Raw genomic sequence first — 57180 nt, forward strand, 5'->3', positions numbered from 1 at the left:
CGAGTGGCGGCTGTTCGGAGTCGACCCGGCGGACGTGCGGCGGCAGACGCAGCAGGCGTTCGAGATGGTGCCGAGGATGTGGACGCAGGAGCGGTTCTCCTACTCCGGCGAGGGCTTCGAGATCGACGACGTGCCGATCGTCCCGAAGCCGCTGCAACGGCCCCACCCGCCGCTGTGGCAGGCCGCCGCGACGCCGTCGTCCTTCGAGGAGGCCGGGAAGCGGGGCGTCGGCGTCCTCGGGACGACGATCTGGGAATCGGCGGAACGCGTGCGGCGGATGGTGCGCCTCTACCGCGAGGCCGCGGCGGCGTGCACCGAGCCGGTCGGGGCTTTCGTGAACAACCAGATCGCGTTCTTCACGTTCGTGCACTGCGCGGCGACCGACGAACAAGCGGTGAAGAACGGCGCGGTCGCCGCGGCGGCCTGGTACACCGTCCGGGCGCTGACGTTCTTCGAGGCGGCGGATTCTTTCGTGGAAACCGTGCGCCACCAGCAGGACATCATGGCGGACCCGTCGGGCGGCGGCCTGACCGGCGATTTCCTCCGGGCGGAAGCCGAGGCGTTCACCGGCCCGAACCGCGCGCAGGTCGTGATCGGGCGCGTGCTGCAAGGCGAAGAGGTGCCCGACGAGGAGATCTTCGAGGCCCTGAACGAACAGGACTCACTGATCGTCGGCAGCCCGGAAACATGCCGGAAGAAACTGCGCACCTACGCCGACCTGGGCATCGACCGCCTGATGGCGTTCCACCAGGTAGGCAGCCTGTCACACGAGTCGGTGATGACCAGCCTGCGCCTGATCGGCGACCTGATCCCGGAGTTCGCCTGATCCCCTCCGCTCCCCCACGAATACCCCTTTGACCTTTCCGGCATCGCCCACGCGGACCCGCCCGTTACTGCAATACACTCGAACGAGTGGTGCTCGATTTCCGGCTAACGGGCGGGTCGACCTCCGCGATTCCTCAGTACGTCGAATCGAGGGGTAATCGTCATGACCTATCCGCAGAGTGCTCAGGCGTACCCACCAGCCGCACCGCAGCCCAAGCCGACCAAGTTCGGCGCGCTCGCGTGGACGGCGCTGATCCTGGGAATCGTGGGCGTCGTCGGCTCGCCCATCATCATCTTGAACAACCTGACCATCGTGGTGGCGTTCGTCGGGGCCGTGCTGGGCGTTATCGCGCTGTTCGGCACCAAGAAGGTGCTCGCGGGCATCGGCACGGCGCTGTGCGTCCTCGCGATCGTCTTCACGGTGATCGCCCAGAAGGCCGCCGTGGAGAAGATCGACGAGATCATCAACGGCACGACCAACCAGGGCCAGGTCAGCAACGGCGACGCGGGCAAGGGCCAAGTGGGCAACGGCGACGAGGGCAAGGGTCAGGCGACCCAGGCCGACGCGGCGAAGACCCCGCCAACCTGGGGCCAGCGCTACACGTGGAAGAGCGGTCTGGCCGTGGAGGTCTCCGTGCCCGCCGCCTGCACCCCCGGCCAGTACGCGTCACCGCAGGGCGTCGAGCGGGCCGTCAAGATCACCGTCACGGTCACCAACGGCACGGACAAGGCGTTCGAGACAGCGCTGCTGACGATGGGCAGCGACGCCCAGTTCAACAGCAAAAAGGCGGAGCAGATCTTCGACTCCAACGGCCAGTGCGGCGGCGGGGGTCTGGACAGCGCCACGGTCCTGCCGGGCAAGACCTACACCTACGAGACGTCGTACTCGGTCGGCACGCAACCAGGCGAACTGCAGGTCACGTTCCAGCCCGATTTCGGCTCGGACAAGGCAATCTTCGTCGGCCAGGCATAACCGCAGCACCCACGTGGCCGTCCATCACGAGACGGCCACGTGCGGGAAGGTCACCAGCGCCCAGCGTTCAGCGCGCACACGGGGCCGGAGACGACGGCGGGACCACTACGTCGATTCACTTGACGAGCCGCGAACGCGATCGAGGGACGCCACCGCCGTCTCGGCGGTGGCGTCCTCTTGCCGGCAGGCCGGACGAACGCGTGCCACCATGTCGCGCATGACCCCGAAGCTCTGCCTCGCACAGGACACCGACGCCGACGAACTGCTGTCGAGCAGCCCCCTGGCCCTGCTCTTCGGGATGTTGCTGGACCAGCACACTGTCTGATGTATGACTAGCTCATGGAGCAGTCAGACTGGGTCCGCCGAGCCCACTGGGGCGACTTCGAGGGCATGAACCTGGCGGGCCTGGTCCGCCTGTCGTTCGAGCTGAGCCACGACGACCCCGACGCCAACCCGCGCCGGGTTCCGTTGTCCGGCAAGGACATCAGGGGCCGCGAGGAGCAAGAGAAGGACTGCCGCACCTACGTGGAGTCGCGCAACGGCGTCTACATCCACACGTACGTGGAGCCCGACACGTCAGCCTGGAAGCGCAAGCGAGTCCAGATGCCCGACGGCTCCTGGGCCTACCGCGTAGTCCGCCCGATCTTCGAGGGCGCTCTGGACGACCTCAAACGCGGCAAGACCCCGGACGGCCGCCCCTTGGATGGCTTGGTGGTCTACGACATCGACCGCCTGACCCGCGACAACAGGCACCTGGAGGACGCCATCGAGGTGGTAGAGCACTTCGGCCGCCCCATCCTCGACATCACCGGCACCCTCGACCTTCTGACCGACAACGGCCGCACGGTAGCCCGCATCGTCGTAGCCACGACCAACAAGCAGTCAGCCGACACCTCCCGCCGAGTCCGCCGCAAGCACCGCGCCCTTGAACAGGCAGGCATCCCCACGGGAGGCCGCCGCCCGTTCGGCTGGAACCAGGACAAGCGCACCCTCAACGAGACCGAGGCCACCGAAATCCGGAATGCAGCAGACCGGATCGTCAAAGGCGCACCCCTGGGCGCAATCGTCACCGACTGGAACGACCGCGGAGTCCTGACCCCACTGGGCAACAAGTGGAGCGGCCAAACCGTCAAGACCGTCTTCCGCAACCCTCGAATCTGCGGCTACCGGTCCCGCAACGTCCGCGAGATCAACCAGGAGACCGGCACCGAGTCGTTCCGCGTGGAGATAGTCCGCGACGACGCAGGCGAGCCAGTCATCGGCCAGTTCGACCCGATCTTGACCGTCACCCAGTGGGAGTCCGTCACGGCAGTGATCGGTGCGCACGCTATTGCAGGCAGAGGCAAGAACACCCGCACCTATCTCCTCACCGGCACACTCCGCTGCGGCAAGGAGAACTGCGGCGCAAAGCTGCGCGCCACCAAAGCCCATCACACCCGCGTGAAGGACCCAACGCGCTTCTACTACTCGTGCGAGGCCAAGAGCAACGGAGGCTGCGGCGGAGGCGTCAGCATCCAGGGTCGCGAGGTAGACGACTGGGTGACTGCGGCCGTCATCCGCAAGTACGAGAAGGAAGCCGAACGCCGCGAAGCCCAGACCACCCCGGAACCATGGCCTAACGAAGCAGAGCTGGCAGAGGTCCGCGCCGACCTCACCGAGCTGGCCAAGGCCCGCAAGTCCCGACAGATCTCCGCAGCCCGCTACTTCGCCATGCTCTCCGACCTAGAACAGCAGGAGCGCACACTACTAATAGACCGCGAACGCTGGCTAGCCAAGACCGCTAGCACCAGCCCCACCAACGCCACCATCCGCGCTGACTGGGACACCTACCCCCTGGCCCAGCGTCGTGCCTACATCGAAGAGGCCCTAGCAGCCGTCATCATCCACCCATCCAACGGCCGCCGAGGCTTCCACTCCGACCGCATCGAACTAGTCTGGCGACAGAATTAAGGATTGTTAATCCGCCATACTACGATTGCGATGACACAGAGAAGGCAGGAGAGGAAGACTCCGACGCCGACACCCTTCCAAAATATATCCGACGTCTTGGGCGCGTGGTATACCACCCGTGGAGCCACATCGCGACTATTCTCGATTTCCGTCACGACATTCCGCAGGACCGAATCAGCGCTGTCCACAGCCCTGCTAAAACCACCCGAAAGGAGGCGAAGGTTCTCAACAACGGAGCTAAGGTCATAGTGGGAAGGCATGGTTTCTACAGCGCTCTGCATTTCACGCGCAGCAAATCTGAGAGAACTGGAATTGTCCTCCAAGCCACGCAATCTATCTGCGGCACTCGAAAGAGTGGAGGCTGAGTCTTCCAGATTCACCAAGCGATGGGAGGCCGCCAAGAGCGTGGAAGCAGAGTCCTCGAGGCCACCAAGCCTACGAGCGGCGCCATTCAACATGGAGGCCGAATCTTCCAGATGGCGCAGCATAAGTGCCGACTCGTTGAGCAGCGCTATGGCATCTACGTCTAGATAAGGGCGATCGAACACCTCAGCAACAAGCACCCTCAATGTTTGAGCCGCCTCGCCACTAATACCTTCAAGACGTTCGATCGCCGCAAGCGTCTCCCCCTTTACTTCCTGTACGGTGTCGGTCAGGATGCTTTCGAGCTTGTCTTGTGTCAGATTATCCAGACCTTCCAATTCAGATGCATAGTCGCCCTCGCGATCAACCTTCCACTTTCTCAGAAGCTCTACAGTATAGATATTCTCATTACCCTTTCGGTCGACCATCTTATGATGCGGTGGACACAGAAGGATCAAGTTGGTGAAGCTGCGACGCTCTTCATCGCCAACGTTTTCGTCGTAACGAGGACCGTTTTCCTTATGTGCCACTATGTGCGCAATCTCAACGTTCACCTCCGGTCCCGTCTCGACGTTTCTAATAACCTTAGCGGGACACTCCGGCGCATAGCACCGCCCACGACTCAACATAAAAAGGGCTTTTTCAGTTCCCGTGGTGTAACTGCGCTGGTCCACCGCTACCTCGCAAGCAGGGATGTACACGACCCGCACATCATGCCAACAGGCACCGACAATTCCATATAAGGTGGATTTCCCCTGGCAGGATGCTTCGACCTACACTCATGTAGCGTTTGCTACGTGGCTGTTGAGGAACCTACCGGCGCGCTGACACGCTGGACCATCCACGGCGAGCGTCTGGTGGACGACACCCGCAAGCTCAACGTCAGCATCGCCCACGTCGAACTACCGGACGGCGTGCACTTCGAGCAGTGGGTTCTACGGATGCCCAAGGCCGTCATGACCCTGGTCCTGGACGACGCCCACGAGCACGTCCTCATGATCTACCGCCACCGCTGGATCATGGACCGCTGGACCTGGGAACTCCCCGGCGGCTACCTCGACCCCAACGAGGACCCGGCAGCCTGCGCCGAGCGCGAAGCCATCGAGGAGACCGGCTGGAAGCCCAGAAGCATCAAGCTCCTGACCACCTTCCAGCCCCTCACCGGCACCGCCGACTTCGAGAACCTGATCTACCTGGGTGAAGGAGCCGAGAACACCGGCCAACAGCCCGACGTCAACGAGGCCGAACGAGTCGCTTGGATTCCCCTGGCCAACATCAAGGACATGCTCGCCAACGGCGAGATCATCGGAGCCGCCGCACAGGTGGGCCTGCTACACGTTCTTGCCTTCAGCTAGCCCGATGATCCCCATCTCCCGCATCTCCCTGTACAAAGCCTCAACCGCCGGCGCACCCCGGAACGGCCGAAGCCGCGTAGCCACGTCGACCAGATAGGTCACCGTCCGCACGGAGTTGAGGTTGCTCGCCATCCGCAGCGCATCCAGCCCAACCGAACACGCCTCCTCCACCCGCCGCTGATCAGCAAGGATCGACGCAAGCAACGCCGTGTTGAACAGCCGCCCGCGCTCATACCCCTCACTCATCTCCAACGACCGCCGAGCGAACCCTTCAGCCTCATCAAGCTGCCGCAGCTCCCGGAAGCAGTGCGCGAACTTGGCCGCCAGGTAAGCCGCATCGAAGTACCCCAACCACTCAGGCACCTCAGAGCCCTCAGCAGCCGAGAACAACGCCTCAGCCTCCCGAAGCGCCACACCAGCCGCTTTCGGGTCACGCTGCAACGCCAACCCGTGCGCCTCCATCACCGCGGCTTCGGCCTTCAACACCCCGAGCCCAGTCCGCGAAGCCGTGTCCCGAGCCCCGCGCGCCAGGTCGACCGCCACCAGCGACGACCGGAAGAACGCCGCGTGATGGCTCATCCCGGCCAGCATTTCGGCAGCAAGCGCGTCATCCCCAACGTCCTTGCAGAGCTGGAGCGCCAACCGGAGATGCTTCCGCCCAGCCTCAACGGCCCCGACGTCGTAGGCCATCCACCCGGCAAGCTGGTTCATCTCCGCGACGGCCCCGAACAGCTCCCGCCGCACCCCATCCCGGAACCGTCCACCCCGCAGCAACGGCACAGCCTCGCTGACGAGGTACTGACTGACCGTGGCTCGCGCGTGCCCACCACCGAACCGGTTGTCGAGCTGCCGGAACGTCCGAGTCATCGCCCGCAACGTCTCGACATCAGCCGGCCCAACCTCACGATCGGCCACCACCTCCGAGGCACTCATCGTGAACCAGCCGAACGGCCGCCCGTCACGCACCGCCTCGACCTTCCGATCGGAAGGCTCCTCGCTCAACCTGAACCACAAGAGGTACGCGGGGATGCGCAGGACCCGAGCCCAGTAGTCGAGCTTCGACAGGTCTTGCGGCGGCACCGGGTACCTCTCCATGTGCGACACCTGAGCCTGTGACACCCCGAGCCACCGCGCGACCCGTGCCTGAGTCATCGCGGGTGAGTGCCCGTACCGGTAGGCGTGAATGACCTTCCCGAAGTGCCGGGCAGCGAACGCCTCCCGAAACCTCTCGGTACACCAGAACTCCGGCAGTTGCATCGGCGCACGCGTAGACATCACCTCACGACGTCCGCAGACAGAACAAAGCTGCCCACCGTTGTCAGCCGCGAGCTTCGTCTTGCACCTGCGGCACCGCCGAACCGGACTCATGACCACCCCTGACCTGTGCCTCAAGCCGAGTGTAACCACGCCGCTACGCAGTGACCTGCGGATACTCAGAACGTAAATATCTCACTCACGAACTTTGTCCCCCGAGCCGCAATCGCCCCCGATCGTCGTAACCGACGCAACGACGGAGGGAGTCGGGATGGCCTTCTACGTACTGGCGTACCCGGAGGAGCAGGCGAGCGCGAGCTTGGTGGAACCGACCGCCGGACAGCCGAGCTTGATCGCCGAAATCGGCGATTCGCAGATCGCAGTCCAGTTGTCCAACCATCCGGGCGCGGCCCGCCTGGCAGCGAAGTTCGCGTGGGACTTGGCAAAGGCCGCAACGGAGTTCGCGACCCGGTGCCAGCAGCTCGCGTCACCGTACGCACCGGCACAGGGCAAGCACGCCGAACTGATCAACTAGCCCATGTCCAGGGAGGTCGTAGAGGGCGCGTTGACCCTGGCCATGTACGTAGCCGCGTGCGTCGTCTGGGGATGCGTTGCCCTCTACGCCTTGATCTGTGGTGTCCACGCGCTGTGGCGACGCCGCACGGCCCGCGCCCAAGCACGTCGAGTAGCCGCAGAGATAGCCGCCACGGTTGCCGCGATCAACGCCACCACACCATTTGACCAGCACTGACGCAGCACACGAGGCCGCGACAGACGAACGCAATACAAGCCCCACAAACGACACCAGAGGCTACGGCCAGCAGTGCGGCACATGATCCCAAAACGGAACGAGGGCATGCCCTCACGGGGTGCCGTACAGAGACGCGAGAACACTTCCCTTCACACCATCACGGGGTAGATCCCCACAGCGCTTGTGTTGCCCTGTCACGGCTTCCCGACCGTGAAGGGAAGTGTTCTTGTGGGCCCGACGCCCGACGAGATGTGGGAGTGGGCAGAGCAGCAAGCCGCCTCCACACCCGCGTGGACCGATGAACGCTGGCAGCGCGTCAACGCCATCTTCGGCATCCGCCTGGCCGACGAACAGCGCCCGCCGCAGCAGTACCCGGAGGCCGCCTGATGAGCGGCCACGAGTTCGACGCGCGCGACATCCCGCCGTACCTGCGACTGCTGGCCCAGGGTGCGACGAACAAGCAGGACTTCGTTCGCTGGAAGGAAATGGTAGCCAGCACGCGCGGCTGTACGTCTCCCATCCGCCTAGTTGGCGAATCATCCACAGTGGACCCAACAAGCGGCGAGGTACTGGCCACCTACTCAACGTGGGACGAGCCCAACGAGTACCTGCTGACCGCGTGCGGCAACCGCAGGGCGAGTCGGTGCGAGGCGTGTGCACGGGTCTACGCCGACGACACGTTCCACCTGATCAAGTCCGGCCTCGCCGGCGGCCGGGACGTGCCGGGTTCAGTCGCCACCCACCCACGCGTGTTCGCGACGTTCACCGCGCCGTCCTTCGGCCCAGTCCACAGCCGTCCCACGGACCCAGGCGGACACGTCCGCCCATGCCACCCTCGCCGCGAGGGACCGTCGTGCCGGGCGCGACACGTCGAGGATGACCCGCTACTCGGACAAGCCATCGACCCAGACACCTACGACTACGCCGGGGCCGTGCTCTGGAACAACCGCGCGGGCGAGTTGTGGCACACGTTCGCCGTGTACCTCCGTCGCCACCTGGCGGAAGCCCTCCAGGTCCCGCGCTCCCGCCTGACCAAGTTCCTGCGGGTCGAGTACGCCAAGGTGGCCGAGTACCAGGCCCGTGGGCTTGTGCACTTCCACGCCGTCATCCGCCTGGATGGCCCCGCAGGCCCCGAGGAGCCACCACCGCCGGGAGCGGACATGAGCCTGCTGTGCGACGCGATCACCGCCGCAGCCCAAGCGTCACGTGTCCACGTCCCTGGCCACGGCCAGACGATCCGATGGGGCAAGCAGCTCGACCTCCGCCCAATCGAAGGCACAGACGAAGCGGGCTGGACCGACGCGAAGGTCGCGCGGTACATCGCGAAGTACGCCACGAAGGGAGCCGAGGCGGCAGGCACCGTCGACAGGCCGCTACGCACCATCGCCCACCTGGACCACGTTCGCGGCCTGACCGACCACGCACGCCAGATGATCCGGACCTGCTGGGAGCTGGGCGACGACCAGGCCCACCTGAACCTCCGGGAGTGGGCGCACATGCTCGGGTACGGCGGCCACTTCTCCACCAAGAGCCGCCGCTACTCGACCACCCTGGGCACCATGCGCGCCGACCGAGCCCGCTTCCGAGCCGACCGCGCGAGAGAGCTGGCCGGACTTGAACCCCTTCCTGTGGAGCAGCCCACGATCCGCGTAGGCCAGTGGTCGGTTGCAGGCATCGGCTACACCAACGCCGGAGAGGAGGCATGGGCCGAGACGATCCGCGAACAGCACCGCTTCAAGCCGATCCCCCGCCCGACCGACTCAGACCCCGCAGCCTGATAGGGCCGGTTCAAACTTTCTTCTCCTTGGTCAAGGCGCTGGCTGCGCCAGCGCGGGCACCCTCCCCTCTGTCCAAATCCACGCCGCTTGCGCGCGGCCTCCGGCCGTGCTCGCGGCGCGGCGCGGACAGGGAGGGTGCCCCACGCACGCCAGCAGGACGAAGAACCCGACCCACCGCATGGTCAAGGCCGTGACGATCGCGAGGCCACTCTGCTTGATCGAGCTGGGCACGGCGATCGACGCCACGCCACCGCTCCGCGCTGTCGCGCCAACGAACGCAGCACCGCCCGAGCCTTCATGAGATCCTTTCCGCCATGAGCCCAAAGCTGTGCCTCGCCCAGGACCCGGAAGCTGACGAACTGCTCTCCAACAGTCCTCTCGCGTTGCTATTCGGAATGCTGCTAGATCAACAAATTCCAATGGAAAAGGCGTTCAAGGGACCGAAGGTGATCGCGGACCGCATGGGCGAACTGAGCGTGCATCGGATCGCCGAGGCGAGCGAAGAGGAGTTCGCCGCCGTCATGTCCGAGGTGCCTGCCGTGCACCGCTTTCCTGGATCGATGGGCAAGCGACTCCAAACCCTGGCGCAATACCTTATCGAGCACTACGACGGCGACCCCAAAGTCATCTGGACCCGCGACGAGCCTGACGGCAAGACCGTGTTGAAACGCTTGAAAGCGCTGCCTGGATATGGCGACCAGAAGGCCCGCATCTTCCTTGCACTTCTGGGCAAGCAGTTGGGGATCCAGCCTGACGGGTGGCGTGAGGCGGCCGGAGACTACGGAGACGAAGGTGCTCGGCGCAGTGTCGCCGACGTGAGGGACAGAGCGACATTGAGCGAGGTGCGAGAATTCAAGAAGGCCGCGAAAGCCGCGGCGAAGTGACTCAACAAAGTTTCCACTGAGCCTTCACGATCGTCCATCGGTAGCCCCAGGCGATTGCTCTAGTTGCAACTCCCTCTTACGCTGCTCTTCCTTGAGCTTTTCGACGTTCTCGGCATACTTCCTTAGACGTCCCATCTCAGCCTCCTCGCCATCCTGATCATCAATGCCGTCAACAATCTGGTACTCGCCAATTCGAAACTGAACAGCATTATAGTTCCGCTCGATGTCATCAGCTGTAGACTGCTCATTGTATCCACGCTCCCGAAACTTAAAATACCCGGTAAGCCCTGCAGAGATGCTCACCAGAGCAGTAATCACGGTCGCGTACCAGCGAATATCAGGAAGTTCACCCACAAGCGCCGTCATGGTGGAGCCGACGATGGAGCCAGCAATAACGAAGCCCTGAAAAGAATTATGGACGCCACGATTGCGAGTCGCATTTTTACGGAACTGCTCGACGAGGTCCAGGGAAGACTCACGATAGATACGCAGGGCTTCAACAGACTCGACCGGCACCCTGGAAGCCAAAGAGTGTTTGACGTGCAGGAGCTGACGGGCCTCAAAGTTCAGATCCACCAGCTCCGGCCGCTTCTTTATCAAGACAGTGGATGCGGCCACAGTAGAAACAACTACAGCGACAAGCCCGAAGACTCGAAGGGTATTCGGATCGGATTGCCAGAAAGCCAGGATGCCGCTGTAACCCAGCAACAAAACAGCGACAACACTAGACAATAACCAAACATAGTGCAGACGCCGTGCACCTCTGGCCGCCCGCAACGAGTCGACCTTCAACTCCAGGTCACGTGCAGCAGCACGGTGCCGCTCATCCACCGGGACGGATTCGTCGGCATAGGCCGACCTGTCAGCCGACTCCATACTAGTCACTCGACCCCCTTGTCCGGCCAGAATGCTAGCGAAAGGCCCACCGAGCCGTGGGCGAAACTACTGCGCCATCCGAGCGAACTAAAACATACATCCAGCAGTGTGTTGCGACCAGCAGATTCCGATGGAAAAGGCGTTCAAGGGGCCCAAGGTGATTGCCGACCGCATGGGTGGCGAGTTGGACGTGCGCCGGGTCGCGGAGGCTGGTGACGAGGAGTTCGCCGCCGTCATGGCCGAGGTGCCCGCGGTGCATCGGTTTCCAGGTTCCATGGGGAAGCGGTTGCAGGTGTTGGCGCGGTACCTCATCGAGCACTACGACGGGGATGCCTCGGCTGTCTGGACTCGGGACGCTCCCGACGGGAAGACGGTGTTGAAGCGGCTCAAGGCGTTGCCTGGTTACGGGGACCAGAAGGCCCGGATCTTCCTGGCGCTGTTGGGCAAGCAGCTCGGGGTGCGGCCGGACGGGTGGCGGGAGGCTGCTGGGGCCTACGGCGAGGACGGGGCTCGGCGGAGTGTGGCCGATGTTCGGGACAAGGTGTCGTTGGGGGAGGTCCGGGAGTTCAAGAAGGCTGCCAAGGCCGCGGCCAAGGCGGATGGGGCTGAATGAGGACGGGTGAATGTATCGGGTTTGCAGGTAATGCGTTTCTGCGGGTTTGAGGATCTGTAACGGCACTGTCGTGCGCACCGATGCACGGACCAAGCGAACGGATGTTCGCCGGAGGAATTCCGTGCACGCCCCGAACCGGCTGGGTGGGTGGGTGCGATTGATGTTCGACCCGATGAACCAGCTCAAGAAAGTCATGGAACGCTTGCGCAAGGACAACCCCCACGTGAGCGAAGACCAGTGGGCGGGCACCGAGCGGGCCTTGCAGAAGAAGATGGACTAGGCGCCGCCGCCCACCATCGCCCTGATCGGACTGGCCGGGGTCGGCAAATTCGAGCACACCGGACGACGGGGCAGCATCATCGTCTACGACATGCCCGGCCTCGGCGAGAACTTCGTCGCCGACGAACGGCACTACGCCACCTACTTCGACACCCTCCCCAAGGTCGACGTGGCCATCTGGGTCATCGAGGCACCCAGCCGGACCATCTCGCCCATCGAGGTGGCGTTGCGCAGGCTCCGCCAACTGGGCGGTTCCGCCCTCATCGACAAGATCGTGTTCGCGGCGAACAAGATCGACCGCAGCCACCCCGGCGAAACGGCCTGGGTCAAGCAGGCGAACATCCCCAGCCCCGAGCAGGAGGCGACCATCGGCCTCTACTCGACGTTCCTGGAGAAGGCCCTGGGCTCGGAGATCCCGCACGCGGGCAAGAGCATCGTCTGCTATTCCGCGACCCGGCGGTACAACCTGGAGACGCTGATGGAGAAGGTCGGCGCCCACGCGCCGGACGACCGCGCGTGGCTCCTCGGCCGGGTCGCCGACTTCAAGGAACTGGTCGACCCGCGGCTGCTCAAGTGGGTCGAGTCGACACGCCGGCCGTCGACCAGCGGGGGGGTGAACCATTACCTACGAGATGTCGCCGGGCGAACCGGAGTGGAACGAGGTCGCCGACCGCCTCTCCGAATTCATGTCCAAGATGAGCGCCGGCGACGCCCGCCGGCCGGCCGCCGACGAACTGTCGTTCAAGAAGTTCTGCTTCGTCGCGGTCCAGTCCATCGCCGAGGTGCTCGGTTACACCGTCAAGAACATCGAGGAATTCGTCCGGGACATGGGCTACGCCGTGCAGCAGGGGTGGCACCGCGGCATCGACCGCGCTCGGGCGAGCTGGTTGCGGCCGTGATCGGGTCCGAGACCTTCCTGCCGCTGCCATTCCCCGAATGCCCCTCCTGCCGCTCGTCGTGGGAAACGTCGCGGCGCAGCCCGTGCGGTGGCGACCTGGAGGTGCAGCCGATTTCCCGGTCGGGGAGGTGCGGGCGTTGCGGGCAACGGTGGGACATCATGTCGTCCGCGTTCCACTGCTCCTGCGGCCACGAGTTCTCCGCCGCCGACGTCCACGGCGCGATCGACCGGTTGCTGGATATGTGCCGTCGGCTGGTCAACATCCTGGAGAACAGGGCGCGAGCCAACGACTACTTCACCACGCGGTCCCAGGCGAGCCTGCGCGGGTTCGTGGCGAGTTGTCTGGGCAGCCTGGGTGAAGCCGCCGGGTTCGTCATCGGGAAACTGCTCGGCAAGCTCCTCATCTGAACACGGGGACGTGGGCGTGCGGGCCGGCGAGGGTGGCCGGGAGTGTCGGTCGGCCGGGTTAGAGTCGCCGCGTGCAGTTGCCGGGATTGGCCGATCTCACGCCGTTGGGCCAGGGCGGGTTCGCCACCGTCTACCGGGCCCGCCAGGTCCAGTTGGGGCGGGACGTCGCCGTCAAGGTCGACAACCGGGTCCTGCAGACCGAGCGGGACCGGCGGCGGTTCCTGCGGGAAGCCCAGGCCGCAGCCCGGTTGTCGGGGCACCCGCACGTGGTGTCCGTACACGACGCCAACTTCACCCCGCAGGGCACGCCGTACCTCGTCATGGAGCTGTGCACGGGCGGGTCGCTGGCCGACCTGATCCGGCGGGACGGGCCGTTGCCCGCCGAGCGGGTCCGGCAGATCGGGGTCCAGCTCGCCGACGCGCTGGCCGCCGCGCACGCGGAAGGCGTGCTGCACCGCGACATCAAGCCCGGCAACATCCTGCTCGACCGGTACGGGACGGCGAAGCTCGCCGATTTCGGCCTCGCCGCGCTCCTGGACGCCGAGGGCAGCTCCACGGTCACCCGCGACGCGTTGAGCCCCAGCTACGCCTCGCCCGAAGCGTTCGCGATGGCCAAGCCGACACCGGCCGCGGACGTCTACTCGCTCGCCGCCACGCTGTACGACCTGCTGGCGGGCAAGCCGCCCCGGCCGGTGCCGTGGCCCATCGAGTCGTTCGACCACCTCGGCGAGGTGCTGCGGTCACCGGTTCCGCTGGTGGCGGGCGTCCCCCAAGACCTGCATGACACGATCGTCCGCGCGCTCGTCCCGGACATCTCGTACCGGACGGGGAGCGCCGCCCAGCTGCGCGACGAGTTGAAGGGCGTGGCGCACGGGTACGCGCCGAGCACGCCACCGCAGCACGCGCCCCCGCCGCAGGTCCTGGCCCCTCAGCACGGGTCCCAGCAGCCGGTTTCCGGGCCGTTGCCGGCGGTGCGGTCGGGGCCGCCGCACGGGGGCGGGTACCAGCAGTCCGGACCGCCGCAGCACCAGCAGTCCGGACCGGCGCAGCACCAGCAGCAGTACCAGCAGCACTCCGGGCCGCCGGTCCAGTACGCGAACTCCGGGCCGCTCACGCCGCGGCGCAAGCCGTGGGCGCTGGTCGCGGTCGTCGCGGTGTCGGCGGTCGTCGTGGCCGGCGGGACCTGGTGGGTGATCAAGGAGAACACCGGCCAGAACGCCGCGCAGAACAACGCCGGCAAGAGCAACGCGGCGTCCGCCGGGGAGGCGCTGGAGACCGTGCCGCCCCGGCTCAAGGTCTGCGGCTCGGGCTACTGCATGGCCGAGCCCACCTGCTACCACGGCATCACGTCGATCGGCGGGCAGGCGGCGTCGGCCCGGCGCGCGGGCGACTGCTCGACCCCGCACCGCTGGGAGGCGTTCTCCGGCGGCTGGCTGTCCGGCGCGATCCCCCAGGTCGACAACGACGAGCTGGTCAAGGCACCCGAGGTGAAGAACGTGTGCACGGCCGAGGCGATGAAGGCCAACACCCGCCCGGCCGTGGACACGTCGACGTGGGAGATCTCCGCCGTGGCGTTCAGCGACGGGGACCGCAGCTACTTCCACTGCTTCGCCAAGGAACCCGGCGCGGGTGAGGTCACCACCAGCGCCTTCGGGTCCTGAGCCGGTCGGAGCGCGAACACCAGCAGCACCAGGGCGACCACGGCCAGGGACGCGGCGATGGGGGCCAGCGGCAGCAGGCCGACCCAGCTGATCACCAGGCCGCCGAGCACCCCGGACAGGCCCACGCCCAGGTAGATCGCGGACGCGTTGAGCGAGAGCAGCAGGCCGCTGTTGGCGGGCGCCAGCTCGATCAGCCACGACTGGATCGGCGGGTTCGCCGACCACGTCAACGCGCCCCACACGAACAGCGCCACCGCCGCGCCGACGACCGTGGTCATGGTCAGCGGCAGGGTGGCCAGCACGACGGTGAAGGAGCCGAAGATCGCCACCAGCAGCTTCCTGGTGTCGAACCGGTCCGAGAGCCGGCCGCCGGCCCAGTTGCCGAACGCGCCGCCGACGCCGTACGCGACCAGGAGCAGGCTGACCGCCAGACCTTCCACGTGCGCGGTCGCGGTGAGCAGGGGGGCGATGTAGTTGAACACCGCGAACACCGACAGGCAGGCGAGCACGGTCAGCGCGAGCACCATGACCACCCGGCGGTCGGCGGCCGGGGCGAACCGCTCGCGCAGGCCGACCGCGGGCGGCGCGTCGACGGTCGGCAGGCCGAGCCGGACGGCGACGGCGGCCAGCGCGGTGACCGCGGCGATCAGCCCGAACACGCCCTGGTAGCCGAGCGGCTCACCGAGCAGGTTGCCCGCCGGCACCCCCAGGACCAGCGAGAACGTCAACCCGCCGAATACCAGCGCGACGGCGCGGCCCCGGTGTTCCGGCGGGCTGAGCACGGTCGCCACGAGCACCGCGCCGGGCGTGTAGACGGCCGCGCCGAGCGCGCTGACCACGCGGGCGGCCAGCAGCAGCGGGTAGTTCGGGGCGAGGGCGGCGGCCAGGTTGCCGACCGCCGACACGGCCAGCGCGGCGACCAGCAGGGTCCGCCGCTCCCACCGGCCGGTGAGGGCGGCGAGCAGCGGGGACGACACGGCGTAGGCGATGGCGAACGCGGTCAGCAGTTGGCCCGCCGTGGCGTGCGTGACGTCGAGCTCCCGGCTCACGGCGGGCAGGACGCCGGAGACGATGTACCCGCTCGTGCCGATGGCGAACGCCCCGGCGGTGAGCAGGTGGGTGCGGCCGGACATGTGATCGATTCCCCCGATCGAATGATGGTTCGATGGAAACCGTACTACGAGGATCATCAAACTTCGATAGCTCTCGTACTATGGGCGGCATGCAGACGCTCCCCCACCCCGCGCGCGACGAGATCCGGATCGAGGCCGTGCTGCACGCGCTGGCCGACCCGGTGCGGCTGCACATCGTCCGCGAGCTGGCGCAGTGCCCGGACGGCGTCTCGTGCGGGGTGATGGACCTCGGCATCAGCCCCTCCACCCTGACCCACCACGTGCGCACGCTCCGCGAAGCGGGCGTGGTGTTCGTCCGGCCGCGCGGCACCTCCCGGATCAGCAGCCTGCGCCGGGACGACCTCGACGCGCTGTACCCGGGGCTGTTGAACGGCGTGCTCGCCGCGCCCCGCTGAGGCGAAAGCCCGCCGGGAAACGCGGCGCCGAAAATGGTTTGCGCCCATTCCTAGGGTAGTAAGACGTGCGTGTTTACGGGCAGCTTGCGCTCGCCGGATTCCGCCGTTACTCCACCTATCGACAAGCGATGTTCGCCGGCCTCGTCGCGAACACCACCTTCGGCCTGCTGCGCACCGCGGTGATGGTCGCGGTGGTGGGCGCGGCGCCCAAGGCCGGCTACGACGTGCCCGCGGCCGTCGCCTACGTGTGGGTCGGCCAGGGGCTGATGGCGTTCGTGCAGCTCTGGGGCGACAACACGCTGGCCGAACGGGTCAGCACCGGTGACGTGGTCGTCGACCTCTACCGGCCGTGGCACCTGCAGGCGGCGCTGTTCGCCACCGACGTCGGCCGCGCCGGGTACTCGGTCGCGGTCCGGTTCGTGCCACCGGTCGTGATCGGCGCGCTCATCTTCCCCTTCCAGTGGCCCGAACCGGCCGCGTGGCCGGTGTTCGCGCTCAGCGCGCTGCTGGCGCTCGCGGTCAGCTTCGGCGTGCGGTTCCTGTTGAACGCCAGCACGTTCTGGTTGCTGGACAACCGGGGCGTGATGAGCCTCTGGGCCGTCACGTCCAGCGTCCTGTGCGGCTTGGCGCTGCCGCTGGGGTTCTTCCCGGACTGGGCGCGGACCCTGTTGTGGGCCACGCCGTTCCCGGCGATCATCCAGGGGCCGATCGACGTCTGGATGGGCCACGGTCCACAGTGGACCATCTTGGCCCATCAGGCTTTCTGGGCCGTCGTTCTGTTCGCCCTCGGGCACGTGGTGCTCGGCCGCGCGGTGCGCAAGGTGGTGGTGCAGGGTGGGTGAGCGCATCTACCCGAGGCTGATCGCCGCACGGCTGCGCGGTCAGATGTCCTACCGGGCCTCGTTCCTGCTGTACTGCGTGTCGCAGGCGCTCGCGCAGGGCTCCGAGCTGGTCGTGATCCTGGTGCTGTTCACCCAGGTCGACTCGCTGGGCGGGTTCGCCGCGACCGAGGTCGTGCTGATGTACGCGATCTCGTCGGTGGCGTTCGGGATCGCCGACACCGTCGCGGGGCAGCTCAACAACCTGCCGCAGTACATCCGGACCGGGCGGTTCGACGTGCTGCTGGTGCGCCCCCTGGGAACCCTGCCGCAGATCGTGGTGTCCGACGTCCGGCTGCACCGGCTCGGAAGGGTCGTCACGGGGCTCGTCGCGTTGGTGTTCGCCCTGTCGCACAACGACATCGCGTGGTCGCCCTGGACGGCGCTGCTGGTCGTCGTGGCACCGTTCGCGGGCGCGGTGATCTTCGGCGCGGTGTGGGTGGCGGCCTGCGCGGTCTGCTTCTGGTTGGTGGAGGGGCACGAGATGGTGAACAGCGTGACCTACGGCAGCAACGCGTTCACCTCCTACCCGACCACCGTCTACTCGGGCTGGCTGCGCCGGATCATGGCGTTCGTGATCCCCGGCGCGTTCGTCGCCTACTACCCCGCCCTCGCGCTGCTGGACCGCCCGGACCCGTTGGGCGGCCCCGCTCTCCTGGGCTGGGTCTCGCCTCTCGTCGCACTCGCCGCCGCCGGCGCGGCCGGGCTGGTGTGGCGCTTCGCCGTTCGCCACTACCGAGGGACCGGGTCATGATCGAAGTGCGCGACCTGCGCCGCGAGTTCAGCGTGACGAGCAAGACCGGCCGGTTCCGGCGCACCCGGCGGACCGTGGTCGCGGTCGACGCGGTGAGCTTCGACGTCGCCGCCGGCGAGGCGGTCGGCTACGTCGGGCCGAACGGGGCCGGGAAGTCCACCACCATCAAGATGCTCACCGGGATCCTGGTGCCGACCTCCGGGCACGTCCGGGTGTCCGGCGTCGACCCGTCCCGGTCGCGGCGCGAGCTGGCCCGCCGGATCGGCGTGGTGTTCGGGCAGCGCAGCCAGCTCTGGTGGGACCTGCCGCTGCGGGACAGCTTCGACCTGCTGCGCGCGATCTACCGGGTGCCGGCGGCGGAGTTCGCGCGCCGGCTGGAGGAGTGCACCGGCCTGCTGGAGCTGGCCCCGTTCCTGGACACCCCGGTCCGGCAGCTCTCGCTGGGCCAGCGGATGCGCGGCGAGGTGACCGCGGCCCTGCTGCACGGCCCGGAGCTGCTGGTGCTCGACGAGCCGACGATCGGGCTCGACCTGGAGTCCAAGGAGCGGCTGCGCGAGTTCCTCGCCGAGCTGAACACCGCGCGCGGCACCACGCTGCTGCTCACCACGCACGACCTGGACGACATCGAGCGGCTGTGCCCGAGGCTGGTGGTGATCGACCGCGGCACGGTGCTGGCCGACGGCCCGCTGGAGGAGCTGCGGTCCGAGGTCGCGCCGGAACGGGTGCTGGTGGTCGACCTGGAGACGCCCACCGCCCCGCTGGAGGGGTTGCCGGGCGTGGTCTCGGTCCGGGTGGAATTGGCCGGACTGCGACAGCACCTCACTTTCCGCCGCGCCGAAACCACCGCGGCGGCATTGATTTCCGCCGTCGCGACCCGGGCCGACGTGCACGATCTGGTGGTGGAGGAACCGGAGATAGACGATGTGGTGCGCCGCTTGTACGCGCGTCGGTAGAGTCGGACGAAACGGTCACGTTTTCCCACCCGAGGAGTAGTCATGCGCGCAGGTCGCCCCATCGCCATCACCCTGCTGGCCCTGGGTCTCGTCGGCGCGATGTCCGCCTGCGGGGCCGTGCAGGAGGCGTCCAACGCGGCCAACCAGGCCGGACAGGCGTTCGACAAGGTCAAGCTGTGCACGGACGCGATCGCGCTGGCCGGCTACACGCCGAGCGCGACCGACCCGCAGAAGGCCGTGGACGAGACCAAGGCCAAGGCCGACGAGCTGGGCAAGCTGGCCGAGAAGGCGGGCGACGCGACGCTCAAGGACGCCATCACCGGCGTCTCGGACACGATGTCCAACGTGACCCTGTCGGACCTCGACCCGACCAAGTTCGCGGACTGGACGCAGAAGAAGCTGGACCAGGTCGCGAAGCTGTCCGCCGCCTGCGGCTGACGCCCGTTCCCGGCGGGTCGGGCCCCGTCGCGCGCGATGGTCGTGCCGAGCGGAAGTGCCAGGCTGTCGGTACCTTCGGAACAGTCCTACGCTGGACGCACCGGAGGTGTTGGAAATGCACGCTATAGCCGGCGACCGGTTGCACGTCCACAGCCGCGCGGTGGGTCTCGACGAGCGGGTCGGCGAGATCCTCGAAGTGCGCGGCCGGGAAGGTGCGCCGCCGTACCTGGTCCGCTTCTCCGACGGTCACGAGGGCCTGGTCTACCCCGGCCCGGACAGCCTGGTGGAACCCCGCCGGGGCGACTAGTCGCCGCGGAGCAGTGAGTCGACCTCGGCGCGGTAGAGCAGCGCCGGGTCGAACCCCATCGGGCCGAACTGGCCCGACACCTCCAGGCTGAGCACGCCGTGCAGCCTGGTGAACGCCCGCAGGGCGGTGAGCAGCACGGCGGGGTCGACCTCGCCCTCACCCCGGGACCGGGCCCAGGCCACCAGCTGTCCGTCCAGTCCGGACGGTTCCGCGACCGGCACGGCGGACGGACCGGCAGGCGGTTCCGCGACCGGCGCGGCGGACGCGCCGGCAGCCGGCATGGCGGACGCGCCGGCAGGCGGTACTGCGGACGGGTCGGCAGGCGGTTCGGCGGGCCGCGCGGACGGGTCGGCGTGCGCCTCGGTCAGCACGCCGATGAACGCGCTCATCGTGCGGTGGGCGAGCGCGATGGTGTCGTGCGGCGCGTGGTAGCCGGGCACCGGCGAGCCGAACAGCAGCAGGTAGCGGTGCGGTTGACCGATCGCCCAGTCCCGGAACGCCTGGCCGAACCCGTGCACGCGTTCGCGCGGCGGGTGGCCCGCGGTGCGCCGCACCGACGCCTCGACCGCCTCCGCGAGGTCCCGCCAGGCGTCCCGGATCAGCTCGTTGAGCAGGTCGACCCGGTTCTTGAAGTACCGGTAGAGCGCCGGGCCGGTGACGCCCATGCGCTTGGCGATGGCGTTGACCGAGACGCCGTCCACGCCGAGTTCGGCCAGCTGCTCCAGCGCGATGCGCTTGGCCTCGTCCCTCGTCTCCTCGCGGTACCGCTCACGCCGGGTCGTGGTCACGTCCAACCTCCCTTGACAAAGACACTCTAACTTGTGTTAGAACTTCTAACGTCAGTAAGAGGCAATCAGGGGAGCTGTCATGACGGTGGTCGTGCTGGGCGCGGGTCGGGGCATCGGGCGGGAGATCGCCCGGCAGGTGGCGGCCGACGGGCGGGAGGTCCGCGGCGTCTCGCGCTCCGGGGGCGTGCCCGACGGTGTCGAGGACGTACGGGCCGACCTGCTCGACCGGGAGGCCGCCGTGAAGGCCGTGCGCGGCGCGTCCGTGGTGCACCTCGCGGCGAACGTGCCGTACCCGTCGTGGGCGGACACCCTGCCGACGCTGTTCGACAACGCCGTCGCCGCCGCCGAGTCGGCCGGGGCGAAGCTCGTGCTGGCGGACAACCTGTACGCGTACGGGCCGGTGTCCGGACCGTTGACCGAGGACACGCCGGAACGCCCGGTCGGGCCGAAGGAGAAGCTGCGCAGCGCGCTGGGCAAGCGTTTGCGGCAGGCGTCCGTGCCGGTCGTGCTGGCCCGCTCCAGCGACTACTACGGGCCCGGCGGCGTCGGGTCGCTGGCGGGCGAGCTCCTGCTCAAGCCGATGGCGCTGGGCAAGCGGGCGATGTGGTTCGGGCCGCTGGACGTGCCGCACACCTTCGCCTACCTCGGCGACACCGCCCGCGCCCAGGTCGTGCTGGGCGACGACCCCCGCGCGGACGGCCGGGTCTGGCACACGCCGGCCGCCGAGACGCTGACCGTGCGCGAGTTCGTCGCCCTGGCCGGGCGGGTGCTGGGCACCCGGGGCCAGCCGCGCCGGCTGCCCAAGGCGACCGTCACCCTCGTGTCGCTGTTCGACAAGCGGCTGCGCGGCGCGGGCGAGCTGTCCCACCAGCAGACCGAGCCGTGGGTGGTGGACCACTCGGCGTTCGAGGACACCTTCGGGCCGCTGCCCGTCACGCCGCACGAGGAGGCGATCGCCCGGACCGCCGAGTGGTACCGGGGGTAGCCCTCAGCCCAGGATCGTGGCGATCAGCTCGTCGGCCAGTTCCGGCGTCGCGGCGGCGATGCCCGACCAGCGGCGGGTCAGGTCCAGGTCGAACTCCACCGGCCGGCCGCGCAGGTCCAGCAGCACGCCGCCCGCCGCCGGGACGGTGACCAGGGCGGCGATCAGGTCCATCAGCCGGTGGGTGTCCGAGCCCGGGTCGGCGAACGCGTCCACCGAGCCCTCCGCCACCAGCATCGTCTCCAGGCACGTCGTGCACAGGATGCGGATCCGGTCGGCGGCGCTCGCCACCCGCGTCCACGCCTCCTCGGTGCCGCGCTTCGGGCGCATCATGCAGATCGACGCGCCCCGCAGCCGGGTTCGGCCGGACGTGCGGAACGGGGTCGGCCGGCCCGCCTTCGCCGACCACGCCCGACCGGTGTCGAACCAGACCGTCAGCGCCTCAATCGGCACGGTGTCGATCACCAGCGCCCCGGCGAAGCACGACAGCGGGACGCCCATGGCCGCGTTCGCCGAACCGTCCACCGGGTCGACCACCAGCGTCGCGGCCGAGCCGTGGTCCACGAAACCGGCCTCCTCGGACAGCAGGTTCACGCCCGACGCCTCGGCGGCCTCCACGATCGCGCCCTCCACCAGCGCGTCGACCCGCATGGTCGGGGTGCCGTCCGCGCCGTCGGCGACCTCCTCGCGCAGCTCGGCGCGGGTGTGCAGCTGCCGGGCCTCCTGGTAGGCGCGGGCGGCGGCCCGCGCGGCGGCGGCCAGCGCCGGGTGGACGTCTTGGGACAGCTGGGGTTCGCCGACGGGCCACGGGTTCTTCGTCACCCTTGAGAACATGCCACGGGGGAGCCCCCGGTGTGGAGGCTCCCCCGTCGTAGTGCGGACGGACTAGATGAGGCCGAGACCCCGGACCGCGTCGCGCTCCTCGACCAGCTCGGCCACCGAGGCGTCGATGCGGGCGCGGGAGAACTCGTCGATCTCCAGGCCCTGCACGATCTCGTACCTGCCGTCCTTGGCCGTGACCGGGAACGACGAGATGAGGCCCTCGGGCACGCCGTACGAGCCGTCCGACACGACCGCGGCCGACGTCCAGTCGCCCTCGTCGGTGCCGTTGACCCAGGTGTGCACGTGGTCGATGGCCGCGTTCGCCGCCGACGCCGCCGACGACGCGCCGCGCGCCTCGATGATCGCCGCGCCGCGCTTGGCCACGGTCGGGATGAAGTCGTTCTCCAGCCAGGACTGGTCGTTCACGGCCTCGGCCGCGATCCGGCCGCCGACCTCGGCGTGGAACAGGTCGGGGTACTGGGTGGCCGAGTGGTTGCCCCAGATGGTGAGCTTCCTGATGTCGGTCACCGCGACGCCGAGCTTCTTGGCAAGCTGCGACAGCGCCCGGTTGTGGTCCAGGCGGGTCATCGCGGTGAACCGCTCGGCCGGGACGTCCGGCGCGTGCTGCTGCGCGATGAGCGCGTTGGTGTTGGCCGGGTTGCCGACCACCAGCACGCGCACGTCGTCCGCCGCGCCCGCGTTGATCGCCTCGCCCTGCGGCTTGAAGATGCCGCCGTTGGCCTCCAGCAGGTCGCCGCGCTCCATGCCCTTGCTGCGCGGGCGCGCGCCGACCAGCAGGGCGACGTTCACGCCGTCGAACGCCGTCTTGGCGTCGTCGGTGATGTCGATGCCGGACAGCAGCGGGAACGCGCAGTCGTCCAACTCCATCGCGGTGCCCTCGGCGGCCTTCACGGCCTGCGGGATCTCCAGCAGGCGCAGGCGGACCGGCACGTCGGGGCCGAGCAGGTGGCCGGAGGCGATGCGGAACAGCAGTGCGTAGCCGATCTGGCCGGCCGCACCGGTGACGGTGACGTTCACGGGCGTGCGGGTCATGAGCCTTCCCGAATGACGATCGAACTGGCTTCAGTCCTCGGGCACGACCACTAGGCAGGCTGCACCTGTCAGCGGCGGTCTCTACTCCGGGACCGGCGCACCGGGCGGGTTGCCCGACGCGGTGAGGTTACCAACCGTTGAACGATGACAAGGTGTGACAGTGGACATGGACATCATCGAAGCCGACGAGGACTACAGCGACGCCGTGCTGGCCGGACAGCGGTGGGAGGGGCGGTCGTTCCTGCGGTGCGACTTCACCGAAGCCGACCTGAGGGGGCTGGTGACCTCGGGGTGCACGTTCACCGAGTGCAAGTTCGACCGGACCGACCTGGGTGACTCTTCGCACACCGCCGCCGCGTTCCGCTCGTGCCGGTTCGACCGGGCGGTGCTGGCCGCGGCGGCGTTCCGGTCGAGCACGCTGCTCGGGTCGGTGTTCGTGGAGTGCGGGCTGCGGACCGTGCTGCTGGAGGAGACCGACCTCACGCTGGTCGGCCTGTCCGGCGCGCTGCTGCGCAAGGCGGCGCTGCGGGGGTTGCGGTTGCGGGAGGCCAACCTGGAGGGTGCCGACCTGCGCGACGCGGACCTGCGCGACGCCGACCTGACCGGCGCGCGGCTGCGCGCGGCCAAGTTCGAGGGCGCCGACCTGCGCGGGGCGCGGCTGGGCGCGGACGGACTGGTCGCCGCCGACCTGCGCGGGGCGCGCATCGACGTGGACACCGCCATCGCCTTCGCCGCCGCACACGGCCTGCGGGTGGACTGAGCATTCGGGCTGACGCAATACCGGGCCGGAGGTGAAATTTTCACCTCCGGCGCGCGCGACGGCTCCGGCGACAGGCTCGCCCAGGCTCGACGCGAATCGGGAATCGGGAATCGGGAATCACCCGACTGCCCAGAAGCGTCTGCCACGCCTGAATTGACCGGCGAAACTCCCCGCTGCCATCGACCGGCACGTTCCAGAAGATCACCTGCGCGGCTTTCGTGAGACCACCCGAAAGGTGCCTAACGTGAGTCGGACATGGGGGGTTCGATCGGTCAAAGCCTGCGCAGCTGTTTCTGCACCGAGTCTGGTGGTCGCCGGCGCGATTGCGGCCGCAGAGGTCGCCTTCAGCTCCACCGCGTGGAGCGACGAGGCATGTGGACTCGGTGCCGAAAACCCGTACGGTGGAATGTGATCACATCGAATCCGGGCGGGTCAACCGCTGCTGATTCGTGAACCGCGGTGCGGCGCGCGCTGCGTGCCGCACCGCGCTTTCGATGGCGGTCGAGAGGGATATGCGAATCACTGTGGACCAGGTCCGGTTCTCCTACGGGCGCACGTCCGTGCTGCGCGGGGTGGACTGGGCCATCGAGGCGGGCGTCACCGGGTTGCTCGGGCCCAACGGGGCCGGCAAGACCACGTTGCTCAACCTGCTCCTGGGGCTGACCAAGCCCGACGCGGGCACGATCTCCGTCGACGGCGCGGGCAGCCCGTCCGTCGGGTTCATGCCCCAGCGGTTCTCGTTGGCCGGGGAGATGCGAGTGGTGGACACCGTTGCCTACGCGGCCTGGGTGAACGGCTTGCCGCGCAAGGAGTGCGTCGGTGCCGCCGAGGCCGCGCTGGCCGCGGTGCGGCTGGAGGACCGGGCCGGGGAGCGGGTGCGGGCGCTGTCGGGCGGGCAGCGGCAGCGGGTGGGGTTGGCCGCCGCGTTGGCGCACGAGCCGGACGTGGTCGTGCTCGACGAGCCGACCGTGGGGCTGGATCCCGGCCAGCGGCTGGGGTTGCGGGAGATCATCGCCGAACCGGGGCGGACCCGGACCGTGCTGCTGTCCACCCACCTCATCGAGGACATCTCCCACCTGTGCCGCAAGGTGGGCGTGCCGGCCGACGGGCGGCTGATCTTCGACGGCACGGGCGAGGAGCCGGCCGACCTGATCACCACCACCGGCGACGAGCGCGGCGGGGTGCTCGGCTCCGACTTCGAACGGGCCTACTACGCCCTGGTCGAACGGCTCGGTGGTGTCCGTGACCGAGTTCCGGCCGCGCGTGTTCTGGCCGCTGAGCGCGTGGCTCTACGTGCTGCCCGGGGTGGCGGTCGGCCTCGTCGCCTTCGCCGCCACCCTGCCGACACTGGCCTGGCCGTACCAGGACTGGGTCATCACCTCCGCCGAGTTCCACCAGCAGAACGCCTACGCCGCGCCGATCGCCGCCGGTCTCGCCGCCGTCGTCGCGGGCCGGCTGACGCCGCCGACCCGGATCTACGCGCAACCGATCTCGGCGCGGGCCGGGTGGGGTGTGGTCGGGCCGCACCTGGCGCGGTTGGTCGGGACGGTGCTCGTCGGCTACCTGCTCGGGTTGACGCCGTTGACCCTGGTGACCACGACGGACGCGGAGCACGGCGGCTTCGACCTGGCGGTCGCGCTGACCAGGCTGCTCGGGCTGACGGCCGCGACGGTCGTCGGCTACCTGGTGGGCGTGCTGGGCCGGACCTCCCTCGTCGCGCCGGTCGCCGTGGTGCTGCTGTTCGCGGCGTCGATCGCGGGGTCGACCAGCGACACGTTCTCCGCGCTCGCCCCGGTGCTGCACTTCGTACCCGGCGTCGGCTCCGACGCGCGCTGGTCGTTCGTGCTCTACCGGCTCGCCTTCCTGACGGTCCTGGTCGTCGCGGCGGCCTGGGCTGCGGCGGAACTGCTGCGCGCGCACCGCGCCGGGGCGGCCCCGGCGGCCCGCGCGCTGCTGCCGCTGCTCGCACCGGTCGCGCTCGCGGTGCCGCCGTTGCTGATCACCCCCGCCCTGTACGCACTGGACGACGCGCCGCCGAAGGTGTGCGAGGTCCGCGCCGGCGTCGAGTACCGCGTGCACGAAGGGCACCGCAGCGAACTGGCCGGGATGGTGACGGCCGTGGGAGGCGTGTTCGAGACGTTCGGCTCGTCCGGGCCCGCCCGGCGGGTCTACGACCAGGCGCTCGCCGGGGTGGGCGGCGACGACGTGCTGTGGTACTCGATCAAGCCCGACAACCCGGTCGACAGCGGACGGGTGGACGTCGCGGCGGCGCCGGCCGGGGCCACCTCGTGCCCCTCGACGGCGGCGGAGGGCCGGGAGGTCGCGAACGACCTCTACACGTGGCTGATGGCCGCGGGCGAACCGGCGGAGGGCTTCGCGTTCCACGGCGTGCCCGCCGAGCGGGTGCGGGCGTGGATCGCCGAGCACCGGGACGAGATCCGGACGTGCGCGCCGACCGGGGCGGAGGTGCCCCGGTGATGCTGCGGATCGTGCTCGCCTCCCGGTCGGCGCGGCTGGTGGCCGTCGTGCCCGTGCTGCTCGCACTGCCCGGCCTCGCGCTGGGCAACCGGGGCATCAGCATCGAGATGGCCCCGCTGCGGCCGGCGAACCTGCTGCCCTACCCGGAGCTGTGCGGCGTGCTGACCGCGATCGTGGTGACCACGCTGGTCCGGCCCCGGTTCTGGGAGTGGGACCGGGTCGGGACGCGGCGGGCGGCGCTGGTCTCCGGTGCCGCAGCGACCTCGGCGCTGGTCCTGCCGCTGCTGGTGATGGCGGTCGGCGCGACCAGGGTGTCCGAGGGCGCGCCGTGGCTGTGGTCGCTGTCCAACGTGCTGGTGTACAGCGCGGCGGTGGTGGGACTGGCCCCGTTCGTCGGGGTCGGGCTCGCGGGCGGAATCGTGCTGGTGGGGTACTTCGGCGTCGGGGTGCTGAACAACGCCGAGCCGGCGGTCGGCGCGCTGCTGCCCGTCGCGACCTACGCCGAGCCGACCGGGAACTGGGTGGTGGCGGTCGGCCTCGCCGTCCTCGCCGTGGCCGCGCACGTGCGCACCCGTGGCGTGACGGCGTGGGCCCACCGCCTCAACCCGTGACGATCGGTTCGCCCCTGGACGTCGGTCGGCCCGGGGAGGTCAGTGGGGTGCCTCCTGGTTCGCGACCTCCACCAGGGCACCGTCGGCCAGCATGTCCTCCACGGACTTCGGCATCAGGTAGGCGGTGCCGCCGCCGGGCTGCTCGAACCACGGCACGGCCACGCCGGTCAGCACCTCGACCGCGCGGCGCAGGCGGTAGACCCGGTAAGGGCGGTTGATCCACGACGGCACCAGCGAGCGCTCCGCGAACGGGGTTCCCGCCGCGTAGACCAGGTTGCCGGCGCCGTCGCCGAAGCGGTCGACCTCCATGCCCACCGGGAGTTCCACCATCTGCTTGTGGCGGAACAGGGTGAGCGGCGGCTCGCCGTTCATCGGGGTGATCGGCCAGCTGCGGGACTTGGGCGGCTGCTCCGGGCGTTCCGGTGCGGCCTGGCGGCGGTCGTCGCGGAACCCGTTGATCGCCGGCGGGCGCGGCTCCTCGCGGAAGCCCTCGGCGGCCGGGCGGGTCTGCTGCTCGTCCCGGAAGCCCTCGGCCTGCGGGCGCGGGGGTTCTTCGCGGAAGCCCTCGGCCGGCTGCGGACCCGACTGCGGACCCGGCTGCGGGCCCGATGGCGGACCCGACTGCGGGCGCGGCGGCTGGGAGCGGGGCGGGGGCGGCGGCAGCGGGCGCGGTGCCCGGCGGCCGGTGAGGACGAGCTTGCCGATCAGGTAGGCGGCGGCGTCCTCGAGCCGCTCGAAGCGGAGCGGGTCGGTGGGGCCGTGGTCGAACCAGGCCACCTCCCAGTCCGGGCCCTCGGTGCGCAGCACCCACGTGCGGTCGGCCGGGTCGCCGAAGCGGTACGCGGCGGGCGGCACGTCGAGCTCGTCCAGTGCCCGGCGGACGCCGGTCAGCTCGCGCTCCTCGTCCTGGGTGACCTGCCGGGTCTCGACCGCCACCGGCTCGTGGTCGGGCTCGTGGTCCTGCTCGTGCCCGTGGTGCTGCTCGTAATCGTGCCCGTGGTCGTGGTGCTGCTCGTGGTGCTGCTCGTGGTCGTCGTAGTGCTCGTCCACGAACTGCGGGCGGGCCTGCGGCTGCTCCTCGAACCGGTGCTCCTCGAACTGCGCCCGGTCCTCGAAGCGGGGCTGGTCCTCGAAGCGGGGCTGGTCGGCGAACTGCTGCGGGCGGTCGAATGCGGGCTGCTCGGGGAACAGCTCCTCCTGGTCCACCTCGAACCCGGCGGTGCGCTCGCCGGGGCCCGCCTCGGGCCCGGCCCGCACGACCGGCACGTCCGCCAGGTCCGGGTCGTCCTCGGTCGGCTCCTCCACGGCGGGCCCGTCGACGTCCTCGGCGGCCTCGTCCGCGAACGGGCTCCACGCCTGCGTGTCGCCCGGCCCGACCTCCGGGGCCGTCCCGTCCTCCCGGTCGTAGGTGGTGACCGGCGCGAACAGGTCCATGCCGTCCACGTAGGACTCGCGCCGGTACCGGTCGTCGATGACCGGGCCGTCCTCCTCGAACCGCACCCGGTACGGCGGGCCCTCCTGGGCGTACTCCACCACGTCGGACTTCAGCTCGGTCAGGTTCGCGGTCTCCTCCGCGGCGGAGGGCGCGCCGGCGTGGTCGGGCTCGTCGTCGCCGAGCAGCACGGGCAGCGGGGCGGCGACCGTCGCGCCCACCTCGACCGGCGCGTCCTGCTCCGCGAACGCCGGCTCCTCGTACCGCCGACCGTCGAACTCCGGGTCCTGGAAATTCCGGTCTGCGAACTCCGGGTCTGCGAACTCCGGGTCCTGGGACCGCGGGTCCTGGGACTGCGCGGAGTCGAACTCCCGGCCCTCGAACGCGGCACCGTCGAACTTCGCGGTCTCGAACTCCGCGCCCGCGTAGGCCCGGCCGAACGCCTCGGGCTCGGGCACCTCGGCCACCGGCAGCGCGGTGTCGCGGGGCGCGGCGGGCGCGCCCAGGTTCGCGGCGGCGGCGACCCGGGCGTCCTCGGACACCTCGGGCAGCTCGTAGTCGGTCGCCTTGGCCCGCTCCACCAACTCCGGCTCGGGCGGCACGCCGTACGCGCGCAGGTAGTAGCCGACCGCGGCGGGCCAGATCCAGTGGCCGTCGGTCTGGAACGCCACCGGCACCACGGCGGGCGCGTCCGGGTTGAGCACGTCGGCGTCGAAACCCCGGCCGACCACCGCGACCGGCGCGCGGTCCAGGTAGTCCAGCAGCAGGTCGCGCTCGGTCTCCGGCACCGGCGGCCGGTTCACCGAGGGCCGGCCGCCGGGGCCCGCGCCGTCGAACACCCGGGCCGTGCGGAACCCGCGCGGCGGCTGCGGGGGCGGCGGGGGCGGCGGCACCGGGGCCTGCGCCAGCCTGCGGCGCAGCCAGTCCGGCACGTTCTCGTCCGTGCGCGGGAAGAACCGCATCTCGTCCACGTACGCCTGCGGCGGCGGTGGCGCCTGCCACGCGGGCTCCGCGCGGTCGAAGTCCAGGTTGTAGCTGGACGGGTGGTCGAGCTGGTAGCGGGCGTTGGACCAGCTGCCGCGACCCTCCCGGTACATGCCCGCGCGCAGGCGTGCGAACAGCGCCGCCACGTCCTGCGGCGGGGACCAGACGCGCATGGTGCCGTCGGCCGAGCGCACCTCGGCGACCAGTTCGGCGTACCGACCGGTCGCCCGGTACTCCGCGGTCACGTGCCGCCAGTCTTCCGGTGCGGCGCGCATCAGCGTCAGGCCGATCTGCTTGACCAGCGCGTCCTGCTCGGTCGGGTTCAACGGCTTCGGCTCGGACACGTGCAACATCTTCCCCCGCGACTCCCCGTGGCCGCACGTGACCCCGCTGCGCCGAACGGACGAACCACGCGGTGCGACCGGAACTAGACCATCGGTGTCGGCGGCTCGGTGCTCGCCTCCGCCACCTCCACCAGGCTGCCATCCGCCAGCAGATCGCGCACGGAGCGGGCCAGGAAGTAGCCGGTGCCGCCGCCGACCTGGCCGAACCACGGCACCGCCACGCCCTTGAGCGCGGGCACCGGCTGCTGCACCCGATACACGTGGTAGCGACGATTCAGCCAATCGGGTGGCAGCGAGCGGTTGCCGTACATGGTCCCGGCGGCGTAGACGAGATTGCCGGTCTCCGCGCCGAACCGGTCCAGCTCGGTGCCCGGCGGCACCACCACCGCCTCCCGGTCGCGGAACAGCGACAGCGGCGGCTCGTCGGCCAGCGGCTGGATGTCGGCCACCGGCTGCACCACCGGCACCTGGCCGCCGGACCGCGTCCCGTCCAGGTCGTCGCGCCACAGCAGTTGCGCGAGCAGCGCCTTCGCCGCGTCCACCGCGTGCTCGTAGACCCGGGGCCGGCCGTGCGGACCGCGGTTGGCGTCCCAGAACTGGACCTGCCAGCCGGTCGGGCCGGGCGCGGGCTCCAGCACCAGGGCGTCCGGCTTCGGCTCGACGATCCCGTACTCGGCCTCGCCGACGCCGTAGTGGTCCAGCCGGGCCTTCAGGTGGTCGAGGGCGCGCTGGTCCACGTCGCTGATCACCCGCGGCGTGTACTCCGGCAGCGGCGCGCCCGCGACCTGGCCGGTGGCCACGGCCGTGGCGGCGGCCTCGGCGGCCGGGTCGACCGGCGGCACCTCGTAGCCGTTGTCCCGGATGTGCTGCACGAGCTGCGGCACCGGGGCGATCTGGTGCTCGCGCAGGTAGTAGGCGACGCCACCGGGCCACACCCAGGTGCCGTCGGTGTGGAACGACACCGGCACGGCGGGCGTCGCGTCCGGCTTGAACGCGTCCGCGCCGTAGGACCGCGCGGCCAGCGCGACCGGCGCGTTCTCCAGGTACGCGAGCAGGTCGTCCAGCTCCTGCGGGTGCACGCGCGGCCGGTCGTGCGTGGGCACGCCCGCCGCGTCCACGCCGTCGAACAGCGGGGCGGCGATCAGCGGCGGGTGCGCGGCGGGCGCGCCGCCACCGAGGTGGGCGCGCAGCCAGGCCGGCACGTCCTCCCGGGGGTGCAGCTCCAGCTCGTCGGCGTAGGCCGCGGCCGGCGGCGGGGACGTCCAGTCCGGCTCGTGGTCCCGGTTGAACTCCACCGAGTAGGTGTCCGGGTGCACCAGGTGGAACTTCAGCGAGAACCAGGTGCCCCGGTCCGGGCGGGCCATGCCCTCGCGGAGCTGGAGGAGGAACGGCAGCGCCTCGTCCGGGAGCTGCCACGGGAACGAGCCGCCGAACATGGTCAGCCCGGACGCCTGCGCCTCCACGTACCGGCCGACCACCCGGAAGTCCACGAACAGCTGCTCCCAGTCGCCCGGCAGCCGCTGCACGAGCAGCGTGGTGACCGAGCCGAGGATCGCGTTCTGGTCCTCGACGTCCAACTGCGGCGCGGTCATGCGTTCTGCTCCTCGGTGGCGGCCTCGGTCAGCTTGGCCCGCAGCCAGTCCGGGACGAAGGCCTCGTCGCGGGGGAAGACCAGCAGGTCACGGGCGAAGTCCGCGGCCGGGACCGGCGGCTCGAACCGCGGGTCGTGGTCGAAGTTGTAGGTGATGTCGATCCGCACCGGCGCGTTGACGACGCAGCGGCACGAGAACCACGCGCCCCGGCCCGGCTGGTAGAGCACCTGGCGCATCTCCTGGAACGCCTGGGTCAGCTCGTCGGGCGGCAGCACCTCCGGCGTCGACCCGTCCGGCCGGTACACCGTCAGCGCCAGGTCCTGCACCGCGACCGTCATCTTCACCAGCAGGTCGATCCGCCGGAAGTCCTCGGGAGCCGCGGTCAGCAGCAGGCCGCCGATGCGCTGGAGCAGCTCGTCGTGCCGCTGCTCAGAACTCGGCGGGCCAGAGGGCTGCGTTGTGCTCATTCGGGTAGCTCCTGACGTAGATCTCGGTCGTGCCGTCGGCGAGCGTCACACGCCACCGGGTCTGGTACGTGTGCGGGTGGCGCTGGAGCGGGTCGCGCAGGGCGAAGGTGTCGATGATCTCGACGGTACCGCCGGCCTTGATGAACTTCGACCGGTCCCGCTCCATCCGGTGCCAGGTCTCCGCGGAGGCGAACGCGGGCCGGCCGTTGCCCTGGTTCTGGTCGCGCTGCTGGCTGGACTGGTTGGCCGCCTCGGCCGGGAAGCCCAGCTCGTTGCCCTGGTGGTGGCCGCCGTCGGACAGCTTCCTGCCGTTGCCGTCGACCTCACCGTGGTTGCCGACCTCGATCTGCGCGGCACCGTCGCGGCGGATCGCGCCGCCCGAGGAGATGTCCGGCCGGCCGGTGGTGGCGACCGTCTCGCCGTCGCCGTTCGTCCGGCCCCTCCACATGCCGTTGTCGGCGGTCAGCGTGGCGTTGGGCAGCGGCAGGTTCAGGTCCGGGCTGAACGGCCGGAAGGTGTGCAGGTGCGACACCGCGCCGTCGTCGCCGGTCTGGAACGTGCCGTAGCCCTGCTTCTGGTGGTCGTCCAGGGTGAACCGGGTGTTCGGCGGCAGGTCCGGGCGCGCCGAGAACGGGGTGGCGTTGCCGAACGGCGCGGTGACGGCGGCGACCTGCGCGGGCGTCCAGTGCGCCGGGACACCGCCCACGACCTGCACCGAGTACTGGTACTCGCCGTCGACCCTGGTCCGCACCTGCTGGAGCTGGACCTCGCCGCTGCCCGGCGCGGGCCAGGTCCGCGCGGGCTGCTCGGCGCGGCCGAGCCCGTAGAAGCCGTCGGAGGTGATGTTCGCGCCCGCCGGGGCGTGCGCGATCTCGTTGTTCACCCGGCTGCGCTGGCCCGAGTGGGTCTCCTCGAACACCACGTGCCCGGCGTCGTCGGTGATGAACCGGCCGCGGTGCTGGCCGTGCTCGTCGGTGACCGTGTACTGGGTGTTGGCGTCGTGCACCTGGCCGGGCCGGCTGAACGGCTCGCCCTGCCCCAGGTCGCCCACCGAGTGCTGGTCGCGGAACGCCGGTGCGGTGCCGTCCACCGCGTTCTGCGGGTGGCCGTTCGCGTCGGTGGTGAACTCCTGGTGCAGCGGGCCGCGGTCGATGTTGTAGTTCGCCCCGCCGACCGGGTGGGTCACCTCGGGGTTGCGGGACTCGCCCAGGAAGTCCGGCGCGGCGATCCACCTCGGCCGGCCGTCCGCGTCGGTCTGCACCGTGCCGCGGTAGGCGCCGTCCGTGTCGTGGACCTCCAGCCGGGTGTCCGGCGGCAGGTCGGTGCGGGCGGTGAACGCCTCCCCCGGCCCCGGGGCCAGCGGGTGGTCCTGGCCGATCACCACGCGGCCGTTCGCCGGGGGCGGCGGTGTCTCGATGATCGCGGTCCGCTGGACCGGGACCTCCTGGCCGCCGATCCGGACCGTGCCCTCGGTGGTCTGCCGGGTGCCGTCGGCGTTGGCCACGAACGCGTCGTGGCGGTGGCCGGTCTCGACCCGGTAGTGCGCGTCCGGCGCGGGGTGCCGGACCTCCGGGTTGTCGCCGTGCCGGGTGTTCGGCGCGATCGCGTCGACGTGGACCCTGCCGTCCGCGTCGACGTGCACGACCGTGCGGACCTCGCCGTTCGGGTTCCGCACCTCGATCCGGGTGTCCCGGGGCAGCTCGCGGCCGTCGAACAGCGACTGGTCCTCGGCCAACCGGACGGTCTCGCGGTGCCGGGTCTCCGGCTCCTGCCACGGGGTCTGCACCTGCGGCTCGACGTCCTGCCGGCCGCGGTGCGCCTGGTCGTCGGTCGCGGTGGCCAGGTCGCCCTTCGGCTCGTGACCGGGCGGCATCCCGTTGTCGCCGACCGGGGTGCTCGTGCCGTCCGGCTCGAACGCGTGCCAGCCGCCGTCCGGCGGGATCCGCGGGCCGCCGGTCTCGGTCGGCGAACTCGCGTAGAGGTTGCCGTGCTGGTCGGACCACGCCAGGGTGTCCGGCGCGGTGACCGGCTGACCGGTCTCCCGGGCCACGTGCGCGGCGAGGCTGTTCTCGCCGCCCGCGCCCGCGTCGCAGCCGACGAACGTGATCGGCCGGTTCGCCAGGTCCGGGTGGTTGGTGATCAGCTCGACCAGCTCGGGCCGGGTGTAGTGGGTGTCGCCGATCCGGACGCCGTCGCCGTCGGTGTGCACGTCGAGCAGCGCGTGGCCGTCCGTGGCCGGGATCCGGCCGGACAGGTCGCGCAGCCGGTCCTCGGTGTGCAGGGCAACGCCCGAGTCGGTGACCTGGCTGTTGCGGATCGCCTGGTCGACCCGCTGGGACACCTCGCCGAGCGGGATCGGACCGTTGTGCGCGACCGGGCCGAGGTCCGGGTTCGGGGTGTGCGTGGCCGGGCCCTCGGCGGACGGGTAGCCGTCGAACGCACCGGCGCGGGCGTCGGCGACGGTGGCCGCGTCGGGGCGCAGGACGTTGCCGCCGCGGTCGAAGGTGCCGAAGTCGGGGGCGAGCACGCGGCCGTCCGCCGGCGGGACGTCCACCTCGCGCATCACGCCCAGGTCGAGCAGGCGCTGCACGCTCATCTGGCCGGTCGCCGGGTCGATCAGCGCCGGGTCCACCACCGGCTGGAGCTGGCGCGCCCCGCCCGGCTGGTCGAACGCCGGGGCGACCTGCGCGAGCTCGACGGTGAGCGGGGCGTCGAGGACGTAGACGTGGTAGCCCTTGCCCATGCTGTCGGGCAGGATCGCGCGCTCCCCGAAGCCGTACGGCTGACCGTCCGGGCGCAGCGGCGACAGGAAGTCGCCGTTCGGGCTGCCGAACCGGTCCAGCACCGTGCCGGCGGGCAGTTCCACGACCACGCGCGGGCCGTCCGCGCCCTGGTTCGCGGGCCACGCGATCGAGCCGTCCGGGTGCGAGTGGGCGTCGATGAACGGCTGGTAGCTGCCGTGCGGACCGTAGGGCTGGTAGGTCGGCTCGATGATCGCGGCGGCGCGCTGGTCGTAGGTGCCGATCTCGCGGTCCGTGGGGCCGGTGCTGTCGTGGACGGAGTGGTACGGCCCGTCGTGCGAGAACCCGGGCACCACACCGGCCGGGTTGCCCCAGACCCCCTTGTGCGGGAACGGGTCTGCGGCGGGGGTCGCGCCGCCGGCCGAGGCCGGGTCGGCGGGTGCGGTGTCGGCGGGCCACTCGTGGCTGGAGGCGGGCGAGTGCTCGTCACCGGGCGCACCGACCGTGTCCGGGGTGGTGCCGTCGGGGGTCGTGCCGTCCGGGGTGGTCGCGTCCGGGGTGGGGCTGGGGGTGGCGTCCGGAGTCGGGGTTGGGCTTTCGGTGCCACGGGAAGCGGGGGCTTCTGTTCCGCGAGAGGCAGGCGCTTCCGTGCCTCGCGAGGCAGGCGCTTCCGGGCCGCGGGACGCGGGGGCGTCGGTGCGCGGGGCGGTGCCGAGGTCGGCGCGCGGGGTGGTCGGGGCGGAGCCCTGCGGGGGGCGTGGTGCGGGGGTCGAGGCGTCCGGGCGGGTCGGCTGGGTGCCTGCTCCGGGGTGGTGCGGGGGTGCGCCCGCACCTGGCTGGTGACCGGTGGGGCCGAAACCTCCCGGTTGGGGGCCGAAACCGCCGGGTTGGGCCGCGATGCCGCCTGCGGGCGGGGCGGACGGGCCGCGCTGCTCGGGCATGACCGGGGTGGTGTGCTGCGGCGCGGGGCCGGTCTCGTGGAACGGCTGGACCGGCATGCCGGTCGTCGAGCTGGCGCTGACCGCGTCCGTCCCGGGCACGGTCTGGTCGTGACCACCGGAGTTCGGGTCGGAGAAGAAGCCGGACGACGTCGGCGCGGAAGGTCCACGCCCACCGCCACCACCGCCACCGCCACCTGCGGGAGGAGCCGCGAGCCCGGCACCACCGGCCATGGGCGCACCCATCCCGGCCGCCGACCCCGCACCCGGCCCAGCCGGAGCCGGACCGGACGCACCCGGCCCACCGACCGCCGGACCGCCCGCCGGACCACCGGCGGGAGGAGCCATCGGAGCCACCCCGCTGGTCGGAGCCACCCCCGGAACCGGCCCACCGGTAACCCCCGGAACCGGACCGGCCCCGGGCACCGAACCACCGGGCACCGAACCACCAGGAACTGACCCACCGGGAACGGAACCGCCGGGAACTGGTCCGCCCGGGGTCGAGCCACCGGGGGTCGAGCCACCGGGAACGGGACCGCCCGGAGTCGAGCCGCCGGGCGTCGGAGCCGTGCCGAGACCCGACGTGCCGGGGGTCGGACCGCCGGGTGTGGTGGTGGGGGTGAAGGCCGAGCCGCCGGGCACGCCGACGCCACCAGGCAGGCCGCCCGGGGCGCGTCCGGCCGTGCCGCCCGGCGTCGTGCCGGGGGTCGCGCCGGGAGTGGCAAAGGGAGTGCCGTGCGGGGTCGCGCCTGGGATGCCTGCGGCGCCGGGTGCACGGGGGGTGCTGCCGGGGGACGTGCCGCCGGGGGTGCTGCCGGCCAGGGGGGTGCCGGTCGTGGGGGCGCCCAGGCGGTTGCTGATCGACGGGGCGCTGCCGCCGGTTCCCGGTGACGTCGGCAGGGAGCCCGCGCCGGGGCGGGCGATCGGGGCGGTGGCCGGTGCGCCGGAGAAGCCGGCCGGGGCGGACGTGCCGCCGGGCGTCGGGGCTTCGCCGCCGCCGATCCGGGGCGGTGCGGCCACCGACGGGCCGGGGGCGGGCGGCGCGGCCACCGAGGACGCCGTAGTCGAGTCGCCGCCGCGCGGGGTGTTCAGGCCGTCACGGCTGATCGTCGGGCCGCCGGAGGTGCTGCCGCCCGGAGTGCCGCCCGGAGTGCCGGCGGGAGTGCCGCCAGGGGTGCCGGCCGGGTTGCCGAGGGACGGCGGCGACGAGACCGGGCCCAGGTCGGGCGGTCCACCCGGACCGCCCACGTTCACCCGGGGCGCTTCGACGGTGATGCCGTCCTTCGCGCCGCCGATACCGCCCGACACCGCACCCGCCGACGCGCCCATCAGCACGTCACGCGCGCTGATGTCCTGGCCCATCACGGCCGCGGTGCCGACCGTGGACACCGCGCCCTCGACCGCGCCCCGGGTCGCGCCGACCGCCACCTGACCGGCCAGTCCGCCGCCCTCGAACTTCATGCCGCCGGACACGCCGCCGACCAGGCCTGAGACCGCGCCGGACACGGCGGCCTCGCCGGTCTTGCCCCAGTCCCAGTTCTCGCGGTTGCCGCTGAGCATCTGGACGCCCTGGATGGCCGCGTCGATGCCGACCGAGATCGCGACCTCTTTGAGGATCGCCAGGATCAGCTGCCGGAAGGTGAACTGCACGATCAGGCGGGTCGCCTGCTGGGCGATCGGGATGCCTGCGGTGGTCGCGCCGAACGTGCCGAACGCGGCGGCGACCAGGGCGGCGATCTCGATGGCCAGCGCGATCAGCGAGGCGATGATCGACAGCTTGGTGTACTCGACCTCGAGCGCGGTGTTGTCGCAGCTCTCCGCCAGCTGCTCGCAGATCTTCTGCAGCTTCGGCAGGTAGGACTCGTCGCCGTCGGCGAACTTCTTCCAGTACTCCTCGAAGCGCCCGACGGCCTCGCCGGTCTGGCTCGCCATCACCGTCGACGCGGCCCCGTTGGCCTCGTCGATCACCGACTTCACGCCCTGTGCGGCCGTGCGGTAGGCGTCGGCCATGCGCCGCAACGCCGTCTCGTCACCCTCCGGCCAGCTCTGCCCGACCACGATCGGGAAGAGCCAGGTGACCTCGCTCGGGATCTCGATGCCCACCGCAGTGCCCCTTGAGTAAGTCCGTCAGTAGGTCCGGGAGATCCCGGTCGCGTTGCCCTGGTCGACGCCCTCGTAGGTGTCGGCCGACTGGTCGACACCCGTGCGGATGTCCTGCAACGCCTTCGCGAGGTTCTTGAACGCGTCGAGCGTGGCGGTCGAGTTGGGCACGTAGCTCTTGGCGAACGCCTGCCCCGACTCGTCGCCGCCCCAGCACTGGCCCTCGGCCCGCAACGCGCCGTCGAGCTGCTGGAACACGCCGTCGAGCGCGTCGCCCGACCCGCTGAACTGGGCCGCGCCCCGGCGCATGCCGGGCAGGTCGACCTGGAAACCGCCGCCGCTCACCAGCCACTCCTGTCCATGAAGCTGTCGCCGTCCTCGTCGTCGGGTCGCGGCGCGGGCGCTCGGCGCTGGGCCGACGGCGGCTGCGGCACGGCGGGCGGCGGGGGGATGAGGTCGGTCAGCGACGGCACGCCGGGCAGCAGCTCCGACAGGTCGACGCTGCCACCCCGCTGGGCGGGCGCGATCACCTCGTTGAGCTCGGTGCGGGACTTGGCCACGGCCTGGAGGATCGTCTCGGTGGCCACGCGCGCGAGCTTGTCCGGGGTGGTGCGCTCGAAGGCGTTCGCGGAGAACTCCAAGGACGTCACCGCACCGGTGGAGTCGACCGACGCGCGGACCGAACCGTCCTTGGACACCGCCGACGCGGTGATCGCCTGGACGCGCTCCTGGGTCTCCCGCAGCTCGGCCGTCTTGGTCTTGAGCTCGGCCAGGAGGGTGTCGACCTGGTCGCGCATGGCGGCGTTGCGGGCCTCCAGCTCAGCCCTCCGCCCGGTGGGATCGGTCACAGCTGTCCCCTCGCTCGTGCCTCTAGGAGGTGCTGACGCTAACCGAGGGCGTCGGGTTCCCGCGGATATCGGTGGCGGGCCTGTCGGGGGCCGGGTGCACAGTGGTCGGGTGCTCCGGCCCTACCGCGAACTCGCGGCCATTCCTGGACTGCCCTCGCTGCTGCTGTGGTCGATGGTCGGTCGGCTGCACATACCCGGCACGCCGCTCGCGTCGTCGTTCCTGATCGCCGGCTGGACCGGCTCGTACGCGGCGGCGGGGCTGGTCGGCGGGGCGTTCGCGGTCGGCCTGGGCATCGCCGGCCCGGTCCGCGGGCGGGCCGCGGACCGCAACCCGGCGAGCCGGTTGCTGCTGGTCACGGCCATCGGGTACGGGGTGGCGAGCGGGGTCGCGGGGCTGCTGCCGACGGTGCTGCCGCCGTCGTGGTGGCCGCTGTCGGTGGTCGTCGCGGTGCTGGCCGGGATGTCCATGCCGCCGGTCACCCAGCTGAGCCGGGCGAGCTTCCCGAGGCTGGCGACGGGGCCGGCGCGGCAGGCCGTGTTCACCGTCGAGGCGTCCATGCAGGAGTTGATGTACGTCGTCGGGCCGGCGCTGGCGGCGTTCGCGGTCGCCGTTGCGGACCCCCGAACCGCGCTGTGGCTGTGCGGCGCGATGGGGGTGCTCGGGGCGCTCGGGTTCCGGGGGGCGCTGCGCCGGGCCGGGCTGGACGAGCCGGCGGCGCGCCCGGAGCGGACCGGCGGGCGGACGCTGCTCGCGGACCGCTCGATGCTGTACGCGCTGCTCACCGGGCTGTGCGTGGTGGCGTCGCTGGTGTCGGTGGACATGGTGGTCATCGCCTGGGCGCGGGACCGGGGCAGCCCGGCGCTGGCCGGGGTGCTGACGGCGGTGTGGGGCGTCGGGTCGGTGCTGGGCGGGCTGGTCGCGGGCGGGTGGACCGGCGGGTTCCGGCTGACCCGGCGGCTGGCGGTGCTGGCGCTCGGGGTGGCGGCGCTGGTGCCGGTGCTGCCACCGGTCCTGGTGCCGTCGTCGGCGTGGCTGATCGGGGCGGTGCTGGCGGTCGGCGGGCTGGCCATCGCGCCCGCGATCGCCGCGAACAACGCCCGGGTCGACGACCTCGCGCCGGACGGGCGCAAGGCCGAGGCGTTCGGCTGGATGGGCGCGTTCAGCACGGCCGGGTCGGCGCTGGTGCTGCCCGCCGTCGGATGGCTGCTGGACCACGTCGGGCCCGCCGCGGCGGCCCTGGCGAGCACCGGGGCGGCGCTGCTGGCGGTCGCCTTGTCGAGCCGGGTGCGGGTGCCGGCGGCCCGGGACCACGCAGTTGGGTGACGTCCGGGCGCTCGGAGTGCTCGTCGCGTTCATCGGCGGGGTGTTCCTGGCCGTGCAGGGCCGGGTGAACGGGCAACTCGGCTCGGCCTTCGGCGACGGGTTCGTGGCGGCGCTGGTGTCGTTCGCGGGCGGGTTGGTCGTGCTGCTCGCGGTGGTGCCCACGACCCGGGCCGGCCGGGCCGGGCTGCGCCGGCTGCGGGACGTGCTGCGCGCCGGCGGGATCCGCTGGTGGCAGTGCGTCGGCGGGGCGTGCGGGGCGTTCTTCGTGTCCACGCAGGGGCTCACCGTCCCGGTGCTGGGCGTCGCGACGTTCACCGTGGCCGTGGTGGCGGCCCAGGTGGTGAGCAGCCTGCTGGTGGACCGGGCGGGGGTGGGGCCGGCGAGCGTGCGGCCGTTCACCGGGCCGAGGGTCGCCGGGGCGGCGCTCACGGTGGTCGCGGTCGGGATCGCGGTGTCCGACGAGTTCGGCCGGCCGGAGGCGCTGTGGCCGGCGCTGCTGCCCGCGCTGGCCGGGCTCGGGCTGGGCTGGCAGCAGGCGGTCAACGGGCAGGTGCGGGAGGCCGCGCGCAGCACGCGGGTGACGACGCTGGTCAACTTCGCCACCGGGACGGTCGTGCTGGTGGCGGTGTGCGCGGTCGACGTCGCCGTGCGCGGGCTGCCGGTCACCGCGCCGAGCGGGCCGTGGCTGTACGCGGGTGGCGTGCTGGGGATCGTGGCCATCGGCTCGGCGGTGCCGGCGGTGCGCTGGAGCGGGGTGCTGCTGACCGGCCTGGGTCAGGTGGCCGGTCAGCTGGTCGGGGCGCTCGCGGTGGACGCGGTGCTGCCGGCGGGTGCGGCGCTGTCCGCGGTGACCGTCGTCGGCACGGCGTTGGCCCTGGTGGCGGTCGGCATCGCGGCGCTGCCCGGCCGGCGGCGCGGCCGGGCGTAGGCGGTGGTGGGAGGATGGGGCGCGTGACGGCGACGATCCTCAACGGCAGGGCCACCCGGGACTCGATCTTCGACGACCTCCGCGCGCGGGTCGCGGCGCTGGTCGAGCGGGGGGTGACGCCGGGGCTGGCCACCGTGCTGGTCGGCGACGACCCCGGGTCGCACTCCTACGTCAAGGGCAAGCACACCGCGTGCGCGAAGGTCGGCATCACCTCGATCCGCCGCGACCTGCCCGCCGACACCACGCAGGAGCGGCTCGAAGCCGTCATCGACGAGCTCAACGCCGACCCGGCGTGCACCGCCTACATCGTGCAGCTCCCGCTGCCCCGGCACCTGGACGCCAACGCGATCCTGGAGCGCATCGACCCGCGCAAGGACGGCGACGGCCTGCACCCGGTCAACCTGGGCAAGCTGGTCCTGGGCGACGAGGCCCCGCTGCCCGCCACGCCGCGCGGCGTGGTCGAGCTGCTGCGCCGGTACGAGGTGCCGATCGCGGGCGCGAACGTGACCGTCGTGGGTCGCGGGGTGACGGTCGGCCGGCCGATCGGGCTGCTGCTGACCCGGCGCAGCGAGAACGCCACGGTCACCCTGTGCCACACCGGCACCAAGGATCTGGCGGCCGAGGTGCGCCGGGCGGACATCGTGGTGGCGGGCGCGGGCAGCCCCGGCCTGATCACCGCGGACATGGTCAAGCCCGGCGCGGCCGTGGTCGACGTCGGCATCACCCGCACCGAGGCGGGCCTGGTCGGCGACGTGCACCCGGACGTGGCCGAGGTCGCCGGGTTCCTCGCGCCGATCCCCGGTGGCGCGGGACCCATGACCATTGCCATGCTGCTGACCAACACGGTCGAGGCGGCCGAGCGCGGCCTCGCGACGGACTGAGGGCGGAAGCGGTGGAGCTGATGCCGGAGCAGCGCTGGCGGTCGGCGGCGGGGCAGCACCTGCCGTTCGCGTTGGTGCTGGCCGTGGTCGGGTTCGGGATCCTGCGCGTCGCGCAGTACCACTGGCGGCAGGGCGCGGTGCTGATCGGCGTGGCGCTGCTGCTCGCGGCGCTGCTGCGGGTGCTGGTGACCGACGAGCAGGCGGGCCTGATCGCGATCCGCAGCCGGGGCGTGGACGCGTTGCTGTACTCCGGCCTGGGCATCGCGGTGATCGGTGTCGCGATGACCATCATCGGCGGCCCGCTGAGCCGCTAGCGCGCTGGTCGATGGCCAGGGGGCTACAGCCGGTCGACCAGGGCGGTGATCAGGTCGTCCAGGGTGTCCGGCGGCAGCACGTCGGGCAGGGTCAGGTGTTCGACCACCAGGCCGGTCATCGCCAGGTAGAGCCCGACGACGGTCGTCCGGTCGCCCGGTAGGCCGAGGTCCACGTGGTAGCGGACGTTCTCCTCCAGGTTGCGGGTGATCGTGGCGGTGAGGGCCGCCCTCAGCTCGGGCCGCCGGGTGGCCTCCAGGCGCAGTTCGAGCAGGGCCAGGTAGCCCGCGCGGTCGTGTGCGAGCCGGGCCAGGATGTCCTTCATCAGCTCGGTGACCAGCGCCTTGTCGCGGTCTGCCCGCAGGATCACGGCGAGTCGGTCGGGGTCGGGCTGGAGCCGGACGTGGAGGTGCTCGCCGGCCTGGCGCAGCAGGTCGTCCCGGTTGGCGAAGTAGTTCGACGCGGTGCCGGCCGGCACCGCCGCCTCGGCGTCGACGGCGCGGAAGGTCAACCCCCGCGCGCCCTCGCGCGCCAACACCTCGATCGCGGCGTCCACGAGCGCTGTCCGCCGGGCCTGGTTCCTGACCATCGGTCCTCCTTGACAACCACTACGGCCAGAGTACTACAGTCGGAGTGGTTAAGAGAGGAAACACATGCGAAAGCTGACCTACCTGGTAGCGACCACCCTCGACGGCTTCATCGCCGCACCCGACGGCGGCTTCGGCGACTTCCTGTTCGAGGGCGACCACATGGCGGCCCTGATCGAGCAGCAACCGGACACCGTCCCCACGCAGATGCGGGAACCGCTCGGCATCACCGGGCCCAACAAGAGCTTCGACACGGTGCTGATGGGCCGGTCCACCTACCAGGTCCCGGGTGGCCTGCCCAGCCCGTACGCGCACCTGCGCCAGTACGTCGTGTCCAGCACGCTGAGCGACACGCCGGCCGACGTCGAGGTGGTGTCCGGCGACGTGCTCGCGAAGGTCCGCGAGCTCAAGGCGGAGGACGGGCTGGACATCTGGCTGTGCGGCGGCGGCAAGCTGGCCGCCGCCCTGCTCCCGGAGATCGACCGCCTGGTGCTCAAGGTTCACCCGGTCGTGCTGGGACGCGGCATCCCGCTGTTCGACGGCGAGTTCCCGGCGGCGCGGTTCGCCCTGGTGGAGACGCAGGCGTTCAGCACCGGCGTGGTCTTCTCGACCTTCACGAAGTCGTAGCGGGCGGCCACCGCCCGTCGCCGGTGCGCAGGCCGCGCCGGTCGGCGCGGCCTGCGGGCGGCCTGCGCGCGGTCAGCGGAAGTCGCGGGAGCGGGAGGGGATCCGGATCGACAGCGGTTGCAGGCGTTCGGCTCGCAGGCTGATCACGCCCTCCGCCTTCTCCAGCACGCCGCGGATCAGCAGCGCCGGGCTCGACCGGGCGATCCGGCGGTACCGGACCCACAGGCCGGCGGTGCACACCACGTTGACCATGCCGGTCTCGTCCTCGATGTTCAGGAACGTGACGCCGCCCGCGGTCGCCGGGCGCTGGCGGTGCGTCACGGCCCCGCCGACCAGCACCCGGGCCCGGTCCGGCACGTCCGCCAGCGCCGCCGTGGTCAGCGCGCCCAGGCCGGTCAGGTGCTCCCGGACGAACTGGGTCGGGAAGCTGTCCGGGGACAGGTTCATCGCCCACACGTCGGCCACCGCGAGTTCCACCTCGTCCATCCCGGGCAGCGGCGGGGCCTCGGTGCCCGCCACCGTGCCCGGCAGCCGGTCCGGGCGGATGCCCGCGATCGCGCCCGCCGCCCACAGCGCCGACCGCCGGTCCAGGTCGAAGCACCCGAACGCGCCCGCGGTGGCCAGGGCCTCGGCCTGCGCGGCGGTCAGCCGGACCCGCCCGCCGAGGTCCGCCATGTCCCGGTACGGCCCGGCCCGGCGCTGCTCGACGATCGATTCGGCCAACCGCTGCCCCACCGTGCGCACCCCGGCCAGGCCGATCCGGACGGCCTGCTCGCCGTCGACGCGCTCCAGCGTGGCGTGCGGGAGGCCGGCGTTCACGTCCGGGCCGAGCACCCGGACGCCGTGCCGCCGGGCGTCCGCGACCAGCGACTGCGGCGAGTAGAACCCCATCGGCTGCGCCCGCAGCAGCGCCGCGCAGAACGCCGCCGGGTGGTAGAGCTTGAACCACGCGCTGACGAACACCAGGTGCGCGAAGCTCAGCGCGTGGCTCTCCGGGAAGCCGAAGTTGGCGAACGCCAGCAGCTTCGCGTAGATCCGCCCGGACAGCTCCTCGTCCAGGCCGTTGGCCTTGGCACCCTGGTAGAACCGCTCACGCAGGCGTTCCATCCGGTGCGTGGAGCGCTTCGCGCCCATCGCCCGGCGCAGTTCGTCCGCCTCGGCCGGGGTGAAGTCCGCGACGTCCACGGCGATCTGCATCAGCTGCTCCTGGAACAGCGGCACGCCCAGCGTCTTCTCCAAGGCGTTGGCCAGCAGCGGGTGGTCGTGCTGCCACGACTCGACCTTGTTGCGGCGGCGGATGTAGGGGTGCACCGAGCCGCCCTGGATCGGGCCCGGCCGGATCAGCGCCACCTCGACCACCAGGTCGTAGAACGTCCGGGGCTTGAGCCGGGGCAGGGTGGCCATCTGGGCGCGGCTCTCGACCTGGAACACGCCGACGGAATCGGCGCGCTGCAACATCTCGTAGACCTTCTCGTCGCCCAGGTCCAGCGCGCCCAGGTCGACCTCGACGCCCTCGTGCTCGCGCACCAGGTCGATCGCGTAGTGCAGCGCCGAGAGCATCCCCAGGCCCAGCAGGTCGAACTTCACCAGGCCGATGGACGCGCAGTCGTCCTTGTCCCACTGCAGCACCGTGCGGTCGGCCATCCGGCCGCGCTCCACCGGGCACACCTCGCTCACCGGGCGGTCGCAGATCACCATCCCGCCGGAGTGGATGCCCAGGTGGCGCGGGAAGTTCTCCAGCTGCGCGGCCAGGTCCAGCACCGGACCGGGAATGCCGCCACCCTCCACGGTGGACCGCAGCGGGCCCCAGCGGTCGATCTGCCCGCTCCACGCGTCCTGCTGCCCGGCCGAGTAGCCCAACGCCCTGGCCACGTCCCGGATCGCCGACCGACCGCGGTAGCTGATGACGTTCGCGACCTGCGCGGCGTGCCGGCGGCCGTACTTGCGGTAGACGTACTGGATCGCCTCCTCGCGGCGGTCGGACTCGATGTCCAGGTCGATGTCCGGCGGGCCGTCCCGGGCCGGGGCGAGGAAGCGCTCGAAGAGCAGGTCGAAGCGGACCGCGTCGACGTTGGTGATGCCCAGGGCGTAGCAGACCGCCGAGTTCGCCGCCGAACCCCGGCCCTGGCACAGGATGTCGTTCTCCCGGCAGAACCGCACGATGTCGTGCACCACCAGGAAGTAGCCCGGGAAACCCAGCTCCTCGATGATCCGCAGCTCGTGCTCCACCTGCCGGTACGCCTTGGGGTTCGCCTCCGGCGGGCCGTAGCGGCGGACCGCGCCCGCGAGGGTGAGCGCGCGCAGGTGGCTGTTCTCGTCCTCGCCCGCCGGCACGTCGAACGGCGGCAGCTCGGGCGCGATCAGCTTCAGGTCGAACTGGCACTGCAACCCCAGCACGGCCGCGCGGTGCACCGCGCCGGGGAACCGGGCGAACCGGCGCGCCATCTCCTCCCCCGACCGCAGGCACGCGGTGCGCCCCGGCGGCAGCCAGCCCGCGATCTCGTCCAGGCTGCGCCGCGCCCGCACGGCCGCCATCGCCGCCGCCAGCCGGCCGCGCGCGGGCACCGCGTAGTGCACGGCGTTCGTCGCCACGGTCGGCAGCCCCAGCTCGTGCGCCATCGCCCACAGCAGGTCGTTGCGCGGCCCGTCCTCGGGGTAGCCGTGGTCGGTGAGCTCGACGAACACCCGGTCCGCGCCGTAGAGCCCGATCAGCCGGCGCAGCTGCCCGAACGCCGCCTCGGGGCCCTCCTCCGCCAGCGCCCGCCGCACCGCGCCCTTGCGGCACCCGGTGAGCACGACGCACTCGTCCCGGGTGTCCGCGACGACCTCGTCCAGCGAGTACACCGGCCGGCCCTTCTCGCCGCCCTCCGCGAGCTGGCCGGTGGTGATGGTGCGGCACAGCGCGTGGTAGCCGGCCGTGCCGGTCGCCAGCAGCAGGAGGTGCTCGCCCTCCGGGTCCGCGACACCGTTCTGCGGCGCGGACAGCCCCAGGCTCAGCTCGGTGCCGAACACCGTCCGCACGCCCAGCTCCTTGGCCGCCTCGGCGAACCGGACCACGCCGTACATGCCGTCGTGGTCGGTGATCGCGATGCCGTCGAGGCCGAGCTGCTGCGCCGCCTCCACCAGCTCCTCGGGGTGGCTCGCGCCGTCCAGGAAGCTGAAGTTGGAGTGGCAGTGCAGCTCCACGTACGGCACCCGGGACCGGGTCGCGCCCAGCTCGTCGACCTTGACCGCGAAGTCCGGCGGGGCCTCGTAGCGCTCCCGCCGGCGCGTCCACCCCGGGCCGTCACCGCCGTCGGGCCGCTGGGGCTCGCCGGACAGCGCGCGTTCCAGCTCCGACCAGCGCACCGGCGGGTTGTTCCAGCCCACCTCAGAACAGCTCGTCCGGCGCCCGGCGCGGCAGCGGGACCAGCGGCGGCGTCCAGCCGAAGCTGCCCGGGTAGGCCGGTTCGCCCACCTCGGCCAAGCCGGGCTCGCTGCCGTACAGCCAGTCCGCCAGGCCCTGGTAGTCGTCGGAGAAGTCTCCGGACATCAGTCGTACACCCCTTCCACCGCCCACTTCCCGCCCACGCGGATCAGCAGGAACGCCAGTTCTTCCCCGTCCGGCCCGGCACCCAGCACCTGGAGCCGGGCCGCGCGCACCGCGTGCTCTCCGTCCCACCACCGCTCGTCCACCGGCCACGGCCCGGCCCAGGCCACGACCGCGCGCGCCCGTCCGCCGTGCACGATCCGGTGGGGGCGCACGACGAGCTCGGCGTAGCCGGTGACCACGACGTCACCGCCCGCCTCGTCCACCAGCGTCACGGGTTCGGGGGAGGCGAAGACAGTGGCCGGTGCCGGCGCGGGCAGCCGGCCCGGCCACGGCCGGCCCGGATCGGTCTCCGGCACGCGCTCGTCACCCCACGGCACCAGCCGGATCCGCTCCACCGGGCCCCGGCCGCCCTGCGGCACCGGGGTGAGCACGGCCTCCGGCCCGAGCAGGCCCTGCACGTGCACCATCGCGCGGGCGGCCCGTTCGGCGGCCTCGCCCTGGTCCTGCCCCGCGCCCGGCCAGAGCCCCAGCTGGAGCGCGTCGGCGTCGACGATCTCCTCCGGGTCGAGCTGGAGCAGGTGCAGGCCCGAGGTGAGCCGCTCGCGGGTCAGCCAGCCGTCGAGCTGCCAGCGCACCCGGTCCGCGATGCCTTGCGGCGTCAGGGGATCCGCGCACCGCCAGACCCGGCGCAACCGCTCGCCGGTCTCGGTGACGGCCTGGATGCCGAGCCGGGTGCAGGCCAGGCCGCGGTCGGCCAGCACCCGGTGCAGGCGTTCGGCGAGGGCCTTCGCGGCGAACGCGGCGGCGTCGACCCGCTCGACCGGCGGGTCCAGCTCCTGGGTCACCGACAGCTCGGCCGGCGGCCGGCGGCGGACCCGCGGCCGTTCCACCACGCCCGCCGCCAACCGGTGCGCCAGCACGGCGGACCGGCCGAACCGGCCGGCCACGTCGCGTTCCGGGACGGCGGCGAACGCGCCCAGCGTGCGCAGGCCGAGCCGGCGCAGCAGGTCGACCAGCTCGGCGCGGTCCGCGCGCTGCTCGGCGGCCGGGTCCAGCTCCCGGATGTCCAGCGGGGCCAGGAAGTCCGCCGTGCCACCGGGCGGCACGACCAGGCCGCGGTGCGCGGCGATGGTGGCGGCGAACAGGCCGTCCGCGAGGCCGACCTGGACTTCGACGCCGGCGTGCCCGGCGACGTGGTCGACGAGCCGCTCCGCCGCCCGCTCCGCCGACCCGTAGTAGCCGACCGGTCCCTGCGCGGCGACCGTGACCAGCCCCGGGCGGACCACCTCGATGCCCGGCGCGAGTTCCTCGACGGCGGCGGCGACCGGCTCGAACAGCCGGGCGTCGCGGACGTCGTCGTGCTCGAAGACCACGAGGTCGGGGCACTGGCCCTGGGCGGCGCGCTTGCGCTGACCGCGCCGCACGCCCTCCGCGCGGGCCACCGCCGAGCACGCCACCACCTCGTTCGCCCGGACCACCGCGGCCGGCACGTGCGGCGGCAACGCGGCCTCGGCCGCCGCCGCCACCACCGGCCAGTCCGGGCACCACACGGCGAGCGTGTACACGGCCGTCACCTCGTTCCTCTGGTCAGACCGCCGGGACGCCACGGGACCAACTGCGGGACGGAATCCGGGTGCAGGGCCCGGACCCACGAGAAGAAGGCGGACACCACACGGCACAGCACCGCGCGAGCGGGCACCGCGCGAACGGGCACCGCGTGGTCGTCTGGCGAGCACGGCCGGGACGACGGCACGCCAGGGCCGCCGCTGTGGTCCGGAAACCCCGGCACAGCGCGGAAGTCGGCGGATCCCGGGTGGGTGAGCGGCATCCCGCCATCGCCGGAGTCGGACGACGCGGTCAACGCCCCGCCGGCGCAGGCGATGGCCGAAGCCATCGGTACCCCGCCGGCGCAGGCGGTGACCGAAGCCGTCGGCAACCCGCACGCCCGAGAGGTCGGCGAAGTCGTCGGCGACCCGCCGGCGCGAGGAGTGTCCGACGTGGTCGGTGGCCTGTCCTCGCGAGGGGTGGGCGGCGTGGTCAGCATCCCGCCACCGCCTGGACCGGGCGGAGGACCGGACGCGGCGCGGGGGACGGCCGGCCCGGCAGGGGCAGGGTCGTCGTCCTCTCCCGTGCGGCAGCGCCGCGTCCGGTGGCGTGCACGGTCACCGTGCGGTCGGCCAGCAGCCCGTGACCCCGGGCCAGGCCGTGCCACGGGCCGAAAGTCGCCCTCAGTTCGACATCCGCCCCCGGCCACGGGCCGCCGAACGGCAGCAGGACCGCTTTGCGGTGCCGGGCACGGGCGGAGAGCTTGCGCGCGGTCGCCGGTGTCACCGGGGTGGCCAGTGACACCACGTCGAAACCGTCCAGCAGCGCCGCGACGGTCCGTTCGACCTCGCTCCGGTCCCTCCCCGGACGAGGGACCAGAGCGAGGCGGTGGACGGCCACCCCCAACTCGGCCGCCGCGAGTGCCCCACACCGCGGCAGGCCGGCAACGGCCGCCCAACACCCTTCCGCTGTCGCCTGGGCCATCAGCGTGAGCAGCAACGATGTCGATTCGCGCACCAACACCGTGCTGCCCCGCCGCAGGCCGCCCCACGGGAGGACGTCCGCCAGTTCCCCGCGAACCGGCAGGACCTGAGGTTGTGCCATGGCCGACTCGCCGGCCGCGCCTACCCCGAGCGCGACCAACGTCGCCGTTGCCGACCTGGACACCAACCCTCCTCCCACGAATCCGCGCGCACCCCTGTGCGCGGACCGCCGTGGGAAGCCGGCGACCTGTCCGTCGAACAAACGTTCGAACGAATGAGGTGATCCTATCCCCTCCGGACCACCCGGTGTCAATGGCCACGACCGGGTGACTGGCACACTGCTCGGCGCAGCTTCCGGCAACGCGCGGGGGGAACCGTGAACGCACCGCACAACCAGCCGAACCAGCCGAACCAGCCGGGCTTCGGGCAGACCCCTCCACCGGGCTACGGACCGCCCCCCGGGCAACCCGGCTACGGGCCACCGCCTCCCGGACAGCCCGGATACGGTCCGCCCCAAGGGTTCCCGGGCCAACCCGGACAACCCGGAGCCGGTCAACACAGTCCCGGCCAGCACGGTCCCGGCCAACCCGGACCGGGGCAGCCCGGCGGGTACGGCCCGCAGCCGCCGAAGAAGAAGCGGACCGGCCTGATCGTCGGCCTGGCGGTGGGGGCCGTCGTGCTGGTGGTGGCCGGCGTGTTCGGCAAGCTGTACCTGGACTACAGCAAGGAACCCGGCGGCGGCCCCGGCGAGCAGCCGATCGCCCGGTGCGAGCTCAGCGCGGAGCTGAGGTCACAGGCGCACGTCAGCAGCTTCCGGCTCGTCCAAGCCCCGCACGAGGGCGAGAAGGGCCTCAAGCAGACCCACTGCGCGTGGGAGCAGACCAAGGGCAAGGACGGGCGCAACCCGCGCGTGCTCAGCTTCCTGGTCTACGACTTCGACAAGTTCTCCGACAAGCCGGACCGCAACCTGGAGCAGGCCAGGAACAACTACTCCGGCTTCAACTCCTACGCGTCCGGGCAGCAGGCCAAGCCGGTGCCGGGCCTGGGCGACGAGGCGATCCTGGTCGCGCCGTCCCAGAAGGCCGACCTGACCGAGGTGAACCTGTTGGTGCGCAAGGGCGCGGTGGTCTGGAACATCCGCTACTCGGGGCACGACAAGGGTTTCTTCAGCGACGCCGAGTTCCCGATCGAGGACGCCGAAGCCGTCGTCCGCAAGACCGGCGAAGAGGTCACCAAGCGCTGACCCGGTGGTGGGGCTCCCCGAGAGGACCGGAGAGCCCCACGGTCGTCAGTGCGCGAAGTGCCGCGTGCCGGTCAGGTACACGGTCGCGCCCGCCGCCTCGGCCGCCGCGATGACCTCCGCGTCCCGCACCGAGCCGCCGGGCTGCACGACGGCCCGCACACCGGCCGCCAGCAGCACCTCCAGCCCGTCCGGGAACGGGAAGAACGCGTCCGACGCGGCCACCGCGCCGCGCGCCCGGTCACCGGCCCGCGCGACCGCGAGCCGCGCCGCGTCCACCCGGTTGACCTGGCCCATGCCGGCCCCGACGGTGGCGCCGCCGGCCGCCAGCAGGATCGCGTTCGACTTCACCGCGCGGCACGCCCGCCACGCGAACGCCAGGTCCGCCAGGCCCTCGGCGTCCAGCGCGGCACCGCAGGCCAGGGTCCAGTTCGCCGGGTCGTCGCCCTCGGCCTCGATGGTGTCCACGGTCTGCAGCAGCAGCCCGCCGGAGACCGCGCGCGTCTCCACGCCGCCCCGGGCCGGCTCGTCGGCGACCAGGATCCGCACGTTCTTCTTGCGCGTCAGCACGTCCAGCGCGCCGTCGGCGTAGGCCGGGGCGATGATCACCTCGGTGAAGATCTCCGCGACCTGCTCGGCCAGCTCCACGGTCACCTCGCGGTTGGCCGCGATCACCCCGCCGAACGCCGACACCGGGTCGCACGCGTGCGCGTTGCGGTGCGCGTCCGCGATCGCACCCGGACCCTCCACAGAGGACACCGCGATGCCGCACGGGTTGGCGTGCTTGATGATCGCCACGCACGGCAGCTCGTGGTCCCACGCCGCGCGCCACGCCGCGTCTGAGTCCACGAAGTTGTTGTAGGACATCTCCTTGCCGTGCAGCTGCCGCGCGGTGGCCAGCCCGGTCCGCCCGTCGCCCCGCGTGTAGAGCGCGGCCTTCTGGTGCGGGTTCTCGCCGTAGCGCAGCACCTGCTTGCGGTTCCAGGTCGCGCCGACCCAGCCGGGGAAGCCGGAGCCCTCGTCGTCCGGGGCGAGCGCGCTGCCCATCCAGGACGCCACGGCCACGTCGTAGGACGCGGTGTGCCGGAACGCCGACGCCGCCAGCGACTGCCGGTCGGCCAGGGTGAACCCGCCGGCCGCGACCTGCTCCAGCACCCAGCCGTAGCGCTCCGGGTCGACCACGACGGCCACGCTCGCGTGGTTCTTGGCCGACGCGCGCACCATCGCCGGCCCGCCGATGTCGATCTGCTCGACGCACTCGTCCGGCGACGCGCCCGACGCCACGGTCCGGACGAACGGGTACAGGTTGACCACCAGCAGGTCGAACGGGGCGATCCCCAGCTCCGCCAGCTTGGCCACGTGCTCGGGCCGCCGGGTGTCGGCCAGCAGGCCCGCGTGCACGCCGGGGTGCAGCGTCTTGACCCGGCCGTCGAGCACCTCCGGGAACCCGGTCACGTCCTCCACCGCGGTCACCGGCACGCCGGCGTCGGCCAGCGCCTTCGCGGTGCCGCCGGTGGAGACGATCTCGACTCCGGCCGCGTGCAGGCCGGTGGCCAGTTCCAGCAGCCCCGACTTGTCGGAGACCCCGATCAGGGCCCGACGAACCGGTCGCCTCTCGGCAGGAGTGGTCACGGGATGCTCACCTTTCGTCCGTTCACGGTGCAGCCCTCGCGGGCCAGTCGGGCGACCACGTCCACCAGCAGCCGCCGCTCCACCACCTTGATGCGCTCGTGCAGGCTGTCGGCGTCGTCACCGTCGCCGACGACGATCGCCTCCTGGGCCAGGATCGGCCCGGTGTCCACGCCGCCGTCCACCAGGTGCACGGTCGCGCCGCTGACCTTGACGCCGTAGTCGACGGCGTCGCGCACGCCGTGCGCGCCCGGGAAGGCGGGCAGCAGCGCGGGGTGGGTGTTGATCATCCGGCCGCCGAAGCGGGCCAGGAAGGCGGGTCCGAGGATCTTCATGAACCCGGCGGAGACCACCAGGTCGGGTTCGTGCGCGGCGACCGCGTCGGTCAGCGCGGCGTCCCAGGCGTCCCGGGACGCGTGGTCGCGCAGCTTCACCGCGAAGCCGGGCACGCCGGCGCGCTCGGCACGGGCCAGACCTTCGACGCCGGCCCGGTCCGCGCCGACCGCCACCACCTCGACGGGGTAGCCGGGATCGGCGGCGGCGTCCAGCAGCGCCTGCAAGAGGGTGCCGGAGCCGGAGATCAGGACGACGACCCGCGCGGGCGTCGGAAGCCGGAGTGTGGTCGCGGCGCTCAGCGTGCTTCTCCTTGCTGGGGACTGTTACAGCAGCTCAGGAGAGCCTAGGCGGTGCCTGGTCGCGCTTGTCGGCCAGGTCCTGGTCGTCGTCCCGGTCACCCTCCGCAGCGGGCTCGGTGTCGTCGTCATCGTCGGCCTCTTCGGCTTCCGCTTCGACCTCGTCCAGCTCGTCGCGGTACTCGGCGTCGTCCTCTTCGTCCTCGAACTCCTCGTCGTCGAAGTCCTCGTCGAAGTCCTCGTCGTCCACGTCATCCTCGACGTCGGCGGCGTCATCGGGATCGTCGGAGTCCTCGGCCTCGTAGGCGTCCTCGTCGTACTCGCCCTCGTCGTCGTGGCCCTCTTCGGCGTCCTCGGCCTCTTCGACACCGCCAACACTCCCGGGACCGGCGTCGTCGGTCACGGGCTCGGGCACCGGCCGGGCACCGGCGAACCAGGCCACCACCCCGCCCGGCAGCACGATCCAGCCGAACGTGAGCACCGCGAGCAGACCGGCCGGGACGGTCACCGGGTTGAACGCGCCGTTGCCCAGGCTGCCGCCCGCGATCGCGGCCAGCAGCAGCGCGCCCACCGCGCCGGTCACCGCCGCCACCAGCACCGCCCGCAGCCGGGCGCGCGGCGTCTCGGCCGCGTCGCGCAGCGACAACCCCACCAGCACGCCGATCGCGCCGGGCAGGACCAGCACCAGCGGCAGGAACGCCGTCTGCTCCTCGGGCAGCGCGGCCAGCAGCGGCACCGCCGGCACCGGGCCGCCGGTGAACGCGGTCGGCGCGATGGTCACCGCACCGATGGACAGCCCGGAGCCGGCCACGTAGGACAGCGCGCCGACCACCGCGTTCGGCAGGTAGGCCAGGCACATCAGCCAGATCCCGAGCCCGGTGCCGAGGGTGCCGCCCGCCTGGTCGAACAGCTCGCTGGTCACCGACCAGGACACGACCAGCCCGAACGCCAGCAGCGCCGCGCCCGCCGCGGTCAGCGCGGACAGCGCCATCGCACCCGCCCGCAGCCCGCGCCGGGCCACCGGGTCGATCCGCTCGAAGACCACCTCGACCAGGCCGCAGCGCTGCGCCACACCCGCCACCGCCGCGACCCCGGACACCGCCGCGCAGCCGAAGAACGCCACCGCGGGCGTCGCCCGGACCACGCCGTCGTCACCCATCAGGAACGCCACCACGCCGCCGACCACCGCGTGCGCGCCGGCGATGCTGAGCACCACACCGCGCGCCTGCAACGGCTCGAACAGCCCCAACCGGTCCGCCGCACCCGCCGCGGCCCGGGAGACCAGCAGCATCAGCAGCACGGTCGGCAGCAGCGGCAGGACGCCCAACTGCCCGCCGTCGAACCGCAGCGGCACGTGGTGGGCGACCAGCCACGCGGGCGCGGACGCGGACAGCACCCCGGTGGTGGAGAACTGGGCGTGCGCCGCCGTGGACGAGACCAGGGCGAGCAGGGCCGCGACGGCGGCGTAGCTGACCACCACGGAGCCGGCTGCCGTCATGGCGAGCACCCGGGCCCGTTCGGCGCGGGAGAACTCGGGCGGGCGCACGGAGTCCGTCACGGCACCGTGCGAAGACGTTTGCAGCACCGGCATCTTTCCACTGTCTCAGGGGGGCTCGGCCGTTCGGGTGAGGCACGCCGCGCACGCGAAGAGGGGTGGTGCCGACAGGTCGGCACCACCCCTCTCACGACTGCGGGTCAGCCCTGCTGCTGGCCGCCGAACCCGCCGGGCGGCGTGCCGGGCTGCTGCTGGCCGGGCTGCTGCTGGCCGGGCTGCTGCTGGCCGGGCTGGTTGAACTGGCCGGGCTGCGGCATGTACGAGGTCGGCTGCGGCGCGCCGCCGGGCTGCTGCGGCTGCACCGGGGCACCGAACTGGCCCGACGGCGGGCCGTACTGGCCGGGCTGCGGCTGGCCCTGCTGCGGGAACGCCCCGGACTGCGGGCTCCAGCCGCCCGGCTGCCCGCCGTACGGGTTGGCCGGCTTCGGCTCGAACTTCACGATCCCGGCGTCGAGCAGCAGGGCGAGCACGATCGCCGCCGACTCCAGCAGCGCGATGATCAGCAGGACGACGGACATGCCCTTCACGCCGCCGCTGCTCTTGATGATCGCCTGGAGGAACAGCAGGGTCGGCACGACCGACAGCACCGCCGCCGCGGGCAGCAGCTTCGGCGCCTTGGGCAGCACGGTCAGGCCCGCCAGCGCGGCGGCGGCGAGCAGGTACTCCACGGACCCCGACGACACGTCGTCGGCGAAGGCCAGCAGGTAGGCGATCAGCCCGAGGCCGGCCGCGACCAGCGGGAGGATGAGGTTCAGGTTGACCCCCACCGCCGCCGGCTGTTGCTGCGCCGGACCCGGCTGTTGCTGAGGGGCGCCGTACGGCACGGACATGGTGAGGTCTCCTCCTCGACCGAAGGACTGCTGGCGACAACTCAAACGCTAGCCGATGCACACTCTCCGACGACGACCGGACCGGACTGGTTCCGCCGGATGTGCGCGTTGACTCGCGTCGGAATGCCGCACAGGCCACCCCTGAGTCAGGGGTGGCCTGTGCGAACGGGTGAACGTCAGCCGATCGACTGCATGATCTCGCGCATCAGCGCGGCGGTCTCGGACGGCGTCTTGCCGACCTTCACACCGGCCGCTTCCAGCGCTTCCTTCTTCGCCTGGGCGGTGCCGGCCGAACCGGACACGATCGCGCCCGCGTGGCCCATGGTCTTGCCCTCGGGCGCGGTGAAGCCCGCCACGTAGCCGACGACCGGCTTGGTGACGTTGTCCTTGATGTAGGCCGCGGCCCGCTCCTCGGCGTCGCCGCCGATCTCGCCGATCATCACGATCGCCGCGGTCTCCGGGTCGGCCTCGAAGGCCGCCAGGGCGTCGATGTGGGTGGTGCCGATGATCGGGTCGCCGCCGATGCCGATGGCGGTGGAGAAGCCGAAGTCGCGCAGCTCGTACATCATCTGGTAGGTCAGCGTGCCCGACTTGGACACCAGGCCGACCTTGCCCGCGCCGGAGATGTTGGCCGGGATGATGCCCGCGTTGGACTGCCCGGGGCTGATCAGGCCCGGGCAGTTCGGGCCGATGATCCGGGTCTTGTTGCCGGTGGCCACGGCGTGCGCCCAGAACACCGCGGTGTCGTGCACCGGGATGCCCTCGGTGATCACCACGGCCAGGCCGATGCCCGAGTCGATGGCCTCGATCACGGCGGCCTTGGCGAAGGCCGGCGGGACGAAGATCACGGTGACGTCCGCGCCGGTGGCCTCGATGGCCTCGGACACGGTGCCGAACACCGGCAGCACGTTCCCGTCGAAGTCGACCTTCTCGCCGGCCTTGCGCGGGTTCACGCCGCCGACGATGTTCGTGCCCGAGGCAAGCATCCGCTTGGTGTGCTTGGTGCCCTCGGCGCCGGTCATGCCCTGGACGATGACCTTGCTGTCCTTGGTGATGAAGATAGCCATCGTCAGACCCCCGCAGCCGCGAGCTCGGCGGCCTTGTCGGCCGCGTTGTCCATCGTGTCGACAACGGTCACCAGCGGGTGGGCGGCGTCCGCGAGGATGCGGCGGCCTTCCTCCACGTTGTTGCCGTCGAGGCGGACCACCAGGGGCTTGGTGGCCTGGTCGCCCAGGATGCCCAGCGCCGCGACGATGCCGTTGGCCACCGCGTCGCAGGAGGTGATGCCGCCGAACACGTTCACGAACACGCTGCGCACGTCCGGGTCGTGCAGGATGATGTCCAGCCCGTTGGCCATCACCTCGGCGGACGCGCCGCCGCCGATGTCGAGGAAGTTCGCGGGCTTGACGCCCTTGTGCTTCTCGCCCGCGTAGGCGACGACGTCCAGCGTGGACATGACGAGGCCGGCACCGTTGCCGATGATCCCGACCTGGCCGTCCAGCTTGACGTAGTTGAGGCCCTTCTCCTTGGCCTTGGCCTCCAGCGGGTCCTCCGCCTGCTTGTCCACCAGCGCCTCGTGGGCGGGGTGGCGGAAGGAGGCGTTCTCGTCCAGCGTGACCTTGCCGTCGAGGGCGACGATCTTGCCCTCGGGGTCGCGGACCAGCGGGTTGACCTCGACCAGCGTGGCGTCCTCGGAGACGAAGGTCTCCCAGAGCTTCACGATGACGTCGGCGACCTGGTCGGCCACCTCGGCCGGGAACCTGGCGGCGGCCACGATCTCGTCGGCCTTCGCCCGGTCGACGCCCTTGACCGCGTCCACGGGCACCTTCGCCAGTGCCTCGGGCTTGGTCGCGGCGACCTCTTCGATGTCCATGCCGCCCTCGACGGACGCCATCGCCAGGAAGGTGCG

General features: G+C 71.5%; 51 protein-coding genes and 2 pseudogenes (2 of these 53 running past the window's edge). 29 read left to right on the plus strand and 24 right to left on the minus strand.

What is annotated here, in order from left to right:
- The 3 genes from BN6_RS37580 to BN6_RS37590 form a co-directional block, all read left to right on the plus strand.
- Positions 1-826, plus strand: the 3' portion of a protein-coding gene (locus BN6_RS37580; RefSeq protein WP_015105101.1) for an LLM class flavin-dependent oxidoreductase. The gene continues 350 nt to the left of window position 1, outside the view; 826 of the gene's 1176 nt are visible here — the last part of the coding sequence; its start codon lies beyond the left edge, outside the window; it ends in the stop codon at positions 824-826.
- Between the two features lie 162 nt (positions 827-988).
- Positions 989-1798, plus strand: coding sequence for a hypothetical protein (locus BN6_RS37585; protein WP_015105102.1), 810 nt, complete (start codon positions 989-991; stop codon positions 1796-1798).
- Between the two features lie 339 nt (positions 1799-2137).
- Positions 2138-3748 carry a recombinase family protein gene (locus tag BN6_RS37590; protein ID WP_015105104.1) on the plus strand — a complete coding sequence of 537 codons (1611 nt, stop codon included), beginning with the start codon at positions 2138-2140 and terminating at the stop codon, positions 3746-3748.
- Here the strand turns inward: BN6_RS37590 and BN6_RS46305 are convergent.
- Positions 3745-4812: an HNH endonuclease gene (locus BN6_RS46305; RefSeq protein ID WP_148303164.1), complete on the minus strand. Its 1068-nt coding sequence runs from the start codon at positions 4810-4812 to the stop codon at positions 3745-3747. The genes BN6_RS37590 and BN6_RS46305 overlap by 4 nt on opposite strands.
- Before the next feature lie 96 nt (positions 4813-4908).
- Between BN6_RS46305 and BN6_RS37595 the strand changes: the two genes are divergently transcribed.
- On the plus strand, positions 4909-5466 hold the full coding sequence (locus BN6_RS37595; RefSeq protein WP_015105106.1) for an NUDIX hydrolase: 558 nt from the start codon (positions 4909-4911) through the stop codon (positions 5464-5466).
- On the opposite strand, the gene BN6_RS37600 is transcribed toward BN6_RS37595, so the two are convergent.
- Complete coding sequence (locus tag BN6_RS37600) at positions 5443-6723, minus strand: hypothetical protein (RefSeq protein WP_051075877.1); 1281 nt, start codon at positions 6721-6723, stop codon at positions 5443-5445. The genes BN6_RS37595 and BN6_RS37600 overlap by 24 nt on opposite strands.
- A 268-nt stretch (positions 6724-6991) precedes the next feature.
- Here BN6_RS37600 and BN6_RS37605 point away from each other — a divergent pair, with 268 nt between their 5' ends.
- The 4 genes from BN6_RS37605 to BN6_RS37620 all read left to right on the plus strand — a co-directional run bounded on the left by BN6_RS37605 (position 6992) and on the right by BN6_RS37620 (position 10133).
- Positions 6992-7255, plus strand: a complete 264-nt coding sequence (locus tag BN6_RS37605; RefSeq protein WP_015105108.1) for a hypothetical protein — start codon at positions 6992-6994, stop codon at positions 7253-7255.
- Between the two features lie 465 nt (positions 7256-7720).
- The gene (locus BN6_RS47165) at positions 7721-7858 is read left to right on the plus strand and encodes a hypothetical protein (protein ID WP_158509484.1); all 138 of its coding nucleotides are present in this window, start codon (positions 7721-7723) and stop codon (positions 7856-7858) included.
- Complete coding sequence (locus BN6_RS37610) at positions 7858-9249, plus strand: replication initiator (protein ID WP_015105110.1); 1392 nt, start codon at positions 7858-7860, stop codon at positions 9247-9249. The genes BN6_RS47165 and BN6_RS37610 overlap by 1 nt, the downstream gene beginning before the upstream one ends.
- 314 nt (positions 9250-9563) lie before the next feature.
- Positions 9564-10133, plus strand: coding sequence for an HhH-GPD-type base excision DNA repair protein (locus BN6_RS37620; RefSeq protein ID WP_015105111.1), 570 nt, complete (start codon positions 9564-9566; stop codon positions 10131-10133).
- Positions 10134-10157: 24 nt separating this feature from the next.
- Here BN6_RS37620 and BN6_RS46310 read toward each other — a convergent pair whose 3' ends face one another.
- Positions 10158-11009 (minus strand): SLATT domain-containing protein, encoded by an 852-nt coding sequence (locus BN6_RS46310; protein ID WP_231905473.1) that lies wholly within the window; start codon positions 11007-11009, stop codon positions 10158-10160.
- A gap of 115 nt (positions 11010-11124) precedes the next feature.
- Here BN6_RS46310 and BN6_RS37625 point away from each other — a divergent pair.
- The 4 genes and pseudogenes from BN6_RS37625 to BN6_RS37645 all read left to right on the plus strand — a co-directional run.
- Positions 11125-11622 (plus strand): annotated as a pseudogene (locus tag BN6_RS37625) (HhH-GPD-type base excision DNA repair protein); the annotation flags it as partial.
- 151 nt (positions 11623-11773) lie between these two features.
- Complete coding sequence (locus tag BN6_RS49885; RefSeq protein WP_269454305.1) at positions 11774-11902, plus strand: hypothetical protein; 129 nt, start codon at positions 11774-11776, stop codon at positions 11900-11902.
- A 90-nt stretch (positions 11903-11992) separates the two neighbouring features.
- Positions 11993-13207 carry a P-loop NTPase family protein gene (locus BN6_RS46315; RefSeq protein ID WP_015105115.1) on the plus strand — a complete coding sequence of 405 codons (1215 nt, stop codon included), beginning with the start codon at positions 11993-11995 and terminating at the stop codon, positions 13205-13207.
- Between the two features lie 71 nt (positions 13208-13278).
- A complete protein-coding gene (locus tag BN6_RS37645; protein WP_015105116.1) occupies positions 13279-14868 on the plus strand; it encodes a serine/threonine-protein kinase in 1590 nt (529 codons plus the stop codon).
- Here the strand turns inward: BN6_RS37645 and BN6_RS37650 are convergent.
- Entirely contained in the window at positions 14802-16001 is a 1200-nt protein-coding gene (locus BN6_RS37650; protein WP_015105117.1) for an MFS transporter, read from the minus strand. The genes BN6_RS37645 and BN6_RS37650 overlap by 67 nt on opposite strands.
- Positions 16002-16081: 80 nt before the next feature.
- Here BN6_RS37650 and BN6_RS37655 point away from each other — a divergent pair, with 80 nt between their 5' ends.
- The 6 genes from BN6_RS37655 (at position 16082) to BN6_RS37680 (ending at position 19726) form a co-directional block, all read left to right on the plus strand.
- Positions 16082-16396, plus strand: a complete 315-nt coding sequence (locus BN6_RS37655; protein WP_041315502.1) for an ArsR/SmtB family transcription factor — start codon at positions 16082-16084, stop codon at positions 16394-16396.
- 128 nt (positions 16397-16524) lie between these two features.
- The gene (locus BN6_RS37660) at positions 16525-17238 is read left to right on the plus strand and encodes an ABC transporter permease (protein WP_148303166.1); all 714 of its coding nucleotides are present in this window, start codon (positions 16525-16527) and stop codon (positions 17236-17238) included.
- Positions 17231-18028: an ABC transporter permease gene (locus tag BN6_RS37665; RefSeq protein WP_015105120.1), complete on the plus strand. Its 798-nt coding sequence runs from the start codon at positions 17231-17233 to the stop codon at positions 18026-18028. Before BN6_RS37660 ends, BN6_RS37665 begins: the two co-directional genes overlap by 8 nt.
- Positions 18025-18981 (plus strand): ABC transporter ATP-binding protein, encoded by a 957-nt coding sequence (locus tag BN6_RS37670; protein WP_015105121.1) that lies wholly within the window; start codon positions 18025-18027, stop codon positions 18979-18981. The genes BN6_RS37665 and BN6_RS37670 overlap by 4 nt, the downstream gene beginning before the upstream one ends.
- A gap of 42 nt (positions 18982-19023) precedes the next feature.
- Positions 19024-19419, plus strand: coding sequence for a bacteriophage spanin2 family protein (locus BN6_RS37675; RefSeq protein WP_015105122.1), 396 nt, complete (start codon positions 19024-19026; stop codon positions 19417-19419).
- Positions 19420-19534: 115 nt separating this feature from the next.
- Complete coding sequence (locus BN6_RS37680) at positions 19535-19726, plus strand: DUF1918 domain-containing protein (protein WP_015105123.1); 192 nt, start codon at positions 19535-19537, stop codon at positions 19724-19726.
- Here BN6_RS37680 and BN6_RS37685 read toward each other — a convergent pair.
- Positions 19723-20514: a TetR/AcrR family transcriptional regulator gene (locus BN6_RS37685; protein WP_015105124.1), complete on the minus strand. Its 792-nt coding sequence runs from the start codon at positions 20512-20514 to the stop codon at positions 19723-19725. The two genes, BN6_RS37680 and BN6_RS37685, sit on opposite strands and share 4 nt — an antisense overlap.
- A 79-nt stretch (positions 20515-20593) precedes the next feature.
- Here BN6_RS37685 and BN6_RS37690 point away from each other — a divergent pair, with 79 nt between their 5' ends.
- Entirely contained in the window at positions 20594-21499 is a 906-nt protein-coding gene (locus tag BN6_RS37690; RefSeq protein ID WP_015105125.1) for an NAD-dependent epimerase/dehydratase family protein, read from the plus strand.
- A gap of 3 nt (positions 21500-21502) precedes the next feature.
- Here the strand turns inward: BN6_RS37690 and BN6_RS37695 are convergent, their stop codons facing one another.
- Both BN6_RS37695 and BN6_RS37700 read right to left on the minus strand, forming a co-directional pair.
- Positions 21503-22318, minus strand: coding sequence for an inositol monophosphatase family protein (locus BN6_RS37695; RefSeq protein ID WP_231904848.1), 816 nt, complete (start codon positions 22316-22318; stop codon positions 21503-21505).
- A gap of 63 nt (positions 22319-22381) precedes the next feature.
- A complete protein-coding gene (locus BN6_RS37700; RefSeq protein ID WP_015105127.1) occupies positions 22382-23371 on the minus strand; it encodes a malate dehydrogenase in 990 nt (329 codons plus the stop codon).
- Between the two features lie 166 nt (positions 23372-23537).
- Here BN6_RS37700 and BN6_RS37705 point away from each other — a divergent pair, with 166 nt between their 5' ends.
- The 4 genes and pseudogenes from BN6_RS37705 to BN6_RS48290 all read left to right on the plus strand — a co-directional run bounded on the left by BN6_RS37705 (position 23538) and on the right by BN6_RS48290 (position 27220).
- Positions 23538-24131 carry a pentapeptide repeat-containing protein gene (locus BN6_RS37705; RefSeq protein ID WP_015105128.1) on the plus strand — a complete coding sequence of 198 codons (594 nt, stop codon included), beginning with the start codon at positions 23538-23540 and terminating at the stop codon, positions 24129-24131.
- 512 nt (positions 24132-24643) lie between these two features.
- Positions 24644-25039: pseudogene (locus tag BN6_RS49385) on the plus strand (ATP-binding cassette domain-containing protein); the annotation flags it as partial.
- 334 nt (positions 25040-25373) lie between these two features.
- The gene (locus BN6_RS48285) at positions 25374-26609 is read left to right on the plus strand and encodes a hypothetical protein (protein WP_197540222.1); all 1236 of its coding nucleotides are present in this window, start codon (positions 25374-25376) and stop codon (positions 26607-26609) included.
- Positions 26606-27220, plus strand: coding sequence for a hypothetical protein (locus BN6_RS48290; RefSeq protein ID WP_197540432.1), 615 nt, complete (start codon positions 26606-26608; stop codon positions 27218-27220). The genes BN6_RS48285 and BN6_RS48290 overlap by 4 nt, the downstream gene beginning before the upstream one ends.
- Before the next feature lie 39 nt (positions 27221-27259).
- Here the strand turns inward: BN6_RS48290 and BN6_RS37730 are convergent, their stop codons facing one another.
- The 6 genes from BN6_RS37730 to BN6_RS46320 form a co-directional block, all read right to left on the minus strand.
- Positions 27260-29980 (minus strand): glycohydrolase toxin TNT-related protein, encoded by a 2721-nt coding sequence (locus BN6_RS37730; protein WP_041319369.1) that lies wholly within the window; start codon positions 29978-29980, stop codon positions 27260-27262.
- Between the two features lie 83 nt (positions 29981-30063).
- Positions 30064-31572 carry a TNT domain-containing protein gene (locus BN6_RS37735; RefSeq protein WP_015105132.1) on the minus strand — a complete coding sequence of 503 codons (1509 nt, stop codon included), beginning with the start codon at positions 31570-31572 and terminating at the stop codon, positions 30064-30066.
- Positions 31569-32039, minus strand: coding sequence for a hypothetical protein (locus BN6_RS37740; protein WP_015105133.1), 471 nt, complete (start codon positions 32037-32039; stop codon positions 31569-31571). The genes BN6_RS37735 and BN6_RS37740 overlap by 4 nt, the downstream gene beginning before the upstream one ends.
- Entirely contained in the window at positions 32002-37821 is a 5820-nt protein-coding gene (locus BN6_RS49890) for a TNT domain-containing protein (protein WP_015105134.1), read from the minus strand. Before BN6_RS49890 ends, BN6_RS37740 begins: the two co-directional genes overlap by 38 nt.
- A gap of 24 nt (positions 37822-37845) precedes the next feature.
- Positions 37846-38163 (minus strand): WXG100 family type VII secretion target, encoded by a 318-nt coding sequence (locus BN6_RS37750; protein ID WP_015105135.1) that lies wholly within the window; start codon positions 38161-38163, stop codon positions 37846-37848.
- Positions 38160-38666: a YbaB/EbfC family nucleoid-associated protein gene (locus tag BN6_RS46320; protein ID WP_063641855.1), complete on the minus strand. Its 507-nt coding sequence runs from the start codon at positions 38664-38666 to the stop codon at positions 38160-38162. Before BN6_RS46320 ends, BN6_RS37750 begins: the two co-directional genes overlap by 4 nt.
- A 109-nt stretch (positions 38667-38775) precedes the next feature.
- On the opposite strand from BN6_RS46320, the gene BN6_RS37760 reads away from it, so the two are divergent.
- The 4 genes from BN6_RS37760 to BN6_RS37775 are packed head-to-tail and all read left to right on the plus strand — an operon-like array spanning position 38776 to position 42113.
- Positions 38776-39990, plus strand: a complete 1215-nt coding sequence (locus BN6_RS37760) for an MFS transporter (RefSeq protein ID WP_041315511.1) — start codon at positions 38776-38778, stop codon at positions 39988-39990.
- A complete protein-coding gene (locus BN6_RS37765; RefSeq protein ID WP_015105137.1) occupies positions 39983-40918 on the plus strand; it encodes a DMT family transporter in 936 nt (311 codons plus the stop codon). The genes BN6_RS37760 and BN6_RS37765 overlap by 8 nt, the downstream gene beginning before the upstream one ends.
- A 23-nt stretch (positions 40919-40941) precedes the next feature.
- Complete coding sequence (locus tag BN6_RS37770) at positions 40942-41799, plus strand: bifunctional methylenetetrahydrofolate dehydrogenase/methenyltetrahydrofolate cyclohydrolase (RefSeq protein ID WP_197540223.1); 858 nt, start codon at positions 40942-40944, stop codon at positions 41797-41799.
- A 20-nt stretch (positions 41800-41819) separates the two neighbouring features.
- Positions 41820-42113 (plus strand): DUF3017 domain-containing protein, encoded by a 294-nt coding sequence (locus BN6_RS37775; RefSeq protein WP_015105139.1) that lies wholly within the window; start codon positions 41820-41822, stop codon positions 42111-42113.
- A 23-nt stretch (positions 42114-42136) separates the two neighbouring features.
- Here BN6_RS37775 and BN6_RS37780 read toward each other — a convergent pair whose 3' ends face one another.
- Entirely contained in the window at positions 42137-42700 is a 564-nt protein-coding gene (locus BN6_RS37780) for a TetR/AcrR family transcriptional regulator (protein ID WP_015105140.1), read from the minus strand.
- Between the two features lie 64 nt (positions 42701-42764).
- Between BN6_RS37780 and BN6_RS37785 the strand changes: the two genes are divergently transcribed.
- Positions 42765-43325: a dihydrofolate reductase family protein gene (locus BN6_RS37785; RefSeq protein ID WP_015105141.1), complete on the plus strand. Its 561-nt coding sequence runs from the start codon at positions 42765-42767 to the stop codon at positions 43323-43325.
- Between the two features lie 72 nt (positions 43326-43397).
- Here BN6_RS37785 and BN6_RS37790 read toward each other — a convergent pair whose 3' ends face one another.
- From BN6_RS37790 to BN6_RS37800, 4 genes are all read right to left on the minus strand, one after another.
- Complete coding sequence (locus BN6_RS37790) at positions 43398-46694, minus strand: error-prone DNA polymerase (RefSeq protein WP_015105142.1); 3297 nt, start codon at positions 46692-46694, stop codon at positions 43398-43400.
- Position 46695: 1 nt separating this feature from the next.
- Positions 46696-46857, minus strand: coding sequence for a hypothetical protein (locus tag BN6_RS47550; protein WP_015105143.1), 162 nt, complete (start codon positions 46855-46857; stop codon positions 46696-46698).
- Complete coding sequence (locus tag BN6_RS37795) at positions 46857-48431, minus strand: DNA polymerase Y family protein (protein ID WP_015105144.1); 1575 nt, start codon at positions 48429-48431, stop codon at positions 46857-46859. The genes BN6_RS47550 and BN6_RS37795 overlap by 1 nt, the downstream gene beginning before the upstream one ends.
- Before the next feature lie 463 nt (positions 48432-48894).
- Positions 48895-49569: a hypothetical protein gene (locus tag BN6_RS37800; protein WP_015105145.1), complete on the minus strand. Its 675-nt coding sequence runs from the start codon at positions 49567-49569 to the stop codon at positions 48895-48897.
- Positions 49570-50049: 480 nt separating this feature from the next.
- On the opposite strand from BN6_RS37800, the gene BN6_RS37805 reads away from it, so the two are divergent.
- Entirely contained in the window at positions 50050-50628 is a 579-nt protein-coding gene (locus BN6_RS37805; protein ID WP_041315514.1) for a hypothetical protein, read from the plus strand.
- Between the two features lie 45 nt (positions 50629-50673).
- Here BN6_RS37805 and purH read toward each other — a convergent pair whose 3' ends face one another.
- The 6 genes from purH to sucC form a co-directional block, all read right to left on the minus strand.
- On the minus strand, positions 50674-52257 hold the full coding sequence (purH, locus tag BN6_RS37810; RefSeq protein WP_015105147.1) for a bifunctional phosphoribosylaminoimidazolecarboxamide formyltransferase/IMP cyclohydrolase: 1584 nt from the start codon (positions 52255-52257) through the stop codon (positions 50674-50676).
- Positions 52254-52889 carry a phosphoribosylglycinamide formyltransferase gene (gene purN, locus BN6_RS37815; RefSeq protein WP_051075880.1) on the minus strand — a complete coding sequence of 212 codons (636 nt, stop codon included), beginning with the start codon at positions 52887-52889 and terminating at the stop codon, positions 52254-52256. Before purN ends, purH begins: the two co-directional genes overlap by 4 nt.
- Positions 52890-52923: 34 nt before the next feature.
- Positions 52924-54477, minus strand: a complete 1554-nt coding sequence (locus tag BN6_RS37820) for a cell division protein PerM (RefSeq protein WP_015105149.1) — start codon at positions 54475-54477, stop codon at positions 52924-52926.
- Between the two features lie 104 nt (positions 54478-54581).
- The gene (locus tag BN6_RS37825; RefSeq protein ID WP_015105150.1) at positions 54582-55271 is read right to left on the minus strand and encodes a DUF5336 domain-containing protein; all 690 of its coding nucleotides are present in this window, start codon (positions 55269-55271) and stop codon (positions 54582-54584) included.
- Positions 55272-55447: 176 nt separating this feature from the next.
- The gene (gene sucD, locus BN6_RS37830; protein ID WP_015105151.1) at positions 55448-56338 is read right to left on the minus strand and encodes a succinate--CoA ligase subunit alpha; all 891 of its coding nucleotides are present in this window, start codon (positions 56336-56338) and stop codon (positions 55448-55450) included.
- A 2-nt stretch (positions 56339-56340) separates the two neighbouring features.
- Positions 56341-57180 carry the 3' portion of an ADP-forming succinate--CoA ligase subunit beta gene (gene sucC, locus BN6_RS37835; RefSeq protein WP_041315518.1) on the minus strand. Its footprint extends 330 nt past the window's final position, so 840 of the gene's 1170 nt are visible here — the last part of the coding sequence; its start codon lies beyond the right edge, outside the window — the gene reads right to left on this strand; the stop codon is at positions 56341-56343.

This window comes from Saccharothrix espanaensis DSM 44229 (assembly GCF_000328705.1).
Lineage (GTDB): Bacteria > Actinomycetota > Actinomycetes > Mycobacteriales > Pseudonocardiaceae > Actinosynnema > Actinosynnema espanaense.

Bases quoted from the DNA above. Each gene is read 5' to 3' on its own strand.
- BN6_RS37585 (WP_015105102.1), top strand. From the start codon at position 989: ATGACCTATCCGCAGAGTGCTCAGGCGTACCCACCAGCCGCACCGCAG.
- BN6_RS37590 (WP_015105104.1), top strand. From the start codon at position 2,138: ATGGAGCAGTCAGACTGGGTCCGCCGAGCCCACTGGGGCGACTTCGAG.
- BN6_RS37600 (WP_051075877.1), bottom strand. From the start codon at position 6,723: ATGCAACTGCCGGAGTTCTGGTGTACCGAGAGGTTTCGGGAGGCGTTC.
- BN6_RS37605 (WP_015105108.1), top strand. From the start codon at position 6,992: ATGGCCTTCTACGTACTGGCGTACCCGGAGGAGCAGGCGAGCGCGAGC.
- BN6_RS47165 (WP_158509484.1), top strand. From the start codon at position 7,721: ATGTGGGAGTGGGCAGAGCAGCAAGCCGCCTCCACACCCGCGTGGACC.
- BN6_RS37610 (WP_015105110.1), top strand. From the start codon at position 7,858: ATGAGCGGCCACGAGTTCGACGCGCGCGACATCCCGCCGTACCTGCGA.
- BN6_RS37620 (WP_015105111.1), top strand. From the start codon at position 9,564: ATGAGCCCAAAGCTGTGCCTCGCCCAGGACCCGGAAGCTGACGAACTG.
- BN6_RS46310 (WP_231905473.1), bottom strand. From the start codon at position 11,009: ATGGAGTCGGCTGACAGGTCGGCCTATGCCGACGAATCCGTCCCGGTG.
- BN6_RS46315 (WP_015105115.1), top strand. From the start codon at position 11,993: ATGCCCGGCCTCGGCGAGAACTTCGTCGCCGACGAACGGCACTACGCC.
- BN6_RS37650 (WP_015105117.1), bottom strand. From the start codon at position 16,001: ATGTCCGGCCGCACCCACCTGCTCACCGCCGGGGCGTTCGCCATCGGC.
- BN6_RS37655 (WP_041315502.1), top strand. From the start codon at position 16,082: ATGGGCGGCATGCAGACGCTCCCCCACCCCGCGCGCGACGAGATCCGG.
- BN6_RS37660 (WP_148303166.1), top strand. From the start codon at position 16,525: ATGTTCGCCGGCCTCGTCGCGAACACCACCTTCGGCCTGCTGCGCACC.
- BN6_RS37670 (WP_015105121.1), top strand. From the start codon at position 18,025: ATGATCGAAGTGCGCGACCTGCGCCGCGAGTTCAGCGTGACGAGCAAG.
- BN6_RS37675 (WP_015105122.1), top strand. From the start codon at position 19,024: ATGCGCGCAGGTCGCCCCATCGCCATCACCCTGCTGGCCCTGGGTCTC.
- BN6_RS37680 (WP_015105123.1), top strand. From the start codon at position 19,535: ATGCACGCTATAGCCGGCGACCGGTTGCACGTCCACAGCCGCGCGGTG.
- BN6_RS37690 (WP_015105125.1), top strand. From the start codon at position 20,594: ATGACGGTGGTCGTGCTGGGCGCGGGTCGGGGCATCGGGCGGGAGATC.
- BN6_RS37700 (WP_015105127.1), bottom strand. From the start codon at position 23,371: ATGACCCGCACGCCCGTGAACGTCACCGTCACCGGTGCGGCCGGCCAG.
- BN6_RS37705 (WP_015105128.1), top strand. From the start codon at position 23,538: ATGGACATCATCGAAGCCGACGAGGACTACAGCGACGCCGTGCTGGCC.
- BN6_RS37735 (WP_015105132.1), bottom strand. From the start codon at position 31,572: ATGACCGCGCCGCAGTTGGACGTCGAGGACCAGAACGCGATCCTCGGC.
- BN6_RS37740 (WP_015105133.1), bottom strand. From the start codon at position 32,039: ATGAGCACAACGCAGCCCTCTGGCCCGCCGAGTTCTGAGCAGCGGCAC.
- BN6_RS37775 (WP_015105139.1), top strand. From the start codon at position 41,820: ATGCCGGAGCAGCGCTGGCGGTCGGCGGCGGGGCAGCACCTGCCGTTC.
- BN6_RS37780 (WP_015105140.1), bottom strand. From the start codon at position 42,700: ATGGTCAGGAACCAGGCCCGGCGGACAGCGCTCGTGGACGCCGCGATC.
- BN6_RS37785 (WP_015105141.1), top strand. From the start codon at position 42,765: ATGCGAAAGCTGACCTACCTGGTAGCGACCACCCTCGACGGCTTCATC.
- BN6_RS47550 (WP_015105143.1), bottom strand. From the start codon at position 46,857: ATGTCCGGAGACTTCTCCGACGACTACCAGGGCCTGGCGGACTGGCTG.
- BN6_RS37820 (WP_015105149.1), bottom strand. From the start codon at position 54,477: ATGCCGGTGCTGCAAACGTCTTCGCACGGTGCCGTGACGGACTCCGTG.
- BN6_RS37825 (WP_015105150.1), bottom strand. From the start codon at position 55,271: ATGTCCGTGCCGTACGGCGCCCCTCAGCAACAGCCGGGTCCGGCGCAG.
- sucD (WP_015105151.1), bottom strand. From the start codon at position 56,338: ATGGCTATCTTCATCACCAAGGACAGCAAGGTCATCGTCCAGGGCATG.